The following is a 56,382-nucleotide window of genomic DNA, read 5'->3' as shown; positions in this document are numbered from 1 at the left end:
AGATTTTATACCATTCGAATAAAATAAAGCCAAAAACACTCAAAAGTGCACGTTATTTCTACAATTTTCTAAACTTGTCTGCAAAAAGTGTCACTTTTTCCCAGTTGGTATATTCCACTTCTTTGGTCGTATCGGTCTCCCCGCCTGTCATGGACATAATGAATCTAATCATCATTTTGTCGAACCAACCATAGCGTGGATAGTAGAGGGCACCAGCAAATACACCTATTAGTGCTGGCTTCCAAGGTGATTTGATCAGGAACTTGCGAATATACGCACTGCCTTCAGGAGTGTCTTTCCCTTGATCTTCTTTACGAGCAGTTAAATTCACACAGAAGAAAGCCACTTTATGTTGTTCTAACTGGGTAATATGGCGCTCAATAAATTGATACAGCTTTTTATTTAAATGGCCATAGCGAATAGAAGCTCCGATCAACACTCTGTCATAAGCACTGAAATCCATAGTCTCTACATTGTGTAAATCCACGAGTTCACAATCAAAGTCTGCTAATTGTTCATCGATATAATGGAAGATTTTTTTTGTTTGCCCTTCGCGTGAAGAGTATAGGAACAAAGCTTTTGCCACGATTTCCCCTTAACTACGCCAAAACGTCGGCGTAAGTAGAATGAGTAAGGTAAATATTTCTAAACGCCCAAATAACATAGATACTACGAGCACCCACTTTGCTTTGTCATTTACATCACCAAAGTGAAGTGCAACTTCACCTAAACCTGGACCAAGGTTATTCAATGTCGCTGCAACCGCAGAGAATGCACTGAGCTCATCCATCCCAGTCGCAATCAGCCCCAACATGCAAACCACAAAAACGAGCGCGTAGGCCGAGAAGAAACCCCATACAGCATCAACGACGCGTTGTGGCAGCGCACTCCCCCCGACTTTGATGGTGTAGACTGCCCGGGGATGAACCAAACGTTTGAGTTCACGAGCCCCTTGTAGGTCAGCAATAAAATTCGGATCACTTTCATGCCACCGCCAGTCGAGCCTGCGCATCCACCAATAAAGGATGAGAACAGTAGAAGTACAGGTAAAAACAATGGCCAGTCCGAAAAACCAGTGGTTGTAAAGCCAGCAGTAGTTGAAATGGAAACTGTCTGAAACAGAGCTTGGTCAAACGCATCGTAAGCCGTAATGTACGAGTGGTGCTTCAGTAATAGTAAAAAGCACACAACAAACAACAATATCTGTATAAGGATGAAAGCGCGAAACTCTGGGTCTTTCCAATAGTATTTGGGGTGTACGCCACCGGATGAAAATGCCGCGAAGTGAAGCGTATAGTTACAAGCCGATATGAGTAAGAAAACAACAGTGATTAAGTTAATCGCATAACTATCAAAATATCCCATACTCGCATCATGAGTTGAGAATCCACCAATCGCGATGGTAGAAAAGCTGTGACTGATTGCATCAAACGGCGTCATCCCTGCTAACCAAAACGCGGTCGCGCAGGCAATCGTCAAGCTCAAGTAGATATACCATAACGCTTTTGCCGTTTCGGCAATACGAGGCGTCATTTTGGTATCTTTGACAGGCCCAGGAATTTCAGCTCGATACAGCTGCATACCACCGATACCTAACACCGGTAAAATGGCAACGGCCAGCACAATGATGCCCATACCGCCAAACCACTGCAGTAACTGACGATAAAACAAAATCGCCTTAGGCAATTCATCGAGCCCAACGATAACCGTAGCGCCCGTTGTTGTTAACGCAGAAAATGACTCAAAGAAAGCATCGGTTACCGAAATATTGGGGTTATCTGATATCAAAAACGGAATTGAACCAGCACTACCTAATACCGTCCAAAACAGGACTACGATTAGGAAACCATCGCGAGCCTTAAGCTCATGCTTTTGCCGACGGTTAGGAAACCAACACACTGCCCCGCAAAAAAGCAGAACAAAAAAAGTCGTGACAAAAGGCACACCAGCACCATCACGATAGATTAGCGCGACCAGAGCGGGTGCAAGCATCGTGACACTAAAAAGTGCCAATAAGAGCCCGACGATTCGAATAATTGAACGAAATTGCATGGATTAATTGACTAGCGAAGCTGTCCCTGTTGCTTCCTATTTTTCATTATTGTCCGTTTAGAGGGGTGACCATTGCCTTGGCCCCGCTTTTATTGATGATCAATTGGGTAAACGCGCTCACTTCACGAAGTTCAAGTTCGACGACTAGAACGACCTGATCACTGTAATCAGCATCGACCTCTACAGCACCAAACTGAGACATTATGGATTGCGCGATAGACATAAAGCCATAGTCTAACGTTAGTCTAAGTTTTGTGGTGATTTTTTTCTCAATAGTTTGAAGCAGCTTTAATGCTTGCTGCACGCCACCTCCGTAAGCCTTAACCAAACCACCCGTCCCTAACTTTATTCCGCCTGAGTAACGGGTGACAACCGCAGTGATTTCTCCAACGCCTGAACCAGACAGTTGCCCAAGAATCGGTTTACCAGCGGTGCCAGACGGCTCCCCGTCATCACTAAATCCCCATTTCATAGAGTCTTCTGGTCTTCCTGCGACAAATCCCCAGCAATTATGTCTCGCATCCGCATGCTTGCTTTTTATTTGCTCCACAAATGCTTTAGCCGCTTCGACACTTGGTGTATGCGCAAGATAAGTAATAAATACGCTCTTTTTGATCTCTTCTTCAAATTGCGCAGGCTCAGCAGGAATCAAATAAGGCTGGTCATTCATAGGATTAAGTCACTTAGTTCTTTATCGGCAGTCTATCACGAGAGTGATTTGAGAGTCGCATAAGATCTGCACTGGCGCACAATGTTAAACACTTGTTTGAAAAATGTATTGAAATTAAACATAACACGATCAAAACTAACATTAATGGTCTTACCAGAATAAAAATAATACACTTCTTGATACCTATCTTCCGCGGCATTCTATAGAAAAGCCACAATGGTTAAGTAGGTATACAGACAATCACAGATTGTATGTCATGGAGATAGACAATGATTTACCAAGCCGAAACCCTACAGGTAAAGGAAATAAAGGATGGTATTGCAGAATTGACTTTCTGCTCGCCAAAATCCGTTAATAAACTCGATTTAGCGACACTTGAGTCACTCGACAAGGCGCTTGATGCTCTTGCAGAACACCAAGGCTTGAAGGGCATCATGCTGACCTCTGATAAAGAGACATTTATTGTCGGGGCGGACATTACTGAGTTCTTAGGTTTATTTGCCAAATCGGATGCTGAGCTCGATCAATGGTTGCAGTTTGCGAACAGCATCTTCAATAAATTGGAAGACCTACCCGTTCCTACCATCTCTGTGCTCAAAGGCCACGCGCTTGGTGGTGGTTGCGAATGTGTACTTGCGACAGATATACGTATTGGTGACAAAACCACCAGCATTGGCTTACCAGAAACCAAACTTGGTATCATGCCTGGCTTTGGCGGCTGCGTGCGTTTACCTCGCGTTATTGGTGCAGACAACGCAATGGAAATCATAACTCAAGGAAAAGCCTGTGGTGCTGATGAAGCTCTAAAAATCGGTCTGCTCGATGCGGTCGTCGATAGCGAATCGCTATATGATTCTGCTTTACAAACACTGACTGCTGCAATCAATGAAAAAATCAACTGGCAAGCACGCCGCAGCCAAAAAACGTCACCACTAACCCTAAGCAAGCTCGAGTCAATGATGAGCTTCACGATGGCAAAAGGCCTAGTGGCGCAAAAAGCAGGACCACACTATCCTGCACCAATGACTTCTGTCGTTACTATCGAGGAAGGTGCATGCTTTGCACGTAATGAAGCACTTGATGTTGAACGTAAGCACTTCGTTAAACTGGCAAAATCAGAAGAAGCAAAATCACTGGTTGGCCTGTTCCTAAGCGACCAATACATCAAAGGTCTTGCTAAAAAAGCAGCAAAATCAGCCAATAAAGACACTAAGCGTGCTGCTGTCCTTGGAGCCGGTATTATGGGTGGCGGCATCGCTTACCAATCAGCACTGAAAGGTGTCCCTGTACTTATGAAAGACATCGCTCAGGTCTCACTGGACTTGGGCATGAATGAAGCTTCCAAACTGCTCAACAAACGTCTTTCCCAAGGGCGAATTGATGGCTTCAAAATGGCTGGTATTCTGGCGTCTATCACACCAAGCCTACACTACGCTGGTATTGAAAATTCGGATGTCATTGTCGAAGCAGTGGTTGAAAACCCGAAAGTAAAAGCTGCCGTACTTAGCGAAGTCGAACAAAACGTTGACGAAGATACAGTTATCACCTCGAACACATCGACAATTCCAATCAACGTTCTGGCTCAGTCACTACAACGCCCTGAAAACTTCTGTGGTATGCACTTCTTTAACCCTGTGCATCGCATGCCATTGGTTGAAATCATCCGCGGTGAGAAAACATCAGACGAGACCATCAACCGCGTTGTGGCGTACGCCGCGAAAATGGGTAAATCACCTATCGTGGTCAATGACTGTCCTGGATTCTTCGTCAACCGCGTACTGTTCCCGTACTTTGGTGGCTTCAGCATGCTGCTTCGTGATGGTGCTGACTTCACGCAAATCGACAAAATCATGGAACGCAAATTTGGCTGGCCAATGGGTCCTGCTTACCTGCTAGACGTAGTCGGCATTGATACCGCTCACCACGCACAAGCCGTTATGGCAGAAGGCTTTCCTGAGCGCATGGGCAAGCAAGGGCGCGATGCGATTGATGCCTTATTTGACGCCAAAAAATTTGGTCAGAAAAACGGCAGCGGCTTCTACAGCTACTCTGTTGATAAGAAGGGCAAACCGAAGAAGACCTTCTCTGAAGAGATCTTGCCACTACTGGCAGACGTATGTGCAGATAAAAAAGACTTCGACGAGCAGACCATCATTCAACGTATGATGATTCCGATGATCAACGAAGTGGTGCTGTGTCTACAGGAAGGTATTATCGCAACGCCACAAGAAGCGGATATGGCTCTGGTTTATGGTCTGGGCTTCCCTCCATTCCGCGGCGGTGTATTCCGCTACCTAGACAGTGTGGGTATTGCTGAATACATCGAAATGGCAAAACAACACGCAGCATTAGGCGCGATGTACCAAGTACCGCAAATGCTGATAGATATGGCCGCCAAAGGCGAGACCTTCTACGGCGCACAACAGCAAGGTTCTATCTAAGGAGGGATTCCCAAATGACTAATCAAACAAGAAATGTTGTCGTAGTCGATTGTCTACGTACCCCAATGGGTCGCTCTAAAGGTGGCGCTTTCCGTCATACTCGAGCAGAAGACCTTTCCGCACACTTAATGAAAGGTCTACTGGCACGTAACCCACAAGTAAATCCAAATGAAATTGAAGATATTTACTGGGGTTGTGTACAACAAACGCTAGAACAAGGCTTTAACGTTGCGCGTAACGCAGCGTTGCTCGCAGGGCTCCCCATTGAAGTCGGTGCCGTTACCGTAAACCGGTTGTGTGGTTCTTCAATGCAAGCACTGCATGATGGTACCCGAGCGATTATGACAGGTGATGCTGAAATCTGTCTGATCGGTGGTGTCGAACACATGGGGCACGTACCGATGAGCCACGGCGTCGACTTTCACCCGGGTATGGCCAAGAACGTAGCGAAAGCAGCTGGTATGATGGGGCTAACTGCTGAAATGCTGGGAAAACTGCACGGTATTAGCCGTGAGCAACAAGATGAGTTTGCCGCCCGCTCTCACGCCCGAGCCCACGCAGCAACAGTGGAAGGCCGCTTTAAAAACGAAATCTTACCTATCGAAGGTCACGCGGCTGACGGTACATTATTCACTCTCGACTACGATGAAGTCATTCGCCCAGAAACCTCCGTGGAAGGCTTATCCCAACTTCGTCCGGTATTCGACCCTGCTAACGGCACCGTCACGGCAGGTACTTCGTCAGCTCTTTCCGATGGCGCATCAGCCATGCTGATCATGAGTGAAGAAAAAGCCAACGAGCTTGGGTTAACCATTCGCGCTCGAATCAAAGGCATGGCTATTGCCGGCTGCGATCCTTCAATTATGGGCTATGGACCTGTACCGGCAACCCAAAAAGCGCTCAAACGTGCGGGATTGTCTATGGAAGATATGGATGTTGTCGAACTAAACGAAGCGTTTGCAGCGCAATCTTTGCCATGTGCTAAAGACTTAGGTCTGCTTGATGTGATGGATGAAAAAGTGAACCTAAACGGTGGCGCAATTGCTCTGGGCCACCCACTAGGTTGTTCTGGCTCGCGTATTTCAACCACCTTGATTAACCTAATGGAAGCAAAAGACGCCAAATACGGCCTTGCTACCATGTGTATTGGTCTTGGTCAGGGTATCGCCACTGTGTTTGAAAGGCCCTAAAATTGTTGCCAGCTAATTAGTTTTTAAATTAACAATGATGCTTAAACAAACACAGTACTCCACTGGACAAGCAGAATAAAATAAACCAATACTCAAGTAATGTAGTATTAGACTTAGGGGCGACAGATAATGTCGCCCTTCATTTTTTAAGCGCATTGAGCAATAAATGCACATAGCGCATAGATTAAATGCTGAACTTTCATTTTATTCATAACCAAACAAGTCCTACACTTAGAGGCAGTTAATAGCTTGCTGCATGTAGCATTCCAGCCGCACCAACGCAAACACGGAGAACCTCATGTTTAATGCTCTAGTTCTAAACCAAGAAGACAAACGCACTATCGCCAGTGTCGAACGCATCGACGAAACTCAACTGCCAGAAGGCGACGTCCTGATTGACGTTGATTATTCATCGTTAAATTACAAAGATGGCCTCGCAATCACCGGCAAAGGTAAAATCATCCGTAACTTCCCGATGGTTCCGGGCATTGATTTGGCAGGTACGGTCGTGAGCTCTGATGACACTCGCTACCAAACAGGCGACAAAGTGGTACTCACTGGCTGGGGTGTTGGTGAAAACCATTGGGGTGGTATGGCTCAACGTGCTCGCTTGAAAGCAGACTGGTTAGTGCCACTACCAAACGGTCTGGACAGCAAAAAAGCAATGATGGTCGGCACAGCTGGCTTTACCGCGATGTTATGTGTTCAGGCGCTGCTTGATGCGGATATCAAACCCGAAGCAGGAGAGATTCTTGTCACTGGTGCCAGTGGGGGCGTAGGATCCGTGGCCGTTACTTTGCTCGCTCAGCTGGGTTACAAAGTCGCAGCGGTAACCGGACGCGTAGAACAAAATGGTCCATTGCTGGAAAAACTTGGTGCGAGCCGTATTATTGACCGAACCGAATTTGAAGAACCTGCTCGTCCACTGGAAAAGCAAATTTGGGCGGGTGCAGTCGATACCGTTGGCAGCAAAGTGCTGGCGAAAGTGTTGGCTCAAATGGACTACAACAGTGCTGTAGCAGCATGTGGTTTAGCTGGCGGATTTGATCTGCCAACAACAGTTATGCCGTTTATACTGCGAAATGTACGTCTGCAAGGAGTCGACTCAGTCATGTGCCCAACAGAAAAGCGCATCGCTGCGTGGGAAAAACTGGTGGAACTATTGCCTGACAGCTACTACGAGCAAGCTTGTACTGAAGTCGAATTAACTGAAGCGCCTAAGTACGCAGAGGACATCACTAACGGCCAAGTCACAGGTCGTGTGGTTATCAAGCTATAAGCCGCAGATCCAATATACAGACTAAGAGCCAGCAATGCTGGCTCTTTTTATTTTCCATCAACCCAGTCCCATATCGTCAATACGTTTGGCAATCAAACGACCACACTCTTCTTTTACAATCCCTCGCAACCATTCTTGTGCGGGAGAATGCTCGCAGCGAACATGCCAAATCATTGAGTAATCGAATGGCGTAAATTGGAAAGGTAATGCCTTCACTACTAAATCGTAGCGCTCAGCAACTAAATACGCCAAATCTGCTGGCACTGTAATAATAATTGGCAAGGTATCGACGATCGCTAATGCCGCTTCTAAGTGATAAGCACGTAACACCATTTTACGTGATGGTTTATCGACTAACGCCTGCTCTATCAGAGCATTCACGCCATCACTGATCGCAATCATCGCATGAGGATGACTCAGGTAATCATCTAAGCTCATTTCTTGATACGCCAGCGGATGTTGTCTCGACAATAAACACAACACACCAACTCGACCTAGAATTTCACTGCGCAATGGTTCTACCGGTCCGATAGGACGGCAAATGGCGAGATCAGCACCTTCGTAGGTGAGTTGATCGGACAATCGATCGTGCTGTAAAGGCAGAAAATTAAACGACACGTTAGGCGCTTCCTGATAAATGCGCGGCAACGCGAACGGCAATATGGTTTGCATCGCGTAGTCTGTCGTCGCAATGTTAAATACCTGCTCACACAAATGTGGGTTGAACTCAACCGGGGAAAGTAATTGTCTTAATGACTCTAGTGGTTCGCCTAAAGCGCGATCGATTTCCAACGCCTTCTTGGTTGGAGTCAAATGTTGTCCCTGACGAGTAAACAATGGGTCATCCAAAAGATCGCGCAATCTACCCAGCACTCGACTCATCGCAGACTGACTTAAGTTAAGGCGGGCCGCTGCTTTACTGACACTGTTCTCTTCGATCAGTACACGTAATGCGACTAATAAATTTAGATCCCGACGGTAGATATCTTCTAATTCCACAACGGCCATACAAAAGAAAAGGATTTGGACAAATTGTACTCTTTATCTTCAAGTAAAAAAATCCCGCCTTTCGGCGGGGAAGCCCAAGAAAACTGGGGATAGTGTCGGAATGAAGTGTTGGTAACAAAATGGGTTATGATCACTGCTGTCGCAGGAGGTATAAAACAGGCAAGCGAAACGTTAGTTTTCTTGCTCAGACGCACCGGACCATTTGTGCGCCTCTATCCAAATCCCGATGATGGTTGCAGCCACGCCGATCAAAGGCATCAGTGATGGTTCCATGGGAGAACGAAGCACTAATGCACAGAACGAAATGAAACATAGCACTGAGTAAATAGTAAGTCTGTCTAACGCTGTTAACATTATCTTTCCCATCCACTTTGTTGCCAAATTGTTAATTTAAAGTAAAACAAAAATAACCTTTTGCCAAGTGGTTATTGAATATTTTTTCTACGAACGTAAAATTCATCACTCAGTTAGTTACGAGAATCACACTATGAGCTTTAATCCTGAACTGGCGACCAAGATATTAGAGGCAGAAGGACTGCGGTGCCCAGAGCCAGTAATGATGGTCAGGAAGACAATTCGCAACATGCAAGATGGTGAGATTTTGCTGGTAAAAGCAGACGATCCATCAACAACCCGAGATATTCCGAGTTTTTGTCGTTTTATGGATCATCAACTGGTCGCGGCACAAACGGAACACGTTCCATTTCAGTACCTGATTAAGAAAGGTTTGGAATAAGTTGCCCAGACAAAAAAAGGCAGCCTAAGAGGCTGCCATTTGTCTATTCATCATATTCTAGTGTACGAACTTCAGACTGTAGCTTGTTAAGTTGCTTCTTCATCGCCCGCATCTCTTCATGCATCGGTATTATGTGCGCAACCCGAATCCACGCTTCTACCGTTAAGCCGGTAAGAATGAACGATCCCGCAACTATCGGTAACCACATATCAGTCAACACCATCGCCAACAGGCACAGCGCCAAACCAAAGGTGAATAAATAACTCTGACTCTTGGGGGTCATCCCCATGTAACGTGTAAGCATACATTTGTCCTCTCGCCATCATTCACTCTATTAAACTACCACGACAAGTATGACACGGATATCTCCTGCGTCACGCTGATGGACAATATTTAGTCAGAGTTTGAAGCAAGCCACTTTTTCGCTACTTATTGATAGTTCACATCATTTCATCAATTTATCAGCAAAAAATGCATTCCCATCTCGGTTCTTCACCGGCCATGATAAACTAGAACAAGGCAGCACCGATCGCCAATAAGACGAATAAAAATGCCGTCACTTTACGAATAAGCCCCAAAGGCATTTTATCCGCAGACAACTTACCAATCAGAACCACTGGGACATTGGCCAGTAACATACCAATCGTAGTTCCTAACACGACCCAACTTAGTGCATCGGCATACTGAGCACCAAGAATGGAAGTAGCAATCTGAGTTTTGTCACCAATCTCTGCAACAAAAAAGGCGATAAAGCTGGCAATAAATGGACCACGGTTGGAGATCTCTTCGTCATCATCGAGTTTATCTGGGATCAGAACCCAAGCCGCCATAGCAACAAAACTGATCACCAGCACCCACTTCAATACTTCAGGTGACAAGTAATCAGCCACAACAACCCCCAACCATGCAGCTAAAGCGTGGTTAGCAATAGTGGCTAAAAAGATGGCAGCAATAATAGGGACGGGTTTGCGGTATCGACTGGCAAGTAACAACGATAGCAATTGGGTCTTATCACCAATTTCTGCTAACGCTACAGTAGTAATTGAAATAGCTAAAACACTCACGACATGCTCATTGGGGCAGGGATTATTATATTTAACCGAAGACAAACCTCACGCCCCTACCCCGGTTCGTGATGATTTGTCTAAGGTCTTGCTAAACTCGAAAGGCTTCGAGTCTCGAGCGCCATGGTGATTTTGCACCAATTATGTTGACGAACGAACCGGATAAAACTGACGCTTCACCAGGTAAGCTACTCCCCAAAGACGAACGCAATTCTAGCCAACCTTGTTACGCATCTCAAGTATCAAACTGGCCAAAACCGCCCTTTTAAGGAAATTTGGATGAATAAGCCAAAAAATTTCTATCAAAGGAGAAAATAGCCCAGTAATTAATCAAGATTAACCCTACTCCCATAAACAATATCTGGGTATACTAGATTGTTAATTTATTCAACCATAATTACTCCTTACCCGTGCACATCAGAGCGGTAAAACTCTACAAATGTGACGGTTCAATGAGTAACAAGAGAATCGCGCGAACCTGACTTATGCAAAAATACGATATCAAAACCTTCCAGGGAATGATCCTCGCGCTGCAGGATTATTGGGCTCAAAATGGTTGTACCGTTGTTCAACCACTCGATATGGAAGTTGGTGCGGGGACCTCTCACCCAATGACCTGTCTTCGAGCGATTGGTCCAGAGCCAATGTCGACAGCTTACGTACAACCTTCACGTCGTCCTACTGATGGCCGTTATGGTGAAAACCCTAACCGTCTTCAGCACTACTACCAATTTCAAGTAGCGCTAAAACCATCTCCAGACAATATCCAAGAGTTGTACCTAGGCTCCCTTGAAGTTCTTGGTATTGACCCACTTGTCCATGACATCCGTTTTGTAGAAGACAACTGGGAAAACCCAACGCTAGGCGCGTGGGGGCTAGGCTGGGAAGTGTGGCTCAATGGCATGGAAGTGACTCAGTTTACTTACTTCCAACAAGTTGGCGGTATTGAATGTAAGCCCGTGACCGGTGAAATCACTTACGGTATTGAGCGTCTTGCAATGTACATCCAGGAAGTCGATTCTGTTTACGACTTGGTATGGAATATCGCACCAGACGGCAGCAAAGTGACGTACGGGGATATCTTCCACCAAAATGAGGTGGAGCAATCAACATACAACTTCGAACATGCTGACGTGGAGTTCCTATTCGGTTTCTTTGAGCAATGTGAGAAAGAGTGTAAAGAGCTTGTCGCGCTTGAAAAACCTCTGCCGCTGCCAGCTTACGAGCGCATCCTCAAAGCAGGTCACGCTTTCAACCTACTAGACGCGCGTAAAGCGATCTCAGTAACCGAGCGTCAGCGCTACATTCTGCGCATCCGTAACCTGACGAAGTCAGTCGCTGAAGCCTACTACGCATCACGTGAAGCACTCGGCTTTCCGATGTGTAAAAAGTCAGAAGAACAAGCGTAAGGGATCGAGATAACATGGCAAAAGAATTTTTAATCGAGCTGGGTACAGAAGAGCTCCCACCAACGCAACTTCGTACCCTGGCTGAAGCATTTGCAGCAAACTTCGAAGCAGAACTAAAAAGCGCAGAGCTTACTCACGAAGGCGTAAAATGGTTCGCGGCACCTCGTCGTCTTGCACTAAAAGTTGCGGCACTGGCAGAAAGCCAATCAGACAAAGTCGTTGAGAAGCGTGGTCCTGCGGTTTCTGCAGCATTCGATGCGGAAGGCAATCCAACCAAAGCCGCTCAAGGCTGGGCTCGCGGTTGTGGCATCACCGTTGACCAAGCTGAACGTATGGTGACAGACAAAGGTGAATGGCTTCTGTTTAAACAAGAAGTCAAAGGGCAACCAACCTCTGATATCGTAGTTGAGCTAGCCGCAAAAGCACTGGCAAACTTACCGATCGCAAAACCAATGCGTTGGGGCAACAAGACCACGCAATTTATTCGCCCGGTAAAAACCCTAACAATGCTGATGGGCTCAGATCTCATTGAAGGCGAGATTCTTGGTGTCGCTTCAGGCCGCACGATCCGTGGTCACCGCTTCATGGGTGAGCAAGAGTTCACGATTGATTCGGCTGAGCAATACCCAGCGATTCTAGAAGAACGCGGTAAAGTGATGGCAGATTACGACGCGCGTAAGGCCATTATCCTAGCTGATGCACAAAAAGCGGCAGCGGCGGTTGGCGGTATTGCCGACCTAGAAGATGATCTCGTCGAAGAAGTGACGTCTCTGGTTGAATGGCCGGTGGTACTCACAGCGAAGTTCGAAGAAGAGTTCCTAAAAGTACCTTCTGAAGCTTTGGTTTACACCATGAAAGGTGACCAAAAATACTTCCCTGTCTATGACGAGAATAACAAACTACTGCCTAACTTTATCTTCGTTTCTAACATCGAGTCGAAAGAGCCTCGCTACGTTATCGAAGGTAACGAAAAAGTGGTTCGCCCACGTCTTGCTGATGCAGAATTCTTCTTCAATACAGACCGTAAGCGTCCGCTTATTGACCGTCTTCCTGAACTAGAAACCGCTATCTTCCAAAAGCAACTCGGTACCATTAAAGACAAAACCGATCGTATCACCGCTCTGGCTGGCTACATTGCTAAGCAAATTGGCGCGGACGTCGAAAAAACCACTCGCGCGGGCCTACTAGCAAAATGTGACCTAATGACCTCAATGGTTTTTGAGTTCACCGATACGCAAGGCGTGATGGGTATGCACTACGCGACGCACGACGGTGAAGATGAGCAAGTAGCACTCGCGCTTTACGAACAGTACATGCCGCGTTTTGCTGGTGATGTTCTGCCAAGCACTGCTATTTCTTCTGCGGTAGCTATGGCGGACAAGCTGGACACAATCGTGGGTATCTTTGGTATTGGCCAAGCTCCGAAAGGCAGTGACCCATTCGCGCTGCGTCGTGCATCACTCGGTGTGCTACGTATCATCGTTGAAAATGGTTACAGCTTAGACCTTATCGACCTGATCCGTGAAGCGAAAGTACAGTTTGGCACTAAGCTAACCAACGATAACGTTGAGCATGATGTGCTTGAGTTCATGCTGGGTCGTTTCAATGCTTGGTACAAAGACGAAGGCTTTAGCGTCGATATTATTCAAGCCGTGTTAGCTCGTCGTCCAACGAAACCTGCTGATTTCGATCAGCGTGTTAAAGCCGTATCCCACTTCCGTGAACTGGAAGCGGCTGAATCTTTGGCAGCGGCGAATAAGCGCGTAGGTAACATCCTAGCGAAATTCGACGGTGAATTGTCGGAAGAGATCGACTTAGCACTTCTACAAGAAGACGCGGAGAAAGCATTGGCGGAAAGTGTTGAAGTAATGACGGAAGCATTGGAACCCGCATTTGCAACAGGTAACTACCAACAAGCTCTGAGCAAACTGGCCGATCTACGTGAACCCGTTGATGCATTTTTCGATAACGTCATGGTAATGGCTGACGACGAAGCGCTTAAGAAAAACCGTCTGACACTACTGAACAATCTGCGTAACCTGTTCCTGCAGATTGCCGACATCTCGCTGCTACAAAAATAATCAGACCAAGACCAAACGGCTGATTAAAAAGCGATAGTAAACACCAAAGGGAAGCGGCAGCTTCCCTTTTTTGTCACTAGCACCATGATGTTAGGTCTGTTTTTTGTTCATTTTGTGACTAATACAAAGATTTGTAGGGTGAGAAGGCGCAAACTTGTTGGTTTATCACTCGGATTGTAGAGGCCCTGTTTTGCTATAACTGTGCTGTTTATTCGGGGGAAGAACACAATGAAAAAAAACATTCTCGCACTCTCTATCAGCCTACTCAGTGTCAGTGCGTGTAGCCAAACACCAGACAACGCCATTGTACTCAGTCTAGGTGACAACCAAACTGTATTTGAACAAAATGCCCAAGGCTTGCTCATTGCGGAGCAAAAATTGGACAAAGGCAGTTACACTTTTACCATCGCAGACAGCAAACAAAGCTGTGGCAGCCGTTTTGCACTGGCGGAAGAAAACCGCATCAAATTTAATACGCCATTAAAAATGGATGCATGTGCAGCTGATGCCAACATACCGTTGCGCATTTTCAAAACGAACACATACCAGTTTACGCTTAACCCAGCCACCAACGAGCTGACAGTTAAGCTTAAACCCAAAAAAAATCAAGATATCACCTACTCTTGTCCAGTCGCGACAGACACGCCAAAAACCATTGATGTCACCCAAACCTTTGCCAATGGCACTGTACTCCGCGATGCCTTGACGGGCAAACAAGCTACCGTTACTAATGGCAGTATCACACTTCAACCCGGCCCGATGAGCCAAGGGTTATTGCTATTAGAAGCCGTTAACCAGCCAACAGATACACCTTTTAGTTGGGATAACGCCACGGTGTATTTTGTGATGACCGACCGCTTCTACAATGGCAATCCAAGCAACGATAACAGCTATGGTCGTAGTAAAGACGGCCAACATGAAATCGGTACTTTCCATGGTGGTGACCTCGCTGGCCTGACCCAAAAACTGGATTACATAGAGTCTCTGGGCGTCAATGCCATCTGGATCACTTCTCCACTGGAGCAAATCCATGGTTGGGTAGGCGGTGGCGATAAAGGTGACTTCAAACATTACGGCTACCACGGTTACTACCATCTAGATTGGACCAAGCTGGATGCCAATATGGGCAGCGAAAAAGAACTGCAAACCTTTATCGATACTGCGCATAAAAAAGGCATTCGCGTTATCTGGGATGTCGTCATGAATCACACTGGCTATGCGACCTTGGCAGACATGCAAGAGTTTGGTTTCGGTCAACTCTACCTCGACGATCAGGAAGCCAAAGACGTCTTGGGCGAAAAGTGGACCGACTGGCAACCTAAATCGGGCCAAAGTTGGCACAGCTTTAACGACTACATTAAATACAGTGATAGCAAAGCATGGGATAAATGGTGGGGCAAAGATTGGATTCGTACCGACATCGGCGCTTATGATGCTCCGGGCTACAATGATCTGACCATGTCACTGAACTACTTACCCGATCTAAAAACCGAATCGAGTGAGAAAACTGGTTTACCCAATTTCTTCCATAACAAAGAGACTCATGCCCGCGACGAGCAAAAAACACCACGTGAACACCTTATCACCTGGCTGTCGGATTGGGTTCGTGACTACGGTATCGATGGCTTCCGTGTGGATACTGCAAAACATGTAGAGATGGAAGCATGGGCTGAGCTGAAAACCAGTACCGAAAAAGCCTTGACTGAATGGAAGAAAAATAATCCGGATAAAGCGCTGGATGATTTACCATTTTGGATGACCGGTGAAGTATGGGCTCACAGCGTGGTAAAAAGCCCTTACTTCGATAACGGATTCGATTCAATTATTAACTTTGAATTTCAATCGGACGTGGCACCTAAAGCGTTGAAATGTTTTGCCAACCTAGACAGTGATTACCGTCGTTACTCCGAGCAGATTAACACCGACCCCACTTTCAATGTACTGAGCTACCTATCTTCTCACGATACGCAGCTATTCTGGGCGGCGCGCAGCCGAAGTTTGATGATCAAGCCCGCGCGGCCAATGCTTTAATGCTGACTCCGGGAGCAGTACAAATCTATTATGGGGACGAGATTGCCCGTGATTTCGGTGTTACTGGCTCAGATACTCACCAAGGCACACGCTCAGACATGCCATGGGATAAGATTCATGGTCAACGTGAAGACCTACTGCATCATTGGCAAAAACTGGGGGAATTCCGTAAACGTCACCCAGCTGTTGCACAGGGCAAGCATATCACTCGTAACCAAGAAGGCTATTACGCCTTTGAGCGTCAGTACCAAGACGATAAAGTGTTGGTCGTCTATACGGGCGAATAATACCAGTAGTAAATAATGGGTTTTTCTATCACCACCAGCAAAAAGGAAGCATATGCTTCCTTTTTTATTACTACCCCAAAATAACATCGCTTCACTATCCTGCATTTCTGGTCTGAACAGATAATTATTTCTTCTTTGAGTAAATTCACACTTTTCGGGCTAATAACATTAGGGTAAGGTCAAGTATTACTCTATAAGCCGAATTTAATCGGCAGACAAAGTCCCCACAGCAATCACAATGAAGTAGGTAAAAGTACGCATGCAGTTCTCAAAGTTTGGTGAAAAGTTTAATCAGTATTCTGGTATTACACAGCTAATGGACGATTTAAATGATGGTCTGCGCACACCTGGTGCCATCATGCTCGGTGGTGGCAACCCAGCCGCCATTCCTGCCATGCTCGATTACTTTCACCAAGCCAGTGACGAAATGCTCGCCAGTGGAGAACTCATCGCCGCCCTTACTAACTACGATGGCCCACAAGGTAAAAATGCATTTTTAAAAGCATTAGCGAACCTATTTCGAGAAACCTACGGCTGGAACATCAGCGAAAAGAACATCAGTCTGACCAACGGCAGTCAAAGCGGTTTCTTTTATCTCTTTAACTTGCTGGCAGGCAAGCAACCTGATGGGGCGCATAAAAAAATCCTGTTACCGATCGCCCCAGAGTACATCGGATATGGCGATGCAGGGATTGATGAAGATATTTTCATCTCTTATCACCCAGAAATTGAATTACTCGACAATGGTCTGTTCAAATATCACGTGGACTTTGAGCAACTGACCGTCGATAGCTCCGTCGCCGCTATTTGTGCATCACGTCCAACCAACCCAACTGGCAATGTACTGACCGACGAAGAAATCCGTAAACTCGATAAGCTCGCACGTGAGAATAACATTCCGCTGATCATCGATAACGCGTATGGCTTGCCGTTCCCGAATATCATTTTTGAAGAGGTGGAGCCGTTCTGGAATGAAAATACGATTTTATGTATGAGCCTATCCAAACTGGGATTACCTGGCGTACGCTGTGGCATTGTGATTGCCAGCGAGGAGGTAACTCAAGCCTGAGCAACATGAACGGCATCATCAGTTTAGCACCTGGTAGCGTGGGACCGGCGATAGCAAACCACATTATTGAAAAAGGCGACTTACTTAAACTGAGCTCGGATGTGATCAAGCCGTTTTATAAGCAAAAGTCTCAGCGCGCAGTCGAGCTGTTACAACAGGCCATCACCGATACACGTTTTCGTATCCACAAACCTGAAGGTGCGATTTTCTTGTGGCTATGGTTTGATGAACTGCCGATCACAACCATGGAACTGTACCGTCGCTTAAAAGCACGTGGTGTATTGATTGTGCCAGGAGAGTACTTCTTTATTGGTCAGCAAGACGAGTGGGATCATGCTCATCAATGTTTGCGCATGAATTACGTCCAAGACGATGAAATGATGCAAAAAGGCATTGCGATTATTGCCGAAGAAGTCGAAAAGGCATACCAAGAAGGTCAGTAAAGCCAGGCGAGGCAACGCGTCAAACCACCCATTTAAAAGAGCGCCTGAAGGCGCTCTTTCTCACTCTATAGAGGCGAATATCCGATTAGTGCGTTTCAATCAGATGATTGCCACCGATGGCAATTTTACGAGGTTGCATTGCCTCAGGAATTTCACGCACCAAATCTATGTGCAGCAAACCATTTTCCATCGATGCCCCCGTCACTTTGACGTAGTCCGCCAGCTGGAATTTACGCTCAAAATCACGCTCTGCAATACCTTGGTAAACGTAGTTTTTACCTTCTTCAGCTTTACGCTCCCCTTTTACAATCAACATATTTTCATTTTGGGTCAGATCGAGCTGCTCTTCTGCAAAACCCGCCACCGCCATGGTAATGCGGTAATTATGTTCGTCTTTTTGTTCGATGTTGTAAGGAGGGTAACCGCCTGAGCTGTTTTTTGCGTTGTTTGCTTCCATTAGGTTTAGCAAACGGTCAAAGCCAATAGCATTACGGTATAGTGGTGAGAAATCTACATTGCGCATAAATCTATCCTCTTAATATAAGCAATAGTCCTAACTCGATGACCCAAGTCAACTTGGCGTGTTTCTGCAAAAAAGCACCGCCGAATTAGGAGATTCTTATCATTCTGATGGCCAACGAATATCGGCTCGAGACATGATATTGAATCTTTAAAGTTAAGTTGTGTGCTAAAACCAAGCATCCTCTCTTGAGCGATCTTGTTTTAGCGATGATAGAGAGCCGAACTTCTAGTCTCTAGCAAGCCAGCTAACCTCTTCAATTCTAGATATAAGGTCGGAAAAATGACTTTCAAGGGGAAATAGGTAAAAAAGGTCCTAGAATCCTAGGTACTAGGCCCAAGGGGTACAAGCGCAAGGCCTAGGATTCCTTTTCAATGCGTTAAATTCCATGTCAAACACTTCTGTATTCGGTAATCCGTATTCTAAAAACACAAATTAAAAAACCACGTTAAACACCGAAGTCTCAGCGATCTCCTCTAGGACCTAGGATCCTAAAACCTAGGACCTTATTTACCTTCTAAAAAAACGCCATCTCATTTAGAGATGGCGCTTTTATTCACAATGATTTGCGAAGTGATTTCGACTACACGTCTAGGTTCGCTACTTTAAGCGCGTTTTCTTCGATGAAGTTACGACGCGGCTCAACTTGGTCACCCATCAGTGTGGTGAACAACTGATCGGCACCTACTGCATCTTCAATCGTAACTTGCATCATGCGGCGCGTTTCTGGATCCATGGTGGTTTCCCAAAGCTGATCTGGGTTCATCTCGCCAAGACCTTTGTAGCGTTGGCGACTCAAGCCACGCATTGACTCCTTAACCAACCACGCCAGAGCGTCTGAAAAATGGTTAACTGGCAGAGTACGTTCACCTCGTTTGATGTACGCGCCCTCTTCCAGCAATCCGTCCAACGCTTCGGAAAGGTCGGCAAGCTTGCTGTACTCTTTTGAGTTCAGGAAGTCGATGCTTAACGCATGTTCATGAGTCACACCATGAGTACGTACGATAATTTTTGGCAAGTTTAGGCCAAGATCGACGTGCTGCTCTACTTCATAGCTGTATTGGCTCGCACCTACTTCTTTCGCGTTTAGCTGCTCAACTAACTGCTTAGTCCACGCTTCCACTGCTGCTGCATCATGACACAATTCAGCCGTCAAGCGAGGTGTGTAAACCAACTCATGCATTAATGCATTTGGGTAACGGCGGCTCATACGATCAGCAAGCTTAATACCCGCGTTGTACTGCTGGACCAGTTTCTCCAATGCTTCACCTGCCATTGCTGGTGCTTCTGCATTCACGTGTAATGATGCATTATCCAACGCCAATGACACTTGGTATTGGTTCATCGCCTCTTCGTCTTTAATGTACTGCTCTTGTTTGCCCTTTTTCACTTTGTAAAGCGGGGGCTGAGCGATGTACACGTAACCACGCTCAATCAGCTCTGGCATTTGACGGTAGAAGAAAGTCAACAGTAGCGTACGGATGTGCGAACCATCAACGTCCGCATCGGTCATAATAATGATGTTATGGTAACGCAGTTTGTCTGGGTTGTACTCATCACGACCGATACCACAGCCAAGTGCCGTGATAAGCGTAGCCACTTCTTGCGAAGAGAGCATCTTGTCGAAACGTGCTTTTTCAACGTTCAGGATCTTACCTTTCAGCGGTAGGATAGCCTGATTCTTACGGTTACGACCCTGTTTCGCTGAACCACCCGCAGAGTCACCCTCCACAATATACAGTTCAGACAGTGCCGGATCTTTTTCCTGACAGTCGGCGAGTTTACCTGGTAGACCTGCAAGGTCTAACGCGCCTTTACGACGCGTCATCTCACGAGCTTTACGTGCTGCTTCACGAGCACGGGCTGCATCGATGATTTTCGAACAAACCATCTTCGCTTCTGTTGGGTTTTCTACTAGGAATTCTGATAGTTTTTCACCCATTGCCGATTCAACCGCTGATTTCACTTCTGATGAAACCAGTTTGTCTTTAGTCTGGCTCGAGAATTTCGGATCTGGCACTTTCACGGAAACAACGGCAGTCAGGCCTTCACGCGCATCATCACCCGATGTTGCCGTTTTGGCTTTTTTAGAAAAACCTTCTTTGTCCATGAAGCTGTTCAGTGTACGAGTTAACGCGGCACGGAAGCCCGCTAAGTGAGTACCACCATCACGCTGTGGAATGTTGTTGGTAAAACAGAAAATGTTCTCCTGGAAACCATCATTCCATTGCATTGCCACTTCTACCGCGATGCCATCTTCACGTTCAAAATTGAAGTGGAAGATTTTCTCGATGATTGGCGTTTTGTTGGTGTTTAGGTGATCAACGAAGGCTTTGATACCACCTTCATACATAAAGTGATCTTGCTTGTCTTCTTCACGCTCATCAATAAGCTTGATAGAAACACCTGAGTTCAGGAATGACAATTCACGTAGCGTTTTGCCAAAATATCATAATGGAATTCAGTGTTTGTGAAGGTTTCCGAACTTGGCCAGAAGCGAATGGTTGTACCGGTTTTATCCGTATCACCCACAACAGCTAAAGGAGCCTGAGGCTCGCCGTGACGGTAAGTTTGAGTATGGATGTGACCACCACGATGAATCGTCAGTTCAACTTTCTCAGAAAGCGCGTTTACAACCGAAACACCTACACCGTGTAGACCACCAGAAACTTTATACGAGTTATCGTCGAATTTACCACCCGCATGAAGCACCGTCATGATCACTTCTGCTGCAGAAACATTTTCTTCAGAGTGGATTTCAGTTGGAATGCCACGACCATCATCGCTAACAGAAACCGAGTTGTCCTCATGAATTGTCACAACGATGTCTTTACAATGACCCGCCAACGCTTCATCAATTGAGTTATCCACCACCTCGAAAACCATGTGGTGAAGGCCAGTGCCGTCGTCCGTATCGCCGATGTACATTCCTGGACGCTTACGTACCGCATCCAGACCCTTCAGTACCTTAATACTCGATGAATCGTAATTTTCAGACATGAGTTTCTCTCTTCTAGTTTGACTCTATCCTGCCGTGTTCCACATGAAACAATTTACCATGTTCGTCCAACATGTCGGCGATTTGGTGTTCAGTGATAGAGCTGACAAATACTTGTGCGCCCGTCTCTTTCAAGCAATCAGCAAGACGCTTACGACGTTGGCTGTCTAATTCCGACGCGAAGTCGTCAATTAGGTAAATGCATTGTTTGTCGGTCATTGCTGTCAGGTGTTGCCCTTGCGCTACGCGCAGTGCACACACCATCAGTTTTAGCTGACCGCGTGACAGAACATCCTCTACTGGTGTTCCATTCACTTTAATGCGCAAATCGGCTTTATTGGGACCACTAAAGGTGTAACCCAATGCCTGATCGCGCTCGAAGTTTTTTTCTAGTATCTCGTGGTATGGTGTATCTTTATCCCAGCCACGATAATACTTCAATTGGATCTCAAATTCTGGCAAAAACGTGCTGCAGATCGATTCTGCAACAGATCTCATTTGCTCGATGTAATGTGCACGCCAATGGCTAATGTTTTCCGCCAAACGTGCCATCTCTTGATCCCAGTAACTGAGCTCTCGATAACTGTTCGCCGTTTTTAGCAAGGCATTTCTCTGTTTGTTGAGACGTTTAAAACGCCCCCATGCCTCATAAAACGCAGGCTCAGAATGAAAGACCCCCCAATCAATAAACGCTCGGCGATGTTTAGGACCATCCGTCAGTAAATCAAACCCTTCTGGATGTATCAACTGCAACGGTAACACTTGTGCAAGTTGCGCAAGCTTTTGTCCAGATTGACCGCCTATTTTAACCTCTGTTGAGCCATCACGCTTCTTATTAATGCCGATTGGTAACTCAAATTGATCAGAGTTCAAAAAACGCCCGTGCACAAACAGTTCATCGCATTCATTTTGAATAACGCGTCCCGTGAGTGAGCTTTTGAACGAGCGACCATGTCCAAGCAGGTAGACCGCTTCTAATACACTGGTTTTACCGCTGCCATTGGGGCCAATAAGAAAGTTAAAGCCTGCTGATAACGGAATATCACAGGCTTTTATGTTTCGAAATTGCTGAATAATAAGGCGTGAAAGAGGCATTCAATTCGCTTACAGACGGATTGGCATTACCACATACATGGCACTGTCATCGTCGGCATTTTCAATCAATGCACTCGCATTGGCATCCGACATCGACACTCGGACATTTTCACAACGCAAGGTATTTAAAACGTCCAACACATAGCTCACGTTAAAGCCAATTTCGATGGCATCACCTTCAAAGGTGACATCCAGCATTTCTTCTGCTTCTTCTTGTTCTGGGTTGTTGGCTGTAATGCGCATTTCTGTCCCAGCAAGGTTAACACGTACCCCGCGGAACTTTTCATTAGACAAAATAGCCGCACGAGAAAATGCCTGACGCAATTCATCACACCCAGCCACCAGCGTTTTGTTGGTACTTTGAGGTAAGACACGACGATAATCAGGGAAGCGACCATCAACCAACTTAGAGGTAAAGGTGAAGTTATTCACTTCCGCGCGCACGTTAGAGCTGCCAATTTGTAATATCACGGCTGATCTGGCGCGTCCATCAACTTAACTAACTCTTGAACCCCTTTACGCGGCACAATAATTTGCTTCTGAGCAAAGTCGGCATCCAGTGACATTTGCGATACCGCCATGCGGTGACCATCCGTCGCGACACTGCGTAATGTCGTACCATCAATTTCAAACAGCATACCGTTGAGGTAGTAGCGTACATCTTGGTTGGCCATAGAGAACTGAGTTTTCTCGATAAGCGCACGCAGATCGGCCTGGCTTAGCGAGACTTCGACATCACTTTGCCAATCTTCAATGTTAGGGAAATCATTAGCTGGAAGCGTCGCCAGTGAGAAACGGCTACGACCAGATCGCACCTGCACACGATCGCCTTCTAGCACAAAGGTAATGATGGCGTCTTCGGGTAATCCACGACAAATATCAAGAAACTTACGCGAAGGAACGGTAATACTGCCCGCTTCGACATCCCCTTCCAGAGTCACTTTACTTACCAGTTCCACTTCCAGATCGGTTGCGGTCATGGATAGCACGTTCTCTTCTACTTTTAATAGTAGGTTACCCAAAATAGGCAGGGTTGGTCGACCACCCAAAGCACCCGATACCTGTTGTAGCGGTTTGATTAAATGACTACGTTCAATAGTAAATTTCATGCTTGGCTCTTTTACGCTGTCAGCTCAAAAAATGATGTGTTTAGAATACGGCTATTCTAACCGATTAAGAAGACAGGGTGCGAATCAAGTTAGAGTAATCTTCTTTAATATCGTGGCTCTCTTCACGCAACTGCTCAATCTTACGACACGCATGCAGAACCGTGGTATGGTCGCGACCGCCAAACGCATCGCCAATTTCCGGTAAACTGTGGTTAGTCAACTCTTTTGCGAGCGCCATGGCTAACTGACGAGGACGCGCAACAGAACGGGAGCGACGTTTCGAAAGCAGATCTGCCACTTTAATTTTGTAATACTCCGCTACCGTCTTTTGAATATTGTCGATGGTAACCAGCTTCTCTTGCAGTGCTAACAAATCACGCAGCGCTTCACGCACAAAATCGATCGTAATAGGACGACCCGTGAAATTCGCGTTGGCAATCACACGGTTCAACGCCCCTTCCAGCTCACGCACGTTGGAACGCAGGCGCTTAGCGATAAAGAACGCCACTTCGTCTGCAAGATGAATTTGGTGATCTTCCGCTTTCTTCATTAAAATCGCCACACGCGTTTCGAGTTCAGGTGGCTCAATAGCAACCGTCAGACCCCAACCAAAACGCGATTTAAGGCGATCTTCAACCCCATTGATCTCTTTAGGATAACGATCAGAAGTTAGAATGATTTGTTGGTTACCTTCCAGTAAAGCGTTAAACGTGTGGAAGAACTCTTCTTGTGAACGCTCTTTATTGGCAAAGAATTGGATATCATCGATGAGCAATGCATCGACACTGCGGTAATAACGTTTAAATTCTTCAATTGCGTTATTTTGCAATGCCTTGACCATGTCCTGTACAAAACGCTCAGAGTGCATGTACACCACTTTCGCGTTTGGATTGTTATCCACAATCGCGTTGCCCACAGCATGCAGCAAGTGGGTTTTACCCAAACCCGTGCCGCCATACAAAAACAATGGGTTGTATGCTGCTCCTGGGTTATCCGAAACTTGACGCGCCGCAGCCAAACCTAATTGGTTTGATTTACCTTCAACAAAGTTGTTGAACTTATGTTTTGGGTTCATATTTGAGCGGTGGTTAATCTCCGCGATCGCTTGTGCGTCATCATCCCAGGTTTTATGAATCGGTTTGCGTGCTTGCAGCTGAGCCGGAGCCGAAGATTCGGCAGCGACATCTGCTGGGGTACGTTTTGGCGTCGGCTTAGGAGCAGATACCGGACGGCTACCTACTTCAAAGCGCAAATTCGGAATATCGCTACCACAATGTTCTTGCAGTAAACGAGTAATATTATTCAGATATTTATCACGCACCCAGTCCAACACGAAGCGGTTTGGCGCGAAGAGAGTGAGAGTATTGTCATTGAGCTCCGCTTGTAGCGGACGAACCCACATACTGAATTCTGTAGCTGGTAGCTCTTCTTGAAGCTGCTGCAAACATTGCAGCCAAAGCGAAGATGACACGGTGCCCCCACTGAGTAGTTGAATTATCGGAAAAGACTGGCAATTTTACCTGTTGATAACCAAGATCGCCAGCGATTGATCGACGATCCAGTGAATAAGATCCAAGTTATTCACAATTAATTTGTAAAACTTGCTGAGTTCAACACACCTTGCCCCACATTTGCCCACACAATGATCCACAATTAAGCAAAATGGCTAAGATCCCATGATTGGTGATAACTCTGTGCATGAATGTATTTTTGATCCCTACTCAAGGATCTATCCACATACTTGTCAACCGTTGCCCTCAACTTATTCATCGTTCTTCAAATAGGCGCTGTTTCAATAATAATCTTGCTATCCAACAAAGCCATTTTTGTTACAAAAAATTAGGATTAGCTATGATTGAGAAACAGACATACTCAAATACTCCCGAGCATACTGTCTTAGAACCATATCACCGCAGGCCAGTCTGGAGCTGGAGCGGTATATCAAGATAAGCAACTCAGCGGAACAACATCCCCTATGAATCATTCAAATAACGCAGAATTCACTAGGGGTTAAATTTATCATGAGTTATTCCTCTGCGATCTAGGTTAGTTCTCTTGGTTATTTAAATAATTGAGAGAATTAACAGTAGAATATATAACCATAAAACAATGGAGATACATTATGAAAAACTGGATAAAAGTGGCTGTGGCTGCTATCGCACTGTCTGCTGCGACGGTTCAAGCGGCAACTGAAGTAAAAGTCGGCATGTCTGGTCGTTACTTCCCATTCACGTTTGTAAAACAAGATAAGCTGCAAGGCTTCGAAGTCGACATGTGGGATGAAATCGGTAAACGCAATGACTACAAAATTGAATATGTGACGGCTAACTTTTCTGGTTTATTTGGTCTGTTAGAAACAGGCCGTATCGATACCATCTCCAACCAAATTACTATCACCGATGAACGTAAAGCCAAATACTTATTTGCGGACCCGTATGTGATAGACGGAGCGCAAATCACAGTACGTAAAGGTAACGATAGCATTAACGGCATCAAAGACCTTGATGGCAAAACGGTAGCGGTGAACCTAGGTTCAAACTTCGAGCAGTTGCTACGTAAATACGATACCGATGGCAAAATCAATATCAAAACATACGACACGGGTATTGAGCATGATGTGGCACTCGGTCGTGCAGATGCGTTCGTCATGGACCGTCTTTCTGCTCTAGAACTGATCAAAAAAACCGGTCTGCCATTACAACTGGCTGGTCAACCGTTCGAAACCATTGAGAACGCATGGCCTTTCGTCGATAACGAAAAAGGACGTGAACTACAGGCAGAAGTCAACAAAGCTCTGGCTGAGATGCGTGCAGATGGCACTGTTGAGAAAATTTCTGTGAAATGGTTTGGTGCCGATATTACGAAGTAAAAATACTTTGAATTTGGGCAACGAGAATGGTATCACTCTCGACCACTAATAAACTCTTGCGAAGGTGGAACGTTGGTTTCCACCTTTTCTTTTCTCTAGCCTTTAGGTAAGACGTATGGGATTTGACTTTAATTACATGCTGGAACTCCTGCCGATATTACTCAAATATCTCGGCACCACCATGGAAATGGCCACATGGGGATTGGTATTTTCGCTGATTTTATCCGTCATATTAGCGAATATCCGCGTCTTTAAAGTGCCTGTGCTTGATCAGCTAAGCCAACTCTATATTAGCTTCTTTCGCGGTACGCCTTTGTTGGTACAACTATTCCTGCTTTATTACGGCTTACCGCAAATCTTCCCATTGATGGTGGGCATAGATGCATTTTCAGCCGCCGTCATCGGTTTAACTCTGCACTTTGCGGCGTATATGGCGGAAAGCATTCGTGCCGCGATCATCGGCATCGATCGCAGTCAGATGGAAGCCAGCTTATCTGTAGGCATGACCACGTCACAAGCGATGCGCCGAATCATCTTACCGCAAGCGACTCGCGTAGCTTTGCCATCTCTGATGAATTATTTCATCGATATGATTAAATCCACGTCCCTCGCCTTCACCCTTGGTGTTGCAGAGATCATGGCCAAAGCACAAATGGAAGCGTCATCCAGTTTCCGTTTCTTTGAAGCTTTCCTCGCGGTGGCCCTCATCTATTGGGGCGTCGTGGTTATTCTAACTCGAGTACAAAACTGGGCAGAAGCGAAACTGAATAAGGCGTATGTACGATGATCAAATTAGAAAATATCCACAAACGCTTTGGTGATACGGAAGTACTGAAAGGCATTGATCTAGACATCCAACAAGGTGAAATCATCGTCATCATTGGCTCAAGCGGCACCGGTAAATCAACGTTATTGCGTACCGTGAACTTTTTAGAACAGGCGGATCAAGGTCGAATTACTATTGATGATATTTCTGTTGATGTGCAAAAAAACACTAAAGCTGAAGTGTTGGCATTGCGTCGTCGGACGGGGTTTGTCTTTCAGAACTATGCCCTTTTTGCTCATCTAACCGCTCGCCAGAATATTGCCGAAGGTCTTGTCACGGTGCGTGGCTGGAAGAAAAACGAAGCATTGCAACGTGCTCAGCAAATCTTGGATGATATTGGCCTCGGTGAAAAAGGCGACAGTTACCCAGCAGCCCTCTCTGGTGGTCAACAACAACGAGTTGGTATTGGTCGTGCAATGGTCTTGCAACCAGAACTGCTGCTGTTCGATGAACCCACATCAGCACTGGATCCCGAGTGGGTTGGAGAAGTTTTGTCTCTCATGAAGAAGTTAGCCAATCAGCATCAAACCATGCTGGTGGTCACGCATGAGATGCAGTTCGCTAAAGAGGTCGCTGACAGAGTGATCTTTATGGCTGAAGGTCATATTGTTGAACAAGGTTCTCCACAGGATATCTTCGATAATCCACAAGATCCTCGTTTGAAAAAATTCCTTAACCAAGTGGGAATAGAGTAACGATCGACGATCAGGATCGATTGATCCTTGAGATTTTACTCACACTACGTATAATCGCCCGGCCGGAATTTCGTACTCATGAGTCATTGACACATTATGTGAGTGTGATTACAATTCCGCCTCTTTGTTGAGAGGCGTCGGTTGCTCTTCTCTATATAAAGAGCTTCTTTATAAAAGAAAGCAAGTACCCACGCCGGGTTTAACAAGAACCTAAAACTACTGATCAGTAAAGGTAATTATCATGAAACGCACTTTTCAACCTACAGTTCTAAAGCGCAAGCGTACTCACGGCTTCCGTGCTCGCATGGCAACTAAGAACGGTCGTAAAGTTATCAACGCACGTCGTGCAAAAGGCCGTGCACGCCTATCAAAATAATCACTAGTTTATTTTGAACACGTACGCGTTTAATCGGGAGTTACGTTTGTTAACTCCCGAGCATTATCAAAACGTCTTCCAGCAAGCTCATCGAGCTGGCTCGCCTCATTTCACCATCATCGCCCGCAAAAACACACTTTCTCATCCACGATTAGGTCTTGCTGTCCCTAAAAAGCAAATCAAAACTGCTGTTGGTCGCAATCGATTTAAACGCCTGGCTCGTGAAAGTTTTCGCAATCAGCAACATCAACTGCCAAATAAAGATTTTGTTGTGATCGCGAAAAAAAGCGCGCAAGATTTGAGCAATGAAGAACTTTTTAAGCTGTTTGACAAATTATGGCAACGCCTGTCTCGCCCTTCACGTGGATAGCCATTGGGCTCGTTTATCTGTATCGCTGGTTTATCAGCCCTTTGATTGGTCCTCGTTGCCGGTTTACGCCAACCTGCTCCACTTACGCACTAGAAGCTTTGAAAGCTCACGGTTTTGTAAAAGGATGTTGGTTATCAGGCAAACGTCTATTAAAATGCCATCCTTTGAATGAAGGCGGCTATGACCCCGTTCCACCAGTCCAAAAACAAGACAGAGATAACTAACGATGGATTCTCAACGTAATATCCTGCTCATTGCTCTGGCCCTGGTTTCTTTCTTGCTTTTTCAACAATGGCAAGCAGCAAAGAACCCAGCACCTCAAGCAGTTGAACAGGCTCAAACAAGCAGTACGCTGCCTGCACCATCTTTTGCTGATGAGCTCGATCCAGCTTCAGGCCAACAGCAAGCTTCAACAAAAACTATCACAGTAACGACTGATGTTTTAACTCTGTCGATCGACACCGTTGGTGGCGATGTGGTACACGCAGACCTAAACCAATACGCAGCTGAACTCAACTCATCTGACCCATTTGTACTTTTAAAAGATACGCAAGGTCACCAGTTCATTGCACAAAGTGGTCTAGTTGGCCCTCAAGGTATCGATCTTAGCAGCACCAATCGTCCACACTACAATGTCAGTGCAGACAGCTTTACACTGGCTGAAGGTCAAGATGAACTGCGCGTTCCGATGACGTTCAGTGCCAATGGTCTTGAGTACACCAAAACTTACATCTTCAAACGTGGCAGCTATGCCCTTAACGTTGAATACGATGTGGTGAACAACTCAGGTAATAATGCGACCTTTGGTATGTACGCACACCTACGCCAAAATCTGATGGACGATGGTGGCAGCATTACTATGCCAACCTACCGTGGTGGCGCATACTCTTCAGCAGATACACGCTACAAGAAATACAGTTTTGATGATATGCAGAACCGCAATCTGTCTATCAATTTAGCTGACGGCCAAGGCTGGGCTGCAATGATCCAACACTACTTTGCCGCAGCTTGGGTTCCACGTAATGAATCAGGAACCAATCTTTATACGCGTGTAATTGGTAACATGGGCGATATCGGTATCCGTATGCCGAACAAAACCATTGCTACTGGTGACCAAGCGAAGTTCGCAGCAACCCTTTGGGTTGGTCCAAAACTGCAAGATGAAATGGCGGCAGTTGCACCAAACCTAGACCTTGTTGTTGACTACGGCTGGTTGTGGTTCATTGCTAAACCTCTTCACTGGTTGCTGTCAGTGATTCACGGTTTTGTCAGTAACTGGGGTGTCGCTATCATGCTATTGACCTTTGTAGTTCGTGGCGCGATGTACCCACTAACGAAAGCTCAATACACCTCGATGGCGAAAATGCGCATGCTACAGCCTAAGCTGCAAGCGATGCGTGAGCGTATTGGCGATGACCGCCAACGTATGAGCCAAGAAATGATGGAGCTGTACAAGAAAGAGAAAGTAAACCCACTGGGTGGCTGTCTACCTCTTGTTCTACAGATGCCTATCTTCATTTCACTGTACTGGGCACTTATGGAATCGGTTGAGCTACGTCACTCACCATTCTTCGGTTGGATCCATGACCTTTCAGCACAGGACCCATACTACATCCTGCCAATATTGATGGGCGCGTCAATGTTCATGATTCAGAAGATGAGCCCAACAACGGTAACGGATCCTATGCAGCAGAAGATCATGACCTTTATGCCGGTTATGTTTACTTTCTTCTTCTTGTTCTTCCCATCAGGTCTTGTTCTGTACTGGTTGGTATCGAATATCGTGACGCTAATCCAGCAAACATTGATCTACAAAGGGCTGGAGAAAAAAGGCTTACACAGTAAGTAACCCTGCTAAAAATGATTAAGAAAGGCGGCCAAAAGGTCGCCTTTTTGTTTTTGGCTGATTACAATTCAGCTAACAAATGGTTCTGGCTCCCTAGGGTCACCCTACCCTAAAGCCCAGCTAAAAAGGCACTATTATGACTACAGATACGATTGTCGCCCAAGCAACGGCACCTGGCCGTGGCGGTGTCGGTATTATTCGTGTTTCAGGCCCCAAAGCCAATCAAGTTGCACAAGCCGTGACAGGTCAAACACTAAAACCTCGCTACGCAGAGTACCTGCCATTCAAGTCTGAAGACGGGGTGACACTCGATCAGGGCATTGCACTGTACTTCCCTAACCCACATTCATTTACAGGTGAAGACGTACTCGAACTCCAAGGCCATGGTGGCCCAGTGGTTATGGATATGCTGATAAAACGTATCCTGGGCATTGAAGGCGTGCGTGCCGCACGCCCAGGTGAGTTTTCTGAACGTGCGTTCCTCAACGACAAGATGGACCTAACTCAAGCAGAGGCGATCGCGGATCTGATTGATGCTAGCTCAGAAGAGGCAGCAAAATCAGCCCTACAGTCACTGCAAGGTCAGTTTTCTCAACGAATTCAAACGCTAGTAGAGTCTCTGATTCATCTGCGTATTTATGTTGAAGCCGCGATTGATTTTCCAGAGGAAGAAATCGACTTTCTTGCTGATGGAAAAGTATCGGGAGATCTCCAGTCGATAATCGATAACCTTGATGCCGTGCGCCGTGAGGCGAACCAAGGTGCGATTATGCGCGAAGGAATGAAGGTGGTGATCGCGGGACGCCCAAATGCAGGAAAATCTAGCCTGTTAAACGCACTGTCTGGCAAAGAGTCCGCGATTGTCACCGACATCGCTGGTACCACTCGTGATGTTCTGCGCGAACACATTCATATCGATGGGATGCCGTTGCACATCATCGATACCGCTGGCTTGCGTGATGCATCTGATGAAGTGGAAAAAATTGGTATTGAACGGGCATGGGATGAGATAGCCCAAGCAGATCGCGTGCTATTCATGGTTGATGGCACCACAACCGATGCCACCGACCCTAAAGATATCTGGCCAGATTTTGTTGACCGACTCCCAGGCAATATTGGCATGACCGTGATCCGCAACAAAGCCGATCAAACCCAGGAAGAAATGGGGATCTGTCACGTCAATAACCCTACACTAATTCGTCTATCGGCTAAAACTGGTGCGGGCGTGGATGCACTGCGTGAGCACTTAAAAGAGTGTATGGGCTTCTCAGGTAATAGCGAAGGCGGCTTTATGGCTCGTCGTCGTCACCTTGATGCACTTGAGCGCGCCGCACAACACCTACAAATCGGCCAAGAGCAACTCGAAGGGTATATGGCAGGGGAAATACTCGCGGAAGAGTTACGCATCACCCAGCAACATTTGAACGAGATTACCGGAGAGTTCAGTTCCGATGACTTACTCGGACGCATTTTCTCTTCATTTTGTATCGGCAAATAATAAAACACGCGGTGTTAAGCTCGGCTTAATACCGCGTTTCTTTTTATATTCCCAGTACCTGAAGCAATACACAAGCACAGCTATAAGCGTTAAAAGGAAGGCACATGATCCACATTATCACAGGCAGTACTCTAGGAGGCGCCGAATATGTTGGTGATCACCTCAGTGATCTACTCAATGAGAATGGCTTTGAAACCACGATCCACAACCAACCGGATCTCGCGTCGATCGATAATCAAGGCACTTGGTTACTGATCACATCAACGCACGGAGCCGGTGATTATCCAGATAACATTCAGCCTTTTATTGCCGCATTGCAAAACACCCCCCCTAAAATGGCCGATGTGAGGTTCGCCGTTATCGCGATTGGGGATTCCAGCTACGATACCTTTTGCGCAGCTGGTCAACACGCATATGACCTGTTGGAAGATATTGGTGGCACGCCAATTACTGAGTGTCTGAAGATTGATGTCCTTAGCCACGCAGTACCCGAAGATGCAGCAGAAGCATGGTTAAAAGAACATATCGATCGTTTTTAGCCCGCCAAATGACAACAACAGAGTCGTTATACGGCTCTGTTTTTCCTTACTGTGAATAACTTTTTTCAATTCCCATCGTTTAACCGCTCAAAAAACAACCAAACAGACTGTGGATAAGTAGGCTAAGATCCAGTGATTTTCCTTTAGTTATCCCAATAACAACTTTGATCGTTTTCCCCCCTTGTGTATAACCACCCATTTTGATCCCAGGAAATCCTCGTGTAGATCCAATCATGATCACAAGATATGATCCACATGAGATCCATGATCTTGTTGATCATTTTAAGCTTATCCACAGAAAAGGAGGATCCTAATAATAGATCTAATAAAAGATCATATATATAGATCTTATATATATATAACTTGAAGCCTTAAACACAGAAAGCGAGAAAACGATTTTCTCTCTGGCATAAAGCAGGTAAAATGTGGCTCCTTTATCTGTCCAATAAATCCTTTGAATACCTGAGGTCGGTTCATGCTTTATCACGAAAATTTTGACGTCATTGTTGTTGGTGGCGGTCACGCAGGAACGGAAGCCGCACTCGCATCTGCACGTACAGGACAAAAGACTCTTCTCCTGACTCATAACATCGATACATTAGGCCAAATGTCTTGTAATCCAGCAATTGGTGGTATCGGTAAAGGACACCTAGTCAAAGAAGTGGATGCGATGGGTGGCTTAATGGCACAAGCCATTGACCATGCAGGTATTCAGTTTCGAACGCTTAACGCATCAAAAGGTCCTGCGGTACGAGCAACGCGTGCTCAAGCCGATCGCGCCTTGTACAAAGCTTACGTTCGTAACGCATTAGAAAATGCTCCAAATCTAACCTTGTTCCAACAATCGGTCGATGATCTTATCGTAGAACAAGATCGTGTTATCGGTGTTGTTACTCAGATGGGCCTCAAATTCCACGCGAAAGCGGTAGTGTTAACCGTAGGCACGTTCTTGGGTGGCAAGATCCACATTGGTATGGAAAGTGCGTCGGGAGGCCGAGCAGGTGATCCACCTTCGATCGCGCTAGCGGATCGACTTCGCGAGTTACCTTTCCGTGTGGATCGTTTAAAAACAGGTACGCCGCCACGTGTTGACGCGCGTTCGGTTGATTTTTCCCAGCTTGAAACTCAGCATGGCGATGACCCAACCCCAGTCTTTTCATTCTTGGGTAACCGAGAGCAACATCCGCGTCAAATCCCATGTTTCATTACTCATACTAACGAGAAAACACACGACGTTATTCGTAACAACCTTGATCGTAGTCCGATGTACGCAGGGGTTATTGAAGGTATTGGCCCACGCTACTGTCCTTCGATCGAAGACAAAGTCATGCGTTTGCCGACAAAAATAGCCACCAGATTTTCATCGAACCAGAGGGGCTCACCACACATGAGTTATACCCGAATGGCATCTCCACAAGCTTACCGTTTGATGTTCAGGTTCAGATCGTTCGCTCGATGAAAGGCTTTGAGAACGCGCATATTGTTCGTCCTGGTTACGCAATCGAGTACGATTTCTTTGATCCACGTGATCTCAAGCAAACCTACGAAACTAAGTTTATCAACGGATTATTCTTTGCTGGTCAAATCAACGGCACAACCGGTTACGAAGAAGCCGCTGCGCAAGGTTTGATGGCGGGCTTAAACGCGAGTCTCTATAGTCAAGACAAAGAAGGCTGGAGTCCACGCCGCGATCAGGCTTACATGGGCGTATTGATTGATGATTTGTCTACGATGGGAACCCAAGAGCCGTATCGTATGTTCACCTCTCGTGCGGAATACCGTTTGCTGCTGCGTGAAGACAATGCCGATTTACGATTGACCGAAAAAGCGCGTGAACTTGGTTTGGTGGATGACGTCCGTTGGGCACGTTTCAACGAAAAAGTCGACAACATGCAAACGGAGCGTCAGCGCCTTAAATCGACGTGGATGAATCCAAAATCAGAGGGCATTGAAGCGCTGAACCAATTGTTAAAAACGCCAATGGCACGCGAAGCAAGTGGTGAAGATCTTCTTCGTCGACCAGAGATTACCTACGAACAATTGACTCAGTTAGATGCTTTTGCACCCGCGATGGAAGATCGACAAGCAGCCGAGCAAGTGGAAATTCAAGTCAAATACGATGGTTACATTAAGCGACAGCAAGATGAAATCGAAAAATCCTTGCGCCATGAGCACACCAAGCTCCCGGTGGATTTAGATTACAAAGACGTGAAAGGCTTATCAAATGAAGTGGTCGCAAAATTAAGTGAAGCCAAGCCGGAAAGCGTGGGCATTGCTTCTCGCATTTCAGGTATTACACCGGCAGCAATTTCGATTCTACTGGTACACCTTAAGAAACATGGTTTGTTGAAGAAAGGTGAGGAAGTGTAATGAGTGCTCTACGTACCAAACTGGATGCTCTGCTTGCTCAGACGGATTTAGAAGTATCAGAAAAACAACGTGACCAATTGGTCGGTTATGTTGAACTATTAAACAAGTGGAATAAAGCTTACAATCTTACCTCGGTTCGTGATCCACTTGATATGCTTGTTAAGCATATTCTTGATAGCGTAGTGGTTAGTACTCACTTATCGGGAGAGCGTTTTATTGACGTAGGTACCGGGCCAGGGTTGCCTGGTATTCCGCTTGCGATTATGAATCCTGAAAAAACGTTTTATTTGCTTGATAGTTTGGGTAAACGTATCCGTTTTATTAAGCAAGTTGTACATACTTTAGGTTTAAATAATGTCACACCAATACAGAGTCGAGTGGAAGAGTTTCAACCGGAAGAAAAGTTTGATGGTGTTCTGAGCCGTGCTTTTGCATCGATAACGGATATGGTGGAGTGGTGTCACCATTTGCCAAAACAGGACAACGGTTTGTTTCTTGCATTGAAAGGACAACATCCTAAAGATGAATTAGATCGGCTTCCTGAGTGGTGTAGTGTGACCGAGATCATATCTTTAACGGTTCCAGAGTTGGAAGGTGATCGTCATCTAGTAATCTTATCGCGCAAGGGATAATTAGCGAGGTAGTCGTGGGTAAAATTGTAGCAATCGCCAACCAGAAAGGTGGGGTCGGCAAAACAACAACGTGCATTAACTTAGCGGCTTCGATGGCGGCAACAAAGCGCAAAGTTTTGGTTATCGATCTTGACCCTCAAGGGAATGCTACGATGGCCAGTGGTGTAGATAAGTACATGGTGGATGCCACGGCATACGATCTTCTTGTTGAAGATACCCCCTTCGAACAGGTTGTGTGTTCTGAAACCACTGGAAAGTACGATTTAATTGCAGCGAATGGCGATGTGACGGCCGCTGAAATTAAGTTAATGGAAGTGTTTGCACGTGAGGTGCGGTTGAAAAATGCCCTCTCCTCAGTTCGTGATAACTATGATTTCATCTTTATTGATTGTCCTCCTTCTCTAAACCTTCTTACAATCAACGCAATGGCAGCTGCAGATTCTGTATTGGTGCCGATGCAATGTGAATACTTTGCGTTAGAAGGTTTAACTGCTCTTATGGATACCATCAGTAAGTTGGCCGCGGTAGTGAATGAAAACCTCAAAATTGAAGGTTTGTTGCGAACCATGTACGATCCGCGCAATCGCTTATCGAATGAAGTTTCCGATCAACTGAAAAAGCATTTCGGTACTAAAGTGTACCGCACGGTCATCCCGCGTAATGTTCGTTTGGCTGAAGCGCCAAGTCATGGTAAGCCAGCCATGTACTACGACAAGTACTCTGCTGGTGCCAAAGCTTATCTTGCTCTAGCGGGCGAGATGCTGCGCCGTGAAGAAATCCCAGTTTAACTCTAACCGAAGGAATTCATCTCCATGTCTAATCGTGGTCTAGGAAAAGGACTGGATGCGTTGTTGTCGACCAGTTCATTTGCTCGTGAGAAACAGCATATTGCATCGCAAAGCCAAGCCTTATCAGCTGACGGTGAGTTAAGTGAACTCGCAATTAATCAATTGCAGCCGGGTGTCTATCAACCACGTAAAGACATGGCACCAGAAGCCTTAGAAGAGCTGGCTGCGTCAATTCAGTCACAAGGTATCATTCAGCCGATTGTGGTTCGTCGGGTGGAAAGCGGTCAGTATGAGATTATTGCCGGCGAGCGACGCTGGCGAGCGGCAAAACAGGCTGGACTCAAACGTGTTCCATGTCTGGTGAAAAAAGTCGAAGATCGCGCTGCAATTGCTATGGCTCTGATTGAGAACATCCAGCGTGAAGACCTCAACGTGATTGAAGAAGCGCAAGCATTAGAGCGTTTGCAAGATGAATTTTCTCTCACGCATCAGCAAGTGGCTGAGGTGATTGGTAAGTCGAGAACGACAGTAAGTAACTTACTGCGCTTGAATCAGCTGGGCCATGAAGTCAAAGCTTTGGTTGCTGATAAGAAGTTAGAAATGGGACATGCGCGTGCTCTATTAGCCTTAGAAGGTGAGCAGCAAGTTGACATTGCGATGCATGTCGCGCAGAAACAAATGACAGTTCGCCAAACCGAACAGTTAGTAAAAAAGTGCTTAGCTCCACAAAATGAGCAAAAAACGCAACAACAAGATATCGAAGCTGAGCAAATGTCGCATAAATTGAGTCAATTGCTTGATGCGCAAGTTTCCTTAAGCCGATCTGCAAATGGAAAAGCGAAATTAACGATAAGTCTTGATGAGCCTCACAAATTGGACCAACTAATTGCCAAGCTTGAGGCCTAGGTGAGATAATTGATTTAGGTCAATTAATCAAATTAATAGAATTTTGTGCGAAAGTTGTCGTTTTGTAAACAAATATGTAACTTTTTGATGCAATTGAATTGCATTAAGATGGACTGAACGTATAATTTTCGCCAATTTCCCTGCACAGTGAGTATAGTGCGAAGTGGATATTATTAGAGGTACGAATACATGGTAGCTGCGTTAGCTAGACCAGGACGAGAGCTCGCAAGGCAATTGTTAATGATCCAGTCTGGCGCGGTTATTTTTGTGGCAGCAGGGATGGCGGTAGCATAAATCCTGAGTGGGGACTTTCAGCGTTGATTGGCGGTGGCATATTTGTTATTGCCAATGCAGTATTCGCGTTATGTGCTTTTATGTTTAGTGGGGCTCGCGCTGCCAAGCGCATCGCTGTGTCCTTCTATGCGGGTGAAGTACTGAAAATTCTCATCACGGTTGCACTGTTCTATGTTGCCTACATGTATATGCAGGTGGAACTTGTTCCCCTCAAACTAACCTATTTGCTGGTACTAGGTATTAATATCTGTGCACCAGTGCTATTCATTAACAACAAAAAATAGGATGAGTTATGGCTGCGCCAGGTGAAGCGCTAACATCGTCCGGTTACATTGCCCACCACCTTACTAACCTATCTCTTTACAAGTTAGGCTTGGTAGCGGAGGAGACAAGTTTCTGGAACGTACATATCGATAGCCTGTTTTTTTCTTGGTTTACTGGTTTAATTTTCCTCGGAATTTTTTACAAAGTAGCGAAGAGAACAACAGCGGGTGTACCAGGTAAGCTTCAGTGTGCTGTAGAAATGATCGTTGAATTTGTCGCGGATAACGTCAAAGACACGTTCCATGGACGCAACCCACTGATCGCGCCTTTAGCACTGACTATCTTTTGTTGGGTATTTTTGATGAACGTGATGGACTTAGTCCCGATCGACTTCTTACCATACCCAGCAGAGCATTGGCTTGGTATTCCTTACCTTAAGGTTGTACCTTCTGCTGATGTGAATATCACCATGGCTATGGCTCTAGGCGTTTTTGCATTGATGATTTATTACAGCATCAAAGTGAAAGGTCTAGGTGGATTCGCAAAAGAACTTGCACTACATCCATTCAATCACCCACTGATGATTCCGTTTAACCTACTGATCGAAGTGGTATCGCTACTGGCGAAACCTCTTTCTCTTGGTATGCGTTTATTCGGTAACATGTTCGCGGGTGAGGTTGTATTCATTCTTTGTGCGGCAATGCTACCATGGTACTTACAATGGATGGGTTCACTACCGTGGGCAATCTTCCATATCTTGGTTATTACGATTCAAGCCTTCGTATTCATGATGTTGACAATTGTATATCTGTCAATGGCACACGAAGATCCTGATCATTAATTTTTTAAGCTTTTTATTTGGGCACTAAGCCAACAACTATAAATTGGAGATAGTAATGGAAACTTTACTGAGCTTTTCTGCAATCGCCGTAGGCATTATCGTCGGTCTTGCTTCTCTTGGTACAGCGATTGGTTTCGCACTGCTAGGTGGTAAATTCCTGGAAGGTGCAGCTCGTCAACCAGAAATGGCTCCTATGCTACAAGTTAAGATGTTCATCATCGCTGGTCTACTTGATGCGGTTCCAATGATCGGTATCGTAATCGCGCTACTATTCACTTTCGCAAACCCATTCGTTGGTCAACTAGGTTAATCACTTTTAACTCTAGATGAGCCATTGCGGCTTATCATTGATTAACACTTAGTCCAAATAGAGGGGTAGCTGTTGTGAACATTAACGCAACTCTGCTAGGTCAAGCAATCTCGTTCGCACTCTTTGTGTGGTTCTGCATGAAATATGTATGGCCGCCGTTGATGCAAGCGATCGAAGAGCGTCAGAAGAAAATTGCTGATGGTCTTCAAGCAGCTGAACGTGCTGCAAAAGACTTGAATCTGGCACAAGCCAACGCTTCTGATCAGTTGAAAGAAGCGAAGCGCACAGCAACTGAGATCATCGATCAAGCGAATAAGCGCAAGTCTCAAATTCTAGACGAAGCACGCGAGGAAGCTCAGGCAGAACGCCAGAAAATCCTAGCGCACGCAGAGTCAGAAATTGAAGCTGAGCGTAATCGCGCGCGTGATGATCTGCGCAAACAAGTTGCTACTCTGGCTGTAGCTGGTGCTGAGAAAATCCTTGAGCGTTCTATCGATAAAGAAGCGCAAAAAGATATTCTCGACAACATAACTGCAAAACTTTAAGTCTGGGGGCGCATATGTCTGATTTGACTACTATCGCACGCCCCTATGCTAAAGCAGCATTTGACTTTGCAGTAGAGAAAGACCAATTGGACCAATGGGGCCAAATGTTATCTTTTGCTGCTGAAGTCGCTAAAAACGAACAAATGGATGAGCTACTAACCAGTTCATTTTCTGCTGATAAAATGGCAGAAATATTTGTTGCAGTTTGCGGTGACCAAGTTGATTCGCACGGTCAAAACTTGCTTAAAGTTATGGCTGAGAATGGTCGTTTAACGGCCCTTCCTGATATTTGTGAGCAATTCTTCATTCTGAAGAAAGAGCATGAGAAAGAAATCGACGTTGAAGTAATTTCAGCAACCGAGCTTTCTGATAAACAGCTAGCAAATATTGGCAGCAAACTTGAAGCGCGTCTTGAACGCAAAGTGAAGCTGAATTGCAGCGTAGATGAGACCCTACTTGGTGGGGTTATTATTCGAGCCGGAGACCTAGTCATCGATGACTCAGCGCGTGGTCGTTTGAACCGCCTGAGCGATGCATTGCAGTCTTAATGGGGATTGGAGCATGCAACTTAATTCCACGGAAATTAGCGATCTGATCAAACAACGTATCGAATCTTTCGATGTTGTTAGTGAAGCTCGCAACGAGGGTACTATCGTATCGGTAAGCGATGGTATCATCCGCATCCACGGCCTAGCGGACGTGATGCAAGGTGAAATGATTGAATTACCGGGTGGCCGTTATGCACTAGCACTTAACCTTGAGCGTGACTCGGTTGGTGCGGTTGTAATGGGCCCATATGCTGACCTTAGGGAAGGCATGAAAGTTACAGGTACTGGCCGCATTCTTGAAGTGCCAGTTGGTCCAGAACTACTAGGCCGCGTAGTCAACACGCTGGGTGAGCCTATTGATGGTAAAGGTCCTATTGAAGCGAAGCTGACTTCACCTGTAGAAATGATCGCACCAGGCGTAATCGACCGTAAATCGGTAGATCAACCTGTACAAACTGGTTATAAGTCAGTTGACTCAATGATCCCTATCGGTCGTGGTCAGCGTGAGCTTATCATCGGTGACCGTCAGATCGGTAAAACCGCTCTGGCGATCGACTCGATCATCAACCAGAAAGACTCTGGTATTTTCTCAATCTACGTAGCAATCGGTCAGAAAGCATCGACTATTGCCAACGTAGTTCGCAAACTAGAAGAGCACGGCGCACTACAAAACACTATCGTGGTAGTAGCATCTGCTTCTGAATCTGCAGCGCTGCAATACTTGGCGCCTTACGCAGGTTGTGCGATGGGTGAATACTTCCGCGATCGCGGTGAAGACGCACTGATTGTTTACGATGACCTATCTAAGCAAGCAGTAGCTTACCGTCAGATCTCTCTACTACTTAAACGTCCACCAGGCCGTGAGGCATTCCCGGGTGATGTATTCTACTTACACTCTCGTCTACTAGAGCGTGCTGCTCGTGTAAACGAAGATTACGTAGAACGTTTCACTAACGGTGAAGTGAAAGGTAAGACGGGTTCTTTGACTGCTCTACCTATCATTGAAACTCAAGCAGGTGACGTTTCAGCATTCGTACCGACTAACGTAATCTCGATTACCGATGGTCAGATCTTCCTACAAACTGAGCTATTTAACGCCGGTGTTCGTCCAGCGGTTGACCCAGGTATCTCAGTATCTCGTGTAGGTGGTTCAGCTCAGACGAAAATCATCAAGAAACTATCAGGCGGTATCCGTACAGCACTTGCTGCATACCGTGAACTTGCAGCATTTGCTCAGTTCTCTTCTGATCTTGATGAAGCAACGAAGAAGCAGCTAGACCATGGTCAAAAAGTTACAGAACTGATGAAGCAGAAGCAGTACGCTCCTATGTCTGTATTTGACCAAGCACTAACTATCTTCGCAGCAGAGCGTGGTTACCTTGATGATGTAGAACTGAACAAAGTTCTAGATTTTGAGGCGGCTCTACTATCGTACGCTCGCGGTCAATACGCTGAACTAGCAGCTGAGATCGACAAGTCTGGTGCTTACAACGATGAAATCGAAGCTCAGTTTAAGAAACTGACCGACGACTTCAAAGCAACTCAAACTTGGTAATTAGGTCGGTGGCAGTTTCTGCCACCAACTAACGGAGAGTAACGATGGCCGGCGCAAAAGAGATACGTAATAAAATCGGTAGTGTTAAAAGCACGCAGAAAATTACGAAAGCGATGGAAATGGTAGCAGCTTCAAAAATGCGTCGTTCTCAAGACGCAATGGAAGCTTCTCGTCCATACGCTGAAACAATGCGTAAAGTGATCGGTCATGTGGCTAATGCAAATCTAGAGTACCGTCATCCGTACCTAGAAGAGCGTGAAGCTAAACGTGTTGGTTACATCATCGTTTCAACAGACCGTGGTCTGTGTGGTGGCTTGAACATTAACGTGTTTAAGAAAGCCGTCACAGACATTCAGTCATGGAAAGAAAAAGGCGCTGAAATTGAGCTTGCTGTCATTGGCTCAAAAGCAACTGCCTTCTTCAAACATGGTGGCGCAAAAGTTGCGGCACAGGTCTCTGGTCTGGGCGATAGCCCAACGCTAGAAGACCTTATCGGTTCTGTTGGCGTAATGCTGAAAAAATACGATGAAGGTGAACTGGACCGTCTATACGTAGTATTCAATAAATTTGTGAATACGATGGTTCAGCAACCAACGATCGATCAATTGCTACCTTTGCCTAAATCGGATAGCGAAGAGGTGCAGCGTGAGCATTCATGGGATTACATCTATGAGCCTGAACCAAAGCCTCTATTGGACACACTTTTGGTGCGTTACGTAGAGTCTCAGGTATACCAAGGTGTGGTTGAGAACCTTGCTTGTGAGCAAGCGGCTCGAATGATTGCGATGAAAGCTGCAACGGATAACGCGACTAACTTGATTGACGATTTGGAACTTGTGTACAACAAAGCCCGTCAGGCGGCGATTACACAAGAGCTATCTGAAATCGTTGGTGGTGCAGCTGCGGTTTAAGCTTAGGTAAAACGAAATAGTTTAGAGGATTAACGATGGCTACAGGTAAGATCGTACAGATCATCGGTGCGGTAGTCGACGTAGAGTTCCCACAGAGCGATGTACCTAGTGTATATGACGCTCTAAACGTAACGGACTCAAAAGAGCGTCTTGTTCTTGAAGTTCAACAACAGCTAGGCGGTGGCGTAGTTCGTTGTATCGTTATGGGTAGCTCTGATGGTTTACGTCGTGGAGTAGAAGTGGTTAACACTGGCGCTCCAATTTCAGTACCAGTAGGTACTAAAACACTAGGTCGTATCATGAACGTCCTAGGTGACGCGATTGATGAGCGTGGTGAAGTCGGTGCGGAAGAGGTTTACTCTATCCACCGTAGCGCACCAAGCTACGAAGACCAATCAAACGAAATTGCACTCCTAGAAACGGGTGTTAAAGTAATCGACCTAATTTGTCCATTCGCTAAGGGTGGTAAAATCGGTCTATTCGGTGGTGCAGGTGTAGGTAAGACCGTTAACATGATGGAACTTATCAACAACATCGCACTACAACACTCTGGTCTATCAGTATTTGCTGGTGTTGGTGAGCGTACTCGTGAAGGTAACGATTTCTACTACGAGATGCAGGAAGCGGGCGTTGTAAACGTTGAGAAGCCTGAAGAATCAAAAGTAGCGATGGTTTACGGTCAGATGAACGAGCCACCAGGTAACCGTCTACGTGTTGCACTGACTGGTCTTACAATGGCAGAGAAGTTCCGTGACGAAGGTCGTGACGTACTACTGTTCATTGATAACATCTACCGTTACACATTGGCCGGTACTGAGGTATCAGCACTGCTAGGTCGTATGCCTTCTGCGGTAGGTTACCAGCCAACTCTTGCAGAAGAGATGGGTGTACTTCAGGAGCGAATCACGTCAACAAAATCAGGTTCTATCACGTCTGTACAGGCGGTTTACGTACCTGCGGATGACTTGACTGACCCGTCTCCAGCAACCACGTTCGCGCACTTAGATGCAACGGTTGTACTTAACCGTAACATCGCGGCAATGGGTCTATACCCTGCGATTGACCCACTAGATTCAACGTCTCGTATGCTTGATCCACTTGTGGTTGGTCAAGATCACTACGACGTTGCTCGTGGCGTTCAGCAGACACTTCAGCGCTACAAAGAGCTGAAAGACATCATTGCGATTCTAGGTATGGACGAGCTATCTGAAGAAGATAAGCAAGTTGTATCTCGTGCACGTAAGATTGAGCGTTTCCTAACTCAGCCTTACCACGTAGCAGAAGTATTTACAGGTGACCCAGGTATCTACGTACCTCTTAAAGAAACTCTACGCGGTTTCAAAGGTCTACTCGCTGGTGAATACGATGACATTCCAGAGCAGGCATTTATGTACTGCGGTAGCATTGATGATGCTATTGAGAATGCTAAGAAGCTATAAGGCTAACTAGGAGGCGATATGGCACCAATAACCTTTCACCTAGACGTGGTCAGCGCTGAGAAACGTATTTTCTCAGGTCGTGTTGAAACGTTTCAGGTGACCGGTAGCGAAGGTGAGCTTGGTATTTTCCACGGCCATACTCCGCTTCTGTCCGCTATTAAGCCTGGTATGGTGCGTATTGTGAAACAGCACGGCCACGAAGAGTTCATTTATGTCTCGGGTGGTATGGTCGAAGTTCAGCCTGGTACTGCTACAGTACTGGCTGATACTGCGATTCGTGGTGAAGATCTAGACGCAGCTAAGGCAGAAGAAGCCAAGCGTCGTGCTGAAGAGAACATCCAGAATCAGCATGGCGATATGGACTTCGCACAAGCGGCCAGTGAACTGGCTAAAGCCATGGCTCAGTTACGAGTTATCGAACTGACCAAGAAGCGTCGCTAAGCTCAATTAGCAACGTTGCATGAAAAAGGCGACCATATGGTCGCCTTTTTGCTTAATTTTTATTGGAAATTTACTTCTCACCATTAACTAATCCTTCCAAGCTGTCTAAAATAACCGCCAACTAATACGGAACATCAAATAGGTTATTAATGAAATTCAGTGCAGTAATCCTTGCTGCGGGTAAAGGAACCCGTATGTACTCGAACATGCCAAAAGTGCTTCATACGTTGGCAGGTAAGCCGATGGCAAAACATGTCATTGATACATGTTCTGGGCTCGGTGCGCAAAACATTCATTTAGTTTACGGTCACGCTGGTGATCAAATGAAGCAGACGCTTGCTGAAGAGCCGGTCAACTGGGTACTTCAGTCTGAGCAACTTGGCACTGGGCACGCGGTAGATCAGGCTTCAGCGCAGTTCGAAGATGATGAAAAAGTACTGATTCTATACGGTGATGTTCCGCTTATCTCTGAAGAAACTATTGAGAGCTTGCTTGATGCCCAGCCTACAGGTGGAATTGCGCTGCTCACGGTGGTTCTAGACAACCCGACAGGCTATGGACGCATTGTGCGTAAGAACGGCCCTGTGGTTGCTATCGTCGAACAGAAAGATGCGACTGAAGAGCAAAAACTGATTAAAGAGATCAATACCGGTGTGATGGTGGCAACAGGCGGCGACTTGAAGCGCTGGCTTGCGGGTCTGAACAATCAAAATGCGCAAGGCGAATACTACTTAACCGACGTTATTGCCGCAGCACATGATGAAGGTCGTGCGGTTGAAGCCGTGCATCCGGTCAATCCAATCGAAGTGGAAGGGGTCAATGATCGCGCTCAGTTAGCTCGTCTTGAGCGCGCTTTTCAATCCATGCAAGCGCAGAAGTTACTAGAACAAGGTGTGATGCTGCGTGATCCTGCTCGTTTTGATTTGCGTGGTGAATTGCAATGCGGCATGGACTGCGAAATCGATGTTAATGTCATCATCGAAGGTAAAGTGACATTGGGCGATAACGTGGTGATCGGTGCTGGCTGTGTGCTGACTGACTGTGAGATTGATGACAATACGGTCATTCGTCCGTACAGCGTCATTGAAGGTGCAACGGTGGGCGAAACCTGTACCGTTGGCCCATTTAGCCGTCTGCGTCCAGGCGCAGAAATGCGAAATGATTCACACGTCGGTAACTTTGTTGAAGTTAAAAATGCCCGTATTGGTGAAGGTTCGAAAGCCAACCATTTAACTTATTTGGGGGATGCGGAAATCGGCCAGCGCACCAATATCGGTGCCGGCACAATTACCTGCAACTACGACGGTGCGAATAAATTCAAGACCATTATCGGTAACGACGTTTTCGTTGGTTCAGATAGCCAGCTGGTGGCGCCTTTGACCATTGCTGATGGTGTGACTATTGGTGCCGGTACGACGTTGACAAAAGACGTCGATGCAGGTGAGTTAGTGATTACTCGCGCGAAAGAGCGCAAAATACCTGGCTGGCAACGCCCAGAAAAGAAAAAGTAATTCCGCTTCGCGGTATTTTACTGAATAAAAAATCAAAGCCGCTGATTCGAGCGGCTTTGTCGTTCTTGTTACTTGTTTTTATTACTCTTCATTGCTGACGACACGCGCGTTATCTGGTGTTATGAAATGGCTGGATAGTTCACGATTAGAGACGATGTACCCAATCCATAAACCACCCATGCACAACACTATCGCGATACCTGTCACCATCTGCGCTTGACTTGCTAACGCAGCAACCAATGCACTCGATAAACTACTTACACAGATTTGTAAGCTGTTTTGCAGGCCAGCTGCCGTTGCCGGGCTTTGTTGCGCACTCGCTAAAGCGCGATTCACAACGATTGGGTAGAGAGCGCCATTCGCCACAGCAATTAAACAAAACGGTGCCAAAATTGGCCATATCGACGTGAGTTGCCATTGAGAAGCGATAAACACTAAAACGGCAGCGACGCTGAAAAGCCCGATTAACTGACGAAGTATTTTTTCGTCACCAAACTTACGCACACCGACTTTACCCAAATAGCCACCTGCCATAAAAGCGATAGTCTGCGGAATGAAGCTGAGTCCGATGTCTTTGGCGTCATAACCGAGTTGAGCCATGATTTCTGGCATGCCTGTCAGATATGCAAAGAACGCCGCGGAAGCGGTAGCAAACATAAATACGTTGCCAAGGTAAGCTTTAGAGCTGAGCAGGGCTTTGATGTCTGTAGAAATACTGGTTTGCTTGGTTTCTACGCTTTCGTTTTTCTGCATCATGGTTGCCGCGACAAGTAGTACGCCAACTGCGCTCAGAGTAATAAAGATACTGTGCCAGCCCAAGTTGTCCGCTAGGATCACACCGAGCTGAGGGGCGAGTGCTGGAGATAACGCCACCAGCGGCATGATGGTAGCAAAAATTTGTTGGCTGCTGCTTGAGTAACGCTTAATCACCATGGCTTGCCAGATCACGGCAGGTGCACACACACCAATCGCTTGAATAAATCGTAAGGTTAGCAATTGCCATACTTGGTCGCAGAAAGCCAGACCGAATGAAGCAAGGGTAAATATCACCAAGCCTGTCGCCAAGGTATTTCGGTGGCCAAATTTGTCTGAAGCCAGTCCCCACATCAGTTGGCCAAACGCCATTCCGCCTAAGAATACAGTCAAAGACAGGGCTATCTGCTCCGGGCCGGTCGCAAAGTCGACTTCCATGGCTTTAAATGCAGGTAGGTACATATCCGTGGCAATAAAGCCCAACATGGATAGCACTGCAAGATAAACGAGTTGTAATTTTGCTATTTTCATTTTATTACCAATCAAATTTTTTAATTATTTTTTAATCAATATCAGTTGGCGCCAACCCTGATTTATTTACCTTTTCATTGTATTTTTCGATCTGTTAAAAATAAAACGTTAAAATTGTTGGTTATGAATCAAAATTTTTGAAAGGTTAGGCGTGGATGTTCTCTAAATCTTCTTTAGAGCTGCTCGATACCGTTGCTCGGTTAGGCAGTTTTACCGCAGCGGCGGACGTGTTACATAAGGTCCCTTCTGCGATCAGTTATGCGGTTCGGCAGGTAGAGAAAGATTTAAATGTGGTGTTGTTTCGTCGGTTACCCAGAAAAGTAGAGCTGACCCCAGCTGGGGAGCTATTTATCGCCGAAGCTCGCTCTTTATTGCGACAGATGGAAGAGGTGAAGATGCAAACCCGCCGCGCCGCGCATGGTTGGCAAAGTACGCTTAAGTTGACCTTGGATAATGTGGTAAAACTGGACAAACTTAAGCCGCTGGTGGATGACTTTTATCGTGAGTTTGATTTTGCTGAACTGCAAATCAATATGGAAGTGTTCAATGGGTCTTGGGAAGCTATCGCACAAGGACGAGCAGATATCGTTGTTGGCGCAACGTCGGCCATTCCAGTTGGGGGAGATTTTGAAGTAAAAGAGATGGGTAAATTAGATTGGGCATTTGTCATGTCTCCTGCTCACCCGTGTGTGCGCCAACAGGTTTTAACCGAAGCGTTTGTCAGCCAGTTTCCAGCCATTTGCTTGGATGATACGTCTAATGTGCTGCCTAAGCGTCATACGGGGCATTATCCACAACAGAGACGGCTGCTATTACCGAATTGGTACAGTGCCATTGAATGTCTGAAAAATGGGGTGGGTGTAGGGTATATGCCGCGCCACATTGCGATGCCGTTAATTAACCAAGGTGTACTGGTAGAAAAAGTATTACCGGATGAGATGCCACTCAGCCACTGTTGCTTAGTATGGCGTAAAGATGACAACCATAAGTTGATCCAATGGATGGTTGATTATTTAGGATCATCCAGTCAATTACACCAAGATTGGTTACAACATTGATGCTCGCCATTGCCATGGATCTTACGCCACTTTTGAGAACTTGATGACTGTGCTTGGTTTAAAAACACCTCGCGATGGCGAGGTGTTTTAGGTGGATGAGTATCAGCACAACTTAGGATAAAAAGAACTTATACGATGGGTTGTCTGTTTCATCTTTATATTGGTAACCAAGCTCACGTAAGTGCGTCGTAAACTGGGCCAAATCGCCTTCATTTAACTCGAAACCACAAAGAACTCGACCGTAATCGGCACCATGATTGCGATAGTTGAACAAGCTGATGTTCCAATGTGTTCCTAACGTACTCAGGAACTTAAGCAGTGCGCCCGGGTATTCAGGAAATTCAAAGCTGTACAGACGCTCTGTCAGTGGCTTTGATGGTTTTCCGCCGATCATATAGCGAATATGTAGCTTCGCCATTTCATCATCGGAAAGATCCACGACGGGATAACCACCATCACGAAGATCGTGAATGATTTGTTCCAGTTCTTCTTGCCCGCCTTGCAGACGTACCCCGACAAATATATTGGCTAACTGATCGTCGTTGTAGCGGTAGTTGAACTCAGTAACAGCACGACCACCAATCAAGTTGCAAAACTCTAAGAATGCTCCTTGGCGCTCTGGAATGGTCACCGCGAGCAAACCTTCGCGCTTTTCACCCAGTTCACAGCGCTCGGAAACATAACGCAGACCATGGAAGTTGGTGTTAGCACCAGAAAGGACGGTACCTAAGTTTTTGCCTTCGAGATGGTTTTGTTCTACGAACTTCTTCAAGCCTGCTAAAGCCAACGCACCAGAAGGCTCAGCGATGGCTCGGGTGTCTTCAAAGATGTCTTTCACTGCGGCGCAGATTTCGTCACTAGACACAGCAACATGGCCATCAATGTATTTCTGGCATAAACGGAACGTCTCTTCACCAATGCGTTTTACCGCAACCCCATCAGCAAACATGCTGACTTGATCAAGAACCACCGGCTCACCTGCATCCAGCGCTGCTTTCAGACACGAAGAATCTTCTGGCTCGACTGCAATGACTTTGATTTCTGGCATCAGTTGTTTCACCAATACTGCAACACCAGCGGCTAAGCCACCACCGCCCACTGGCACAAAAATGTATTCTAAGTGACCATTTTGTCGCAGCATTTCCATGCCAATGGTGCCTTGCCCGGCAATCACTAGTGGGTGATCAAACGGAGGTACGAAGGTGTAACCATACTCCTCCGATAAACGCTCAGCTTCTGCTTTGGCTTCATCAAAGTTGCTGCCATGCAGGACGACATTACCACCAAAGCTGCGCACAGCGTCAACTTTGATATCTGGTGTTGTTTTTGGCATCACAATCGTTGTTTTGATGCCTAATTTGGTTCCAGAAAGCGCCATGCCTTGAGCATGGTTACCTGCTGAAGCGGCAATCACTCCCGCGGCTTTTTGCTCTTCCGATAAGCTAGCGACCATATTGTATGCCCCGCGTAGCTTAAATGAGTGCACAGGTTGGCGATCTTCACGTTTGATCTGTACATGATTGCCAATGCGTGCAGACAAGCGAGGCATGTCTTGTAAAGGGGTGACCGTTGCGACTTCATAAACCGGTGCACGTAGGATTTGACGCAGATAATCTGCGCCAGTTTGATTGACTGTCTTTTCGGGTTGAGATTCCATCGCTGCTAGCCCTCTAGCTTAGATTTGTCTCGTACTGCCCCTTTGTCAGCACTGGTTGCCATACTTGCGTACGCTTTCAGCGCAAAAGAAACGTCACGTTGACGGTCAGCGGGTTTCCAGCCTAACTCATCTTGTTTTGCTCGGCGTGCAGCGAGCTCATCTTCTGGGACATCAAGTGTGATGGAACGGCTTGGGATATCAATGGTGATAATGTCACCATCCTGAACCAAGCCGATCGTACCACCACTCGCCGCTTCTGGAGAGGCGTGGCCGATTGATAAGCCTGATGTTCCACCTGAGAAACGGCCATCCGTTAGTAGGGCGCACGATTTACCCAGACCCATGGATTTTAGGTACGTGGTTGGGTAAAGCATTTCTTGCATACCTGGACCGCCTTTAGGCCCTTCGTAACGGATAACAACCACTTCGCCAGCTTTCACTTTACCGCCTAAAATACCATCCACTGCCGAATCTTGACTTTCGAAAACAATTGCAGGGCCTTGGAATTTAAGGTTTTCTTCATCTACACCAGCGGTTTTAACGATACATCCATCAACGGCAATGTTACCGGAAAGGACCGCTAGACCACCTTCTTGACTGAATGCGTTGTCTTTTGAGCGGATACAGCCATCAACACGGTCATCGTCAAGGCGATCCCAACGGCAATCTTGCGAGAAGGCTTGGGTGGTACGAATACCTGCAGGACCAGCGCGGAAGAATTTAAGTACCTCTTCGTTTTCGGTTTGGATGATGTCGTACTCGGCAAGCTGCTGTTGCATGGTCATGCCCAGGACGGTGTGTGTATTACCGTTTAACAAGCCTGCGCGGTCTAGCTCACCCAAGATAGCCATGACGCCTCCCGCACGGTGGACATCTTCCATATGGTATTTCTGAGTCGATGGAGCCACTTTACATAGGTGAGGAACGCGACGAGACATTTCATCGATGTCGTTCATGTCGAAGTCTACTTCACCTTCTTGTGCCGCTGCTAACAGGTGCAGAACGGTGTTGCTAGAGCCACCCATGGCAATGTCCAATGCCATCGCATTTTCAAAGGCTGCGCGATTAGCGATGTTACGCGGTAGGGCAGATGCGTCATCTTGTTCGTAGTAACGTTTTGTTAGTTCAACGATGCGTTTACCAGCATTAATAAACAATTGCTCACGGTCGGCATGCGTTGCCAGCATAGACCCGTTACCTGGCTGAGAGAGGCCTAACGCTTCGGTTAGACAGTTCATTGAGTTGGCGGTAAACATGCCTGAGCACGAACCACAAGTTGGACACGCGGAACGTTCGATCTGTTCACTCTGTTGATCCGAAACCGTTGGATCGGCGCCTTGGATCATTGCGTCAACCAAGTCGAGTTTAATGATCTGATCAGAAAGCTTGGTTTTACCCGCTTCCATCGGGCCACCAGACACGAAGATCACTGGAATATTAAGGCGCATTGCTGCCATCATCATTCCCGGAGTGATTTTGTCACAGTTCGAAATACACACCATAGCATCAGCGCAGTGTGCGTTGACCATGTACTCCACAGAGTCGGCGATCAGTTCACGTGACGGCAATGAGTAAAGCATGCCGCCGTGACCCATTGCGATGCCGTCATCGACCGCAATGGTATTGAATTCTTTCGCGATACCACCGGCTTTTTCGATTTCACCGGCAACCAATTGACCCATATCTTTAAGGTGAACGTGCCCCGGAACAAACTGAGTAAATGAGTTCACGACCGCGATGATTGGTTTTCCGAAGTCATCATCTTTTACACCAGTAGCACGCCAGAGCGCACGAGCACCCGCCATGTTACGACCATGTGTGGTGGTTGCTGATCTATATTTTGGCATTTCTTAATTCCTTCTTACTTCTGCTCTGGGTACACATAGTCTAACCAGCCCCACTTGTCCTCAGTGGTGCCGTTAAATAGGCCAAAGTAGGCTTGTTGCAATTCTTTAGTGATAGGGCCACGTTTACCGTTGCCCACTTCAATTTTGTCGACGGTTGCGACAGGTACGATTTCCGCTGCGGTTCCGGTCATAAAGACTTCGTCCGCTAGATAAAGTGCTTCACGAGCGATGTTCGCTTCGCGTACGTCATAGCCTTTATCACGCGCAATGGTCATGATTGAGTCACGAGTGATGCCCGGTAATATCGCACTGGTTGCTGGTGGGGTTGTGATCACGCCATCTTTGATGACAAAGATATTCTCACCCGCGCCTTCCGACAGATAACCGTCCACGCTGAGCGCAATACCTTCATCGTAACCGTGACGACGAGCTTCACCGCCTACTAATAATGAAGATAGGTAGTTGCCTCCCGCTTTTGCTGCGGTTGGAATGGTGTTGGGTGCAGCGCGGTTCCAACTGGAAATCATGGCATCCACGCCTTTCTCTAATGCTTCTTCACCTAAATACGAACCCCATGGGAACGCCGCGATAATCAGGTCCATTTCAGTGCCGACTGGAGGACATACACCTAAGCCGACATTACCAACAAAACCCAGTGGGCGAATGTAAGCATTATCCAGTTTGTTTTGGCGTAAGGTTTCACGGGTGGCTTCCATGATTTCTTCCACAGAGTATGGAATAGGGAAGCGATAAATCTTGGCAGAATCTTTTAAGCGTTGTGCGTGCTCGCGGTGACGGAAGACAATTGGACCCTTGGGCGTGTTGTAACAACGTACGCCTTCAAATACCGAGGTACCGTAGTGCATCGCATGAGTCAAAACGTGTACGTTTGCCTCTGCCCACGGCACCATCTCGCCATTAAACCAAATGAAATCTGCTGTTTTCGTTGCCATTTATTGCCTTCCTTATGCACTTACTTGTTGTTGTAAGTTGTGATTTGGCAGCTCATCGTTGCGGATTTTTAGCACCTCAACTTTACGCACGTCCCACAACTTTTCAATCTGATTGATCAAAAACGAAATTGGCCGGTCGCTATCGACAATGATCTCCACGCTGGCCACTTTACTTTCATGGTTTTGCGTCGCGGCAACTTGTTTTATCACAAAGCCTCGGTGACGAATCACACGTAGAACGCGCTCTAACAGTACCGGTTTGTCATCGGCTTTGATATCGAGTAAATATCTGTCCATGTGATGGTCTCCTATGTGTTTTCCAACATATCACTGTTTGAGGCGCCTGGCGGTACCAAAGGCCACACGTTTTCTTCTTCATCGATTAAAACGTGAAGCATGTAAGAAGTTTTGCTCGCTAGCATCTCTTTCAATGCTGGCTCCACTTCTTCTTTCTTGGTGATGGTTTTACCCGGAATATCGAATGCTTTGGCTAGCATCACGAAGTCAGGGTTGTCGTCAAGAATGGTTTCACTGTGGCGGCCATCGAAAAATAGCGATTGCCACTGGCGCACCATGCCTAGGCGTTGGTTATTAAGGAGCACAATCTTCACCGGAATTTGGCGACGTTTTAATGTACCTAATTCTTGGACGTTCATCATAAATGACCCGTCACCCGTTATAAGAATAGACTGATCATCCGGACGCGCGACTGCTGCCCCCATCGCTGCGGGTAGGCCAAAGCCCATCGTGCCTAGACCTGCGGAGGTGATGAAATTTTGCGGATCACGCGGCTGAATATGCTGTGCTGCCCACATCTGATGTTGGCCGACATCCGTTGAGACAATCGAGCTATCCGGCATCATATCGGATAACTGTTTGAGTAATAGTGGCGCATAGATAAGCTCGCCAGGGTGGTCATAACGCCACTTAAAGCCACTACGTAAACTTTCACTGTGGTGAACCCAAGGAGTGATGTCTTGTGTCAGTTCTAACTGAGGAAGAATCGTATTGATGTCACCACGCAGTGGAGCATTGGCGTGGCGCAGCTTATGAATTTCTGCCGCATCAATATCAATGTGAATCACTTTTGCATTCGGAGCAAACGTGTCGAGTTTTCCTGTCACACGGTCATCAAATCGCGCACCAACAACAATCAACAGATCCGATTCCTGTACAACAAGGTTTGCGGCTTTGGTTCCGTGCATACCTAGCATGCCCAAGTAATGGGGATCGTGGCGTTCAATGGTGCCTAGGCCTTTCAGAGTGCTTACCACTGGCATAGGGTTCAGACGTAAGAACTCTCGTACTGCATCCGTTGCTTTGGCGAGCTGAACACCACCACCGACGTAAAGTACAGGGCGTGTCGAAGCGGCTAACACTTCTTGAGCTCGCTTAACGTCTGCGGCGGCAACATCTTCGATAGGCGGTGCAACATATGGTGGCAGCAAATCGGTTGGTGCCTGTGCAAGCTGAACGTCTTTAGCGATGTCAACAATAACAGGACCTGGACGACCGGTTTTGGCTACTTCAAATGCTTCAGCCAGTGTTGGAGCTAGGTCTTCGATTTCAGTGACCAAGTAGCTGTGTTTGGTACAGGCGAGGGACATACCGATCACATCCATTTCTTGGAAGGCGTCGGTACCGATATGGGAGCTGGCTACTTGACCCGTAATGGCGACCAGTGGAACGGAATCAAGGAACGCATCGGCAAGGCCGGTAACGAGGTTAGTGGCGCCAGGGCCGGAAGTTGCCATGCAAACAGCAACATCTTGAGTTGAACGAGCCATACCTATAGCGGCCATGGCTGCCCCTTGTTCATGACGGCATAAGATGTGTTCAACACCTCCGTCATACAAGGCATCATAGATGGGCATGATGGCTCCGCCAGGGTAGCCAAATATGGTATTGATGCCTTGCTGTCTTAAAGCGGCTACGACAAGTTGTGCTCCAGTCATCGTAAACCTCCTTTGCTACGTTGAGGCTCGTAGCTATCGCCATATGTGTTGCACTTCATGTGCACTCCCATTCTTCCCGTTAAACTGTCCAAGGGTTAGACAGATGACAACTTGTAGTTGTAAAAAAACCCCCGGACTTTTCAGTGCGGGGGTTTTTTATAATTTGTGGTTACCTTTCGCCCACAACACCCCGCGTGATGCCAATAATGACCACGATAATCAGGGCTAGCAGTGAATTGAATTTGGCGAATAGGTTCATCTGTCTGTCGTTAATTTCTATCGTTAATTTTTTGTGTAATGTTCTACGCAATTGTTTGCGTCTCTAGTGGTATCACACAATTCCGTTGCATGACAAGCAAAAAGTCATTCTTTTTTCACATTAACCCCCAGTTTGTACGCGGTATATAACATAAGTACATATAAAAAACATTTGGTTATACCCAAACAGGTTGGAACCGTGAGGTTCTCTGTAGGGGTATGAGTATTGAGTAACTTGGAGAGCGTATGGGGCTGGCAATCATTCATAGTCGGGCAAGTGTCGGGGTGCAAGCGCCCTCGGTGAGTGTAGAAGTTCATATCAGCAATGGCATGCCAGGTTTTACCTTGGTTGGGCTACCTGAAACCACAGTAAAAGAGTCTAAAGATCGGGTACGTAGCGCGATCATCAATTCTAACTTTCAGTTTCCTGCTAAACGAATAACAGTGCTACGAAAGATTAACAGGAATAAAATTGAGCTTTAATCAATTGCCTTGCCTTGCCTTGCCTTAGTATTAGTATAAAATACGCCCAAATATTTTAATCAGTTGGTTTAGGCTTGTGCAGTTCAGAAAAGATATAAATGGTTTAAGAGCCATAGCAGTAATAGCTGTTGTGCTATTTCATTTTAATGCGAGTTGGATGCCCGGCGGTTTTGCAGGGGTAGACGTGTTTTTTGTTATTTCTGGTTTCTTAATGACAGGGATAATATTTAGAGGTATTGAGCAAGAAAACTTTTCTATTTTGAAGTTTTATGTTGCGAGAGCGAACAGGATCATACCTGCATTAGCGGTTCTTTGTCTGGCCTTGTTAGTGTTCGGTTGGTTCTACCTTACTCCACTTGATTACAAAGTATTAGGAAAGCACGTAGGTAGCAGTATGGGCTTTTTATCCAATATCATATATTGGAGAGAGTCTGGTTACTTTGATGCTGCTTCACACGAAAAATGGCTTTTACATACTTGGTCTTTATCTGCTGAATGGCAGTTCTACATAATCTATCCATTAGTTCTTGTTGCTATGAGAAAGTTTATATCGTTAAAGGCTATGAAAGCGACTGTTTTAGTTGGAACGGTGTTGGGCTTTATCTTCTGTGTGATAGCAACCTACAAATGGCCTAATCCTGCTTATTATCTATTACCTACCAGAGCGTGGGAAATGATGATTGGTGGTGTTGCATATCTTTACCCGTTAAAACTCGCAGAGAATAGAAAGAAAGTATTTGAATGGGTTGGATTAGCATTAATAATTTTATCTTATATCTTTATTTCAAAAGAAAACTTATGGCCTGGGTATTTGGCTTTAATTCCTGTTTTTGGTGCATTTTTGATAATCCAAGCTCAAAGGAATGACAGTATTGTAACAGGTAATATTGTATTTCAATCATTGGGTAAGTGGTCTTATTCTATTTATCTTTGGCATTGGCTATAGTTGTAGGTATATATTATTACTCTTTAAATGGTTTATTCATATATACAGGTGTTTTACTTTCATTACTATTAGGTTTTATAAGCCC

At 46.2% G+C, this 56,382-nt stretch carries 44 protein-coding genes and 8 pseudogenes; 34 read left to right on the top strand and 18 right to left on the bottom strand.

Translation table 11 applies throughout. The annotated features are described in order from the left end of the window. Positions 1-58: 58 nt before the first annotated feature. The 3 genes and pseudogenes from hemG to SU60_RS00245 form a co-directional block, all read right to left on the bottom strand. Positions 59-586: a menaquinone-dependent protoporphyrinogen IX dehydrogenase gene (gene hemG, locus SU60_RS00255; RefSeq protein ID WP_041153794.1), complete on the bottom strand. Its 528-nt coding sequence runs from the start codon at positions 584-586 to the stop codon at positions 59-61. A gap of 9 nt (positions 587-595) precedes the next feature. Further along, a pseudogene (locus tag SU60_RS00250) lies at positions 596-2,052 on the bottom strand (TrkH family potassium uptake protein). A 46-nt stretch (positions 2,053-2,098) separates the two neighbouring features. Beyond that, positions 2,099-2,722, bottom strand: coding sequence for a YigZ family protein (locus SU60_RS00245; RefSeq protein WP_041153793.1), 624 nt, complete (start codon positions 2,720-2,722; stop codon positions 2,099-2,101). Positions 2,723-2,991: 269 nt separating this feature from the next. Here SU60_RS00245 and fadB point away from each other — a divergent pair, with 269 nt between their 5' ends. The 3 genes from fadB (at position 2,992) to acuI (ending at position 7,632) form a co-directional block, all read left to right on the top strand. Further along, positions 2,992-5,163, top strand: coding sequence for a fatty acid oxidation complex subunit alpha FadB (gene fadB, locus SU60_RS00240; protein WP_041153792.1), 2,172 nt, complete (start codon positions 2,992-2,994; stop codon positions 5,161-5,163). Between the two features lie 14 nt (positions 5,164-5,177). After that, a complete protein-coding gene (gene fadA, locus SU60_RS00235; RefSeq protein ID WP_041153791.1) occupies positions 5,178-6,353 on the top strand; it encodes an acetyl-CoA C-acyltransferase FadA in 1,176 nt (391 codons plus the stop codon). A gap of 298 nt (positions 6,354-6,651) precedes the next feature. Continuing rightward, complete coding sequence (gene acuI, locus SU60_RS00230; protein ID WP_041153790.1) at positions 6,652-7,632, top strand: acrylyl-CoA reductase (NADPH); 981 nt, start codon at positions 6,652-6,654, stop codon at positions 7,630-7,632. Positions 7,633-7,689: 57 nt separating this feature from the next. Here the strand turns inward: acuI and SU60_RS00225 are convergent, their stop codons facing one another. Further along, positions 7,690-8,631: a LysR family transcriptional regulator gene (locus tag SU60_RS00225; protein WP_041153795.1), complete on the bottom strand. Its 942-nt coding sequence runs from the start codon at positions 8,629-8,631 to the stop codon at positions 7,690-7,692. A gap of 180 nt (positions 8,632-8,811) precedes the next feature. Next, positions 8,812-8,994: a hypothetical protein gene (locus SU60_RS00220; RefSeq protein WP_041153789.1), complete on the bottom strand. Its 183-nt coding sequence runs from the start codon at positions 8,992-8,994 to the stop codon at positions 8,812-8,814. Between the two features lie 133 nt (positions 8,995-9,127). On the opposite strand from SU60_RS00220, the gene tusA reads away from it, so the two are divergent. After that, the gene (gene tusA, locus SU60_RS00215) at positions 9,128-9,376 is read left to right on the top strand and encodes a sulfurtransferase TusA (protein ID WP_041153788.1); all 249 of its coding nucleotides are present in this window, start codon (positions 9,128-9,130) and stop codon (positions 9,374-9,376) included. 43 nt (positions 9,377-9,419) lie between these two features. Here the strand turns inward: tusA and SU60_RS00210 are convergent, their stop codons facing one another. Together SU60_RS00210 and SU60_RS00205 are read right to left on the bottom strand one after the other, a co-directional pair. After that, complete coding sequence (locus tag SU60_RS00210; RefSeq protein WP_041153787.1) at positions 9,420-9,680, bottom strand: hypothetical protein; 261 nt, start codon at positions 9,678-9,680, stop codon at positions 9,420-9,422. Positions 9,681-9,885: 205 nt separating this feature from the next. Beyond that, complete coding sequence (locus tag SU60_RS00205) at positions 9,886-10,440, bottom strand: TMEM165/GDT1 family protein (RefSeq protein WP_041153786.1); 555 nt, start codon at positions 10,438-10,440, stop codon at positions 9,886-9,888. 485 nt (positions 10,441-10,925) lie between these two features. Here SU60_RS00205 and glyQ point away from each other — a divergent pair, with 485 nt between their 5' ends. The 4 genes and pseudogenes from glyQ to SU60_RS00185 all read left to right on the top strand — a co-directional run bounded on the left by glyQ (position 10,926) and on the right by SU60_RS00185 (position 17,760). Next, on the top strand, positions 10,926-11,849 hold the full coding sequence (gene glyQ / locus SU60_RS00200; RefSeq protein ID WP_041153785.1) for a glycine--tRNA ligase subunit alpha: 924 nt from the start codon (positions 10,926-10,928) through the stop codon (positions 11,847-11,849). A 14-nt stretch (positions 11,850-11,863) separates the two neighbouring features. Beyond that, positions 11,864-13,930: a glycine--tRNA ligase subunit beta gene (gene glyS / locus SU60_RS00195; protein WP_041153784.1), complete on the top strand. Its 2,067-nt coding sequence runs from the start codon at positions 11,864-11,866 to the stop codon at positions 13,928-13,930. A 228-nt stretch (positions 13,931-14,158) separates the two neighbouring features. Continuing rightward, positions 14,159-16,248, top strand: a pseudogene (locus SU60_RS00190) (alpha-amylase). A gap of 259 nt (positions 16,249-16,507) precedes the next feature. Further along, a pseudogene (locus SU60_RS00185) lies at positions 16,508-17,760 on the top strand (valine--pyruvate transaminase). Positions 17,761-17,845: 85 nt separating this feature from the next. On the opposite strand, the gene SU60_RS00180 reads toward SU60_RS00185, so the two are convergent. From SU60_RS00180 to dnaA, 5 genes and pseudogenes are all read right to left on the bottom strand, one after another. Next, entirely contained in the window at positions 17,846-18,283 is a 438-nt protein-coding gene (locus SU60_RS00180; RefSeq protein WP_041153783.1) for an Hsp20 family protein, read from the bottom strand. A gap of 580 nt (positions 18,284-18,863) precedes the next feature. Continuing rightward, positions 18,864-21,280 (bottom strand): annotated as a pseudogene (gyrB, locus tag SU60_RS00175) (DNA topoisomerase (ATP-hydrolyzing) subunit B). Positions 21,281-21,293: 13 nt separating this feature from the next. Then, on the bottom strand, positions 21,294-22,373 hold the full coding sequence (gene recF / locus SU60_RS00170; protein ID WP_041153782.1) for a DNA replication/repair protein RecF: 1,080 nt from the start codon (positions 22,371-22,373) through the stop codon (positions 21,294-21,296). A 9-nt stretch (positions 22,374-22,382) separates the two neighbouring features. Beyond that, positions 22,383-23,482: pseudogene (gene dnaN / locus SU60_RS00165) on the bottom strand (DNA polymerase III subunit beta). Between the two features lie 64 nt (positions 23,483-23,546). After that, positions 23,547-24,953 carry a chromosomal replication initiator protein DnaA gene (gene dnaA / locus SU60_RS00160; RefSeq protein ID WP_041153781.1) on the bottom strand — a complete coding sequence of 469 codons (1,407 nt, stop codon included), beginning with the start codon at positions 24,951-24,953 and terminating at the stop codon, positions 23,547-23,549. Between the two features lie 651 nt (positions 24,954-25,604). Between dnaA and SU60_RS00155 the strand changes: the two genes are divergently transcribed. The 23 genes and pseudogenes from SU60_RS00155 to glmU all read left to right on the top strand — a co-directional run bounded on the left by SU60_RS00155 (position 25,605) and on the right by glmU (position 45,856). After that, entirely contained in the window at positions 25,605-26,351 is a 747-nt protein-coding gene (locus SU60_RS00155; RefSeq protein WP_041153780.1) for an amino acid ABC transporter substrate-binding protein, read from the top strand. Between the two features lie 115 nt (positions 26,352-26,466). Next, positions 26,467-27,138: an amino acid ABC transporter permease gene (locus tag SU60_RS00150; RefSeq protein ID WP_041153779.1), complete on the top strand. Its 672-nt coding sequence runs from the start codon at positions 26,467-26,469 to the stop codon at positions 27,136-27,138. Then, entirely contained in the window at positions 27,135-27,872 is a 738-nt protein-coding gene (locus SU60_RS00145) for an amino acid ABC transporter ATP-binding protein (RefSeq protein ID WP_041153778.1), read from the top strand. Before SU60_RS00150 ends, SU60_RS00145 begins: the two co-directional genes overlap by 4 nt. A gap of 241 nt (positions 27,873-28,113) precedes the next feature. Further along, positions 28,114-28,248 (top strand): 50S ribosomal protein L34, encoded by a 135-nt coding sequence (gene rpmH / locus SU60_RS00140; RefSeq protein ID WP_005378825.1) that lies wholly within the window; start codon positions 28,114-28,116, stop codon positions 28,246-28,248. A gap of 46 nt (positions 28,249-28,294) precedes the next feature. Beyond that, entirely contained in the window at positions 28,295-28,618 is a 324-nt protein-coding gene (gene rnpA / locus SU60_RS00135; RefSeq protein ID WP_245228324.1) for a ribonuclease P protein component, read from the top strand. Then, positions 28,585-28,842 carry a membrane protein insertion efficiency factor YidD gene (gene yidD / locus SU60_RS21070; RefSeq protein ID WP_084735478.1) on the top strand — a complete coding sequence of 86 codons (258 nt, stop codon included), beginning with the start codon at positions 28,585-28,587 and terminating at the stop codon, positions 28,840-28,842. The genes rnpA and yidD overlap by 34 nt, the downstream gene beginning before the upstream one ends. A gap of 2 nt (positions 28,843-28,844) precedes the next feature. Further along, positions 28,845-30,467 carry a membrane protein insertase YidC gene (gene yidC, locus SU60_RS00130; RefSeq protein ID WP_041153776.1) on the top strand — a complete coding sequence of 541 codons (1,623 nt, stop codon included), beginning with the start codon at positions 28,845-28,847 and terminating at the stop codon, positions 30,465-30,467. A gap of 133 nt (positions 30,468-30,600) precedes the next feature. Then, on the top strand, positions 30,601-31,962 hold the full coding sequence (mnmE, locus tag SU60_RS00125) for a tRNA uridine-5-carboxymethylaminomethyl(34) synthesis GTPase MnmE (protein WP_041153775.1): 1,362 nt from the start codon (positions 30,601-30,603) through the stop codon (positions 31,960-31,962). A gap of 104 nt (positions 31,963-32,066) precedes the next feature. Beyond that, positions 32,067-32,501, top strand: a complete 435-nt coding sequence (mioC, locus tag SU60_RS00120) for an FMN-binding protein MioC (RefSeq protein WP_041153774.1) — start codon at positions 32,067-32,069, stop codon at positions 32,499-32,501. A gap of 475 nt (positions 32,502-32,976) precedes the next feature. Further along, positions 32,977-34,871 (top strand): annotated as a pseudogene (mnmG, locus tag SU60_RS00115) (tRNA uridine-5-carboxymethylaminomethyl(34) synthesis enzyme MnmG). After that, positions 34,871-35,503, top strand: a complete 633-nt coding sequence (gene rsmG / locus SU60_RS00110) for a 16S rRNA (guanine(527)-N(7))-methyltransferase RsmG (protein WP_041153773.1) — start codon at positions 34,871-34,873, stop codon at positions 35,501-35,503. The pseudogene mnmG and the gene rsmG overlap by 1 nt, the downstream one beginning before the upstream one ends. 14 nt (positions 35,504-35,517) lie before the next feature. Then, the gene (locus tag SU60_RS00105) at positions 35,518-36,291 is read left to right on the top strand and encodes a ParA family protein (protein ID WP_014233420.1); all 774 of its coding nucleotides are present in this window, start codon (positions 35,518-35,520) and stop codon (positions 36,289-36,291) included. A gap of 24 nt (positions 36,292-36,315) precedes the next feature. Then, positions 36,316-37,197 carry a ParB/RepB/Spo0J family partition protein gene (locus tag SU60_RS00100; RefSeq protein ID WP_041153772.1) on the top strand — a complete coding sequence of 294 codons (882 nt, stop codon included), beginning with the start codon at positions 36,316-36,318 and terminating at the stop codon, positions 37,195-37,197. Between the two features lie 189 nt (positions 37,198-37,386). Then, positions 37,387-37,775, top strand: a pseudogene (locus SU60_RS00095) (F0F1 ATP synthase subunit I). An 8-nt stretch (positions 37,776-37,783) separates the two neighbouring features. Beyond that, positions 37,784-38,596: a F0F1 ATP synthase subunit A gene (atpB, locus tag SU60_RS00090; RefSeq protein ID WP_041153771.1), complete on the top strand. Its 813-nt coding sequence runs from the start codon at positions 37,784-37,786 to the stop codon at positions 38,594-38,596. Between the two features lie 55 nt (positions 38,597-38,651). Beyond that, a complete protein-coding gene (atpE, locus tag SU60_RS00085; RefSeq protein ID WP_002540812.1) occupies positions 38,652-38,906 on the top strand; it encodes a F0F1 ATP synthase subunit C in 255 nt (84 codons plus the stop codon). A gap of 74 nt (positions 38,907-38,980) precedes the next feature. After that, the gene (atpF, locus tag SU60_RS00080; protein WP_041153770.1) at positions 38,981-39,451 is read left to right on the top strand and encodes a F0F1 ATP synthase subunit B; all 471 of its coding nucleotides are present in this window, start codon (positions 38,981-38,983) and stop codon (positions 39,449-39,451) included. A gap of 14 nt (positions 39,452-39,465) precedes the next feature. Next, on the top strand, positions 39,466-39,999 hold the full coding sequence (gene atpH, locus SU60_RS00075; protein ID WP_041153769.1) for a F0F1 ATP synthase subunit delta: 534 nt from the start codon (positions 39,466-39,468) through the stop codon (positions 39,997-39,999). A gap of 13 nt (positions 40,000-40,012) precedes the next feature. After that, complete coding sequence (gene atpA / locus SU60_RS00070; protein WP_041153768.1) at positions 40,013-41,554, top strand: F0F1 ATP synthase subunit alpha; 1,542 nt, start codon at positions 40,013-40,015, stop codon at positions 41,552-41,554. Positions 41,555-41,598: 44 nt separating this feature from the next. Continuing rightward, on the top strand, positions 41,599-42,465 hold the full coding sequence (gene atpG / locus SU60_RS00065) for a F0F1 ATP synthase subunit gamma (RefSeq protein WP_041153767.1): 867 nt from the start codon (positions 41,599-41,601) through the stop codon (positions 42,463-42,465). Positions 42,466-42,500: 35 nt separating this feature from the next. Next, positions 42,501-43,904: a F0F1 ATP synthase subunit beta gene (atpD, locus tag SU60_RS00060; RefSeq protein ID WP_041153766.1), complete on the top strand. Its 1,404-nt coding sequence runs from the start codon at positions 42,501-42,503 to the stop codon at positions 43,902-43,904. 18 nt (positions 43,905-43,922) lie between these two features. After that, positions 43,923-44,345, top strand: coding sequence for a F0F1 ATP synthase subunit epsilon (locus tag SU60_RS00055; protein WP_041153765.1), 423 nt, complete (start codon positions 43,923-43,925; stop codon positions 44,343-44,345). Between the two features lie 149 nt (positions 44,346-44,494). Further along, positions 44,495-45,856 (top strand): bifunctional UDP-N-acetylglucosamine diphosphorylase/glucosamine-1-phosphate N-acetyltransferase GlmU, encoded by a 1,362-nt coding sequence (glmU, locus tag SU60_RS00050; RefSeq protein ID WP_041153764.1) that lies wholly within the window; start codon positions 44,495-44,497, stop codon positions 45,854-45,856. A gap of 81 nt (positions 45,857-45,937) precedes the next feature. Here glmU and punC read toward each other — a convergent pair whose 3' ends face one another. After that, positions 45,938-47,140: a purine nucleoside transporter PunC gene (punC, locus tag SU60_RS00045; protein ID WP_041153763.1), complete on the bottom strand. Its 1,203-nt coding sequence runs from the start codon at positions 47,138-47,140 to the stop codon at positions 45,938-45,940. A 155-nt stretch (positions 47,141-47,295) separates the two neighbouring features. On the opposite strand from punC, the gene punR reads away from it, so the two are divergent. Continuing rightward, on the top strand, positions 47,296-48,198 hold the full coding sequence (punR, locus tag SU60_RS00040) for a DNA-binding transcriptional activator PunR (protein ID WP_041153762.1): 903 nt from the start codon (positions 47,296-47,298) through the stop codon (positions 48,196-48,198). A 112-nt stretch (positions 48,199-48,310) separates the two neighbouring features. Here the strand turns inward: punR and ilvA are convergent, their stop codons facing one another. From ilvA to ilvG, 5 genes are read right to left on the bottom strand one after another with little or no spacing between them, the layout of a single operon-like run. After that, entirely contained in the window at positions 48,311-49,855 is a 1,545-nt protein-coding gene (gene ilvA / locus SU60_RS00035; protein ID WP_041153761.1) for a threonine ammonia-lyase, biosynthetic, read from the bottom strand. 5 nt (positions 49,856-49,860) lie between these two features. Next, entirely contained in the window at positions 49,861-51,702 is a 1,842-nt protein-coding gene (gene ilvD / locus SU60_RS00030) for a dihydroxy-acid dehydratase (protein ID WP_041153760.1), read from the bottom strand. Between the two features lie 14 nt (positions 51,703-51,716). Beyond that, positions 51,717-52,655: a branched-chain-amino-acid transaminase gene (gene ilvE, locus SU60_RS00025; RefSeq protein WP_041153759.1), complete on the bottom strand. Its 939-nt coding sequence runs from the start codon at positions 52,653-52,655 to the stop codon at positions 51,717-51,719. A 12-nt stretch (positions 52,656-52,667) separates the two neighbouring features. Further along, positions 52,668-52,952: an acetolactate synthase 2 small subunit gene (ilvM, locus tag SU60_RS00020; RefSeq protein WP_014233403.1), complete on the bottom strand. Its 285-nt coding sequence runs from the start codon at positions 52,950-52,952 to the stop codon at positions 52,668-52,670. Positions 52,953-52,963: 11 nt separating this feature from the next. Next, on the bottom strand, positions 52,964-54,610 hold the full coding sequence (gene ilvG, locus SU60_RS00015; protein ID WP_041153758.1) for an acetolactate synthase 2 catalytic subunit: 1,647 nt from the start codon (positions 54,608-54,610) through the stop codon (positions 52,964-52,966). A gap of 504 nt (positions 54,611-55,114) precedes the next feature. Here ilvG and SU60_RS00010 point away from each other — a divergent pair. Together SU60_RS00010 and SU60_RS00005 are read left to right on the top strand one after the other, a co-directional pair. Further along, positions 55,115-55,315, top strand: a pseudogene (locus SU60_RS00010) (magnesium chelatase domain-containing protein); the annotation flags it as partial. A gap of 112 nt (positions 55,316-55,427) precedes the next feature. Continuing rightward, positions 55,428-56,297, top strand: a complete 870-nt coding sequence (locus tag SU60_RS00005) for an acyltransferase family protein (protein WP_245228323.1) — start codon at positions 55,428-55,430, stop codon at positions 56,295-56,297. Positions 56,298-56,382: the final 85 nt, after the last annotated feature.

The sequence above is a fragment of the Vibrio mytili genome (assembly GCF_000830505.1).
Lineage (GTDB): Bacteria > Pseudomonadota > Gammaproteobacteria > Enterobacterales > Vibrionaceae > Vibrio > Vibrio mytili.
The sequence above is the reverse complement of the archived record's forward strand: the minus strand, read 5'-3'. Positions and strand labels throughout refer to the sequence as shown.

Excerpts from the sequence above, each read along its gene's own strand:
- atpB (WP_041153771.1), top strand. The coding sequence starts at position 37,784 with ATGGCTGCGCCAGGTGAAGCGCTAACATCGTCCGGTTACATTGCCCAC.
- ilvG (WP_041153758.1), bottom strand. The coding sequence starts at position 54,610 with ATGACTGGAGCACAACTTGTCGTAGCCGCTTTAAGACAGCAAGGCATC.
- tusA (WP_041153788.1), top strand. The coding sequence starts at position 9,128 with ATGAGCTTTAATCCTGAACTGGCGACCAAGATATTAGAGGCAGAAGGA.
- recF (WP_041153782.1), bottom strand. The coding sequence starts at position 22,373 with ATGCCTCTTTCACGCCTTATTATTCAGCAATTTCGAAACATAAAAGCC.
- ilvM (WP_014233403.1), bottom strand. The coding sequence starts at position 52,952 with ATGGACAGATATTTACTCGATATCAAAGCCGATGACAAACCGGTACTG.
- atpA (WP_041153768.1), top strand. The coding sequence starts at position 40,013 with ATGCAACTTAATTCCACGGAAATTAGCGATCTGATCAAACAACGTATC.
- atpH (WP_041153769.1), top strand. The coding sequence starts at position 39,466 with ATGTCTGATTTGACTACTATCGCACGCCCCTATGCTAAAGCAGCATTT.
- rpmH (WP_005378825.1), top strand. The coding sequence starts at position 28,114 with ATGAAACGCACTTTTCAACCTACAGTTCTAAAGCGCAAGCGTACTCAC.
- punC (WP_041153763.1), bottom strand. The coding sequence starts at position 47,140 with ATGAAAATAGCAAAATTACAACTCGTTTATCTTGCAGTGCTATCCATG.
- atpD (WP_041153766.1), top strand. The coding sequence starts at position 42,501 with ATGGCTACAGGTAAGATCGTACAGATCATCGGTGCGGTAGTCGACGTA.
- yidC (WP_041153776.1), top strand. The coding sequence starts at position 28,845 with ATGGATTCTCAACGTAATATCCTGCTCATTGCTCTGGCCCTGGTTTCT.
- SU60_RS00145 (WP_041153778.1), top strand. The coding sequence starts at position 27,135 with ATGATCAAATTAGAAAATATCCACAAACGCTTTGGTGATACGGAAGTA.
- SU60_RS00245 (WP_041153793.1), bottom strand. The coding sequence starts at position 2,722 with ATGAATGACCAGCCTTATTTGATTCCTGCTGAGCCTGCGCAATTTGAA.
- glyQ (WP_041153785.1), top strand. The coding sequence starts at position 10,926 with ATGCAAAAATACGATATCAAAACCTTCCAGGGAATGATCCTCGCGCTG.
- ilvD (WP_041153760.1), bottom strand. The coding sequence starts at position 51,702 with ATGCCAAAATATAGATCAGCAACCACCACACATGGTCGTAACATGGCG.
- glyS (WP_041153784.1), top strand. The coding sequence starts at position 11,864 with ATGGCAAAAGAATTTTTAATCGAGCTGGGTACAGAAGAGCTCCCACCA.
- atpE (WP_002540812.1), top strand. The coding sequence starts at position 38,652 with ATGGAAACTTTACTGAGCTTTTCTGCAATCGCCGTAGGCATTATCGTC.
- atpG (WP_041153767.1), top strand. The coding sequence starts at position 41,599 with ATGGCCGGCGCAAAAGAGATACGTAATAAAATCGGTAGTGTTAAAAGC.
- fadB (WP_041153792.1), top strand. The coding sequence starts at position 2,992 with ATGATTTACCAAGCCGAAACCCTACAGGTAAAGGAAATAAAGGATGGT.
- acuI (WP_041153790.1), top strand. The coding sequence starts at position 6,652 with ATGTTTAATGCTCTAGTTCTAAACCAAGAAGACAAACGCACTATCGCC.
- mioC (WP_041153774.1), top strand. The coding sequence starts at position 32,067 with ATGATCCACATTATCACAGGCAGTACTCTAGGAGGCGCCGAATATGTT.
- fadA (WP_041153791.1), top strand. The coding sequence starts at position 5,178 with ATGACTAATCAAACAAGAAATGTTGTCGTAGTCGATTGTCTACGTACC.
- mnmE (WP_041153775.1), top strand. The coding sequence starts at position 30,601 with ATGACTACAGATACGATTGTCGCCCAAGCAACGGCACCTGGCCGTGGC.
- yidD (WP_084735478.1), top strand. The coding sequence starts at position 28,585 with ATGGCAACGCCTGTCTCGCCCTTCACGTGGATAGCCATTGGGCTCGTT.
- SU60_RS00055 (WP_041153765.1), top strand. The coding sequence starts at position 43,923 with ATGGCACCAATAACCTTTCACCTAGACGTGGTCAGCGCTGAGAAACGT.
- ilvA (WP_041153761.1), bottom strand. The coding sequence starts at position 49,855 with ATGGAATCTCAACCCGAAAAGACAGTCAATCAAACTGGCGCAGATTAT.
- SU60_RS00155 (WP_041153780.1), top strand. The coding sequence starts at position 25,605 with ATGAAAAACTGGATAAAAGTGGCTGTGGCTGCTATCGCACTGTCTGCT.
- SU60_RS00210 (WP_041153787.1), bottom strand. The coding sequence starts at position 9,680 with ATGCTTACACGTTACATGGGGATGACCCCCAAGAGTCAGAGTTATTTA.
- glmU (WP_041153764.1), top strand. The coding sequence starts at position 44,495 with ATGAAATTCAGTGCAGTAATCCTTGCTGCGGGTAAAGGAACCCGTATG.
- SU60_RS00180 (WP_041153783.1), bottom strand. The coding sequence starts at position 18,283 with ATGCGCAATGTAGATTTCTCACCACTATACCGTAATGCTATTGGCTTT.
- ilvE (WP_041153759.1), bottom strand. The coding sequence starts at position 52,655 with ATGGCAACGAAAACAGCAGATTTCATTTGGTTTAATGGCGAGATGGTG.
- punR (WP_041153762.1), top strand. The coding sequence starts at position 47,296 with ATGTTCTCTAAATCTTCTTTAGAGCTGCTCGATACCGTTGCTCGGTTA.
- SU60_RS00150 (WP_041153779.1), top strand. The coding sequence starts at position 26,467 with ATGGGATTTGACTTTAATTACATGCTGGAACTCCTGCCGATATTACTC.
- SU60_RS00220 (WP_041153789.1), bottom strand. The coding sequence starts at position 8,994 with ATGTTAACAGCGTTAGACAGACTTACTATTTACTCAGTGCTATGTTTC.
- rsmG (WP_041153773.1), top strand. The coding sequence starts at position 34,871 with ATGAGTGCTCTACGTACCAAACTGGATGCTCTGCTTGCTCAGACGGAT.
- SU60_RS00100 (WP_041153772.1), top strand. The coding sequence starts at position 36,316 with ATGTCTAATCGTGGTCTAGGAAAAGGACTGGATGCGTTGTTGTCGACC.